The sequence below is a fragment of the Burkholderia sp. MSHR3999 genome, assembly GCF_000833595.1.
Taxonomy (GTDB): Bacteria; Pseudomonadota; Gammaproteobacteria; order Burkholderiales; family Burkholderiaceae; genus Burkholderia; species Burkholderia ubonensis.
The window spans coordinates 1767951-1823380 of sequence record NZ_JRFO01000007.1; the positions used below are offsets into that span (position 1 = coordinate 1767951).

The following is a 55430-nucleotide window of genomic DNA, read 5'->3' on the forward strand; positions in this document are numbered from 1 at the left end:
CGGAATACGGCGAGGTGATGAGCAAGGGCCGGGCGAAGCTGGACAAGGAAATACCGGCCGTGCTTGGCCGGATCACCGAGCGCTTGCCGGCGGCGCTGATCGAGACGTTGCGCGAGCAGTGGAACGGGTTGGCGAGGCTGGACGAGCAGATTGCCGAAATCGAGCGCCGGATGCGCGACTGGAAGAAGGAAGAGCGGGCCGTAAAGGCGATCAGCGAGATACCCGGCGTCGGGTTGCTCACGGCCACGGCGGCGGTGGCGATGATGGGCGATCCGAAAGCGTTCAGCTCGGGGCGAGAGTTCGCGGCATGGGCCGGATTAGTGCCCAAGCAGACCGGCTCGGGCGGCAAGGTGAACCTGCACGGAATCAGCAGGAGAGGCGACACATATTTGCGCACGCTGCTGATCCATGGTGCGCGAAGCGTGTTGACGCATGCGAAGGAGCCCGGCCCGTGGGTCGAGCAGATGAAGAAGCGGCGGCCGATGAATGTGGTGATCGTCGCGCTAGCGAACAAGATGGCGCGCACGATCTGGGCGGTACTGGCCCATGACCGGCCGTATCAGAAGGACTACTTGAGCGTGAAACCGGTCTGAACGGCTCAGGCGAGGTAGAAGACCAACGTTTAACACAGGGTGAACGTCGAAAGGTTGCGCAGCAATCGAGTGTGATGACAAGTCAGGTAGGACCGGGACTTGCTAAACCTGAATCACGTGACGAGCTTCGAGCTCGCCAGGAGAATGAGGGGCGAGTCAGCGGATTTCATAGAGGCCCGCAGCGGCAGGATCGGCTGCAACAAGGCCGGATATAGAGCTGCAGCCATCCTGTCTGTCTGAACATTCGAAAACTGTTGCAAACGGGACGCGTTCATATAGTTCGTGATGATCGCCGCGCCGCGGTCGCCGGTGACGAACGTATGCGCGCTCGTGACGACGGACGGCAGGAGGTTGGCCCGCACACTGCCGCTGCTGGTGATCGCCGCACCGGATGCCTGGTCCGTCTCGACGCCGCCCGTCCCGCCGACGCTGGTCACGGTGCCGCCGCCCCCGCCGCTGCCCGGCGGCACGGCCCACGTTGAGTCCTCGCGGAGGAACCGCGTCGTGCCGGCGGTCGAGCCGGGGTCGGGCACGCCGCCGGTGGTATGGCTGGCGCCGGAACCGGTGAACGGCGGGATGTCGCTGCCGACCAGCGCGCGGAACGTCGGCGCGGCTGCCGCGCCGCTGGCGGGGCCCGCGAGCACCTGCGCGGCGCTCTGGCTGTTCCACACGGCGGTCAGCGTACCGCTGCCCGTCACCGGGCTATTGGACACGGCGAACTGCGACGGCATCGCGAGGCCCACGCTCGTCACCGTGCCCGTGCCGCCGCCGGTGGCCGAAGGCTGGTAGCTGCGGTAGTCGAGGTAGCTCGACGCCTGCGACGCGTTCGTCACAACGGAGTAAAGCGGCACGCTGCCGGCCGGGAAGCCGGTCGTGTTCACCGAGACCGCGCCGGTAGTGGCGTTGGCGTAGATGTAGTTCGTGGCGCTAGCCGTCAGCGTGAGCGTTCCGTTGGCAATCGCGTGGCTTGTACCGGTGTTGTCGACGAAGTTGCCACCGTAGTAGCCCCACGTCAGGCCGCTCGTCGTCATCATGCGCCTGCCCCACAGCGACGATGGGCTCATGGCATCGTACAGGCCGTTGGCCACTACCTCTTTCATCGCCTGGGTCGAACTGATCGTATCAAGCAGTGTCGTGCTATTGCTCATTCATCACCTCGTGACATAAGTGGTCATGCTCAAATGCATCAGCGGTTCGTCGAGACCGTTCTCGCCGCTTCCGTTTCTTCGAGTCTCTTTTCGACTGAGGCAAAAAAGCGCTCCATTTGCTCAATCACTTGCTGTTGTATCTGCATCAAATTGTCCGAATCACCGGACCCGGTGGCGTCATATCGCGCCGCCCTAATCAATTTGTCCGGCACGCCGACCCGAGCGGCTGGATCTCTCAAGAACCACTGCCCGTACCACTGTTCGAGCAAAAAGCTCTGAGTGCTCAGCATTGCGAACGCCGTTCGAATGTTCGACTTGATGGCTGCAATTTCATCGTCGGATCGCGTCTTTCTCATCACCCATTTCTCCGCTGCGCGATCGCTGCGCTTTCCATGATTGCGCGGGCCTGCTGCTGAGCGGTGGCACGCGTCGAGCCTGGCGGTACGGTGATGTTCATGTTGAAGATGGGAGATGCTGCCGACGACGAAGACTTAGGCGAGTCGCCACGCGACAGCAAAGCATGATTCGGGACGATGGTTCCGGATTGCGACGGAACGAACAATTCTTGTCCCTGCTCGCCGACGATATATGGCATTCCTGCGGTTACCGCGCCGCCGGAGGCGAGGAATCCAAGGCCCATCAGCGCCGAGAGACCCGTCGTTCCGTCCGTCATCATGGCCCCTGAGGCAACGGCACCAGCCGATCCAGTAACACCGGTCGCAGTAAAACCAAATGCGCCAGCCATATCGCCGCCGCCGAGACTTCCGAGCAGCGTCATGAGCGGATTTCCACCGCCCACGCCACCCGCACCGCCTATGCCAGCACCGACCAACGTCCCGACGGTCATCGTCGCTACCGTTGCGTTTGCCGCGGTCAGCGATGACGTGTTCTGAACGGCGGCCTGCAGATTAGCGACGCTCGTCTGGCCGCTCATCGTGCCGAAGCCCTTCGTCAGCTTCATCAGGTTGTCGAGCGCATTGCCGGGTAGCGCGCTTGCCGTCGTGGCCGCAGCGCCGGGATGCGATGACATGAAGCCTCCGCCAACCATGCCCCCGATGGATGACAGGTTGTCGAAGAGCTTCGCCATTACGCCATGCGCGGCCATTCTGGTGAGATCGGCGAGGATGCCGTCTGTCAGCTTCGCGAAGCTGATCTTCCCGGTCGTCACGAAGCTCACGAGCGAATCTTCCATGCTCTTGAAGCTGCCCGTGATCGCCGATTCGACCTGGGCTGCGGCGTTATTCGCCGAGTCGATGTAGTTGGCGAATGCGGCGGCAGCGCCGTTCGTCCAATCGCCTTGCTTCTGTTTCAGAGCGGCGTAGTAGTCGTCGAAATCCTTGAGGGATTGTGCCAGGCCGGCCTTAATGTCGGCCTGCGCTTGCAGATATTGCTGCGAGCCGCGCGCGCTCTTCGGCGTCTCCTTCTCAAGCTGCCATTGGAGACGCTCGTACTCTGCATAGATGGATTTGACAGCCTGGACTTGCGCCAATGCATCCTTTCCCATCCCGAAGACGTCAAGTTGACGCTGATGTTGTTCGCCCTGGTTGCGCTGATAGTTGCCGATCTGCGCGCGAACCTGCGCCGCGCGCTCGTCGAGCTTCTGAATGTCCTCTTTCAGCTTGAGCTCGCGCTCATGTTCAATGTTGATCGCGAATTGCGCCTTGATGCGGTCTTGCGCGGCGAGCAGGCTCTTCTCGTCTGCCGTGAGGATCTTGCGCTCTTTCAGATCGGCGATCTTCTGGAGAAATTCGGCTTGTCGCTTCTCTGCCTCGGTGAGCTTATCGTTCGACGTGAGTGCGGCGCGCGTCGCAGCGTCCTGATCGCGAAGTTCCTGCAAGAATCTGGTAGCGGCATCGTCGTGGTATGCCTTCGCCTGGTGGTGATTGCCCTTCGAGAAATCAATTCCCTTATGCCCCACCGGTCCGACATCAGCAGCAGGAGGCGCTGTGTTGGACCAGAGATTCTTCATGAACTGCGAATATCCTTCGCCCTCTTTCTTGAGGTTTTCATATCCTGCCTTGGCCGAATCGTATGCCATTTTGAACTGGGCCGTTCCAGCGTAATACGCAACGGTCGCGGCGGTGGCTATGACCTCCGACACTTGTTCCATGCCAACGGCGACCGTTGCAATTGCGGAGGCGGCCGCCTTCATTACGAAGCCGACTGAATTGTAGAAATCCATGAGCAGCGGCTTCATGGCCACGTTGCCGCTCATCGCCTCCGTAAGATTGAGAATTGTCGGCAGAAGCGCGGCCTTCGCGCTCATTGCCATCGCATCCATCTTGGCATGCGCGAGCTCCATATGCTCCTTGAACGCAGCCATCTGTTTGACTGCCTCACCGCCAATGACGGCTCCGGAATTTCTCGCCTCGACTCCCAACTTTGCCAAGCCAGCCGAGCCACGATCCAATACCGGGATTAGGGCATCTCCGGAATTTCGGAAGAGCTCGTTAGCAACGGCCGCCTTTCCCGCACCGTCTGCAGATTGATGAAACGCATCGGCAACTTTCGCCATTAGTTCATCGGGACTGCTGCCCCTCAGATCTTTCAGAGAAATCCCGATTGCCGCAAACGCGGCGGCGGCGTCCTTGTTGCCGTGGAGTGCCTTGTTCTGCGCTTCGCCGAGATCGCTTACCGACTTCATAGCCTCCTTGGAGTCGATACCCATCGCTTTGGCGGTGAATAGCCATTGCTGGATCGCATCCGTAGATTCTCCGGTCTTGCGCGACAGCTTCTCCACCTCGTCGCCATACTCGCCCATCGCTTCGGCGGCTTTGTATGTGATGCCGGCAGCCATCGCGACGACGCCCACAAGCGCGCCGACCGACAGAACGCTCTTGTTCATGATCAACGACATCGCGTCCGTGCGTTCGCCGAGGACCATCAACGAACCGGCGAAGCGCTTCCAGTTGCCTTGCGATGCCTCGTGCGCCAGCACCAGCATTTCGCGGCGAGCGCCAGCCGTCGCAAAGTTGAGCTTGTGGTGCGCCTGTTCCGTCTCGCGAATCTTGGCGATATAGGTCGACAAGGAGTCGCTCACGCCGAGTTGAGCGGCCCTCTGCTCGAGCAACTGGCTGCGTGTCTTGCCGGCCGCATCCGCCAACCTGGCCGTCGACTGCACGAACGAATTGATCGCACTCGCGGATGCGCGGCTACCATTGACGGCCGCCTCCGTGATTGCGTCCTGTGCGGTCTTCGTGCGCTTTGCCGCGGCTTCCTGCGAGGCAAGGAACGATTCCGCACTGCGCTTCGCACGATTTATGCCGGACTCGTAGCCAGTTGCGTCTACGGTTACGCGGACGACGGATTCGGTGCTCATGTGTTTGCTCCGGTGCTTTTCGAATCAATCAACTTTGCGATTGCGGCAGCGCGTTCCTCTTCCATCGTGAACCGGTTGCCACCGTCGACGCGCGGCGTTCCACGAGGTAGCCGTGAACGTCCCCTTTCCCAACGTGACCTGATGGGTGGCGAACTCCTTCGGTCGAATAGTCGCCATCAGTTTCAATGAGGCCATCGCCATATCTCCGCAGATTGCGACGCGCGATCAATGCTCGTTCCGCGCGTCGGCAACAGGTTCCGGGGAGCCTGGCTGAGCCCAGCCGGCGAGATATGCGGCGATCAGAGTCAGCATGACGAGGAGACCGCCGGCGATGGCGATGCCCCAACCGGGGTTGATGACAATGCCGCCCGCGAGAACCATCAACCACCCGAGCAACAGACAGATGTTGAAAATCTTGACGTCCACGGTTCACTCTCCCGCGAGATAGGATTCAGATGGAAAGCAGATCGATTTCATTGCGGCGCGCCTGAGCCGATAGGTCGGAGCGACTCGACTGGGCCGAGGGGCCCGGTCGACTGACACGCGCACCGCGCTGCATCTTTCCAACGACACCGTCAATCGACGCGATGCCGTCGATCATCCCGGCCTCGAGCGCGGCCTGAGCGCCCAACACGCGCCCCTGACCCATCCCGTTGCGTACCGAAGCGACAGACACCTTGCGCCCCTTCGCGACTGCCTTCGTGAACATCGTGTAATACTCCTGCGCGCGCTGCTCCTGATAGGCGACGGCATCGGGAGACAGGCCATCGCTGAATGGGCTCAGTTCCGTTTTGTACTTGCCGGCGCTGAACAGTTGGATGTCAACGCCCGCCATTTCCATCGCTTTTGCGATGTTCTGGTAGCCGGAATAGACGCCGATGCTGCCAACTTCGCCACCAGGTGAGCAGTAAGCCTCCGTGCACTGCGAGAGAAGCCAGTAACCGGCGGAGGCGGCAAGGCTCTGCGCAACACCGATGACGGGCTTCGACGCCTTCACGCGATTGATCACGTCGCCGAGCTCTGCCGTGCCATAGACGCTGCCGCCAGGCGTGTTGAACACCATCAGTACCTGCGATACCGATTCGTCTCTCTCAGCGTCCGTGAGTTGCTGGCTGACAACCTGCGAGCTCGTCCCGACTTCACATACATTGATGTCGCCAGGCCATTCGACCAACGCACCGAAGACGTTGACGACGGCGATGTTGCCTGATCGGTTAGAACGTGTCCGCGCCGCCGGCGTCGACGACGATGCAGCCTTGGGTGCGGCCGCGGGCAAATTGCCGGCATAGTGGGATGCCAGCACGCTTGCATATGCGGCCATCCGCTCGGGCATCAGCGCCCACGGATGGGACAAGGCCCAAGCAATCAAATGCGCGTTCATCATGGAAATCTCCTTGGCTCAGGAAGTTGCTCACTGACCATCGATGTCATCAATCTCCTTGCGATTGCGCCACCATTTCGCCGAACGATTCACCAGCCCGCTCGACGAGCTACCGCCGGATCGCGATTGGCGTGCGCGGTGAACACCCAGATCACCGATCGTCGCAGCATTGACCGAGCCCGCACCCATCGCAATTGCGGTGCGTTTCTCCTTGATGCGACTCGCCGGTGTCGAGGTCAGATCCTTCGGGTCGGGAGGCGGAAGATCTTCGACACATTCCACTCCGTTCGCTCGCAATACGAGATAATTACTCAGACGCGAATCGCTGAGTTCGACTTCGCCATCGGCATTGAGCACCGGGCACGACAGCGAAAACTTCTTGATTGTCGGTGCGATTTCCTTCGAGATCGCGATCAGACGTTCGCTAATCTCCGCGCGCAGCAGTGGCATAAGCGCCAATTCTTCGACCTTCTTTTGTGCCGCCCTTAATATGTCCATTGCGGCTTTTACTTCGCTCCCGTTCGACTCAGTCTCGAGTATCGGCCTCTGGGTCCACACGTTGTACTTCCCGGTAAAGACGAACTCTTCCCGCGTAAGGTGGTTGATCATGTTCCACGCATCGCTGATGTGCATGTAGTACTCGTCAATGCGCGTATCACGCGAGTCATACAGTTCTCGCTTAATATCGAGCTCTTCCTTGCCCTTTGCTTGCTCGATGGCCCAAACTGCTCCGCGAGCCACAACACATGCCTCTTCGGCTTCGCGAATTTGCACCGGAAGGCGTTTCCGAAGATCGTCGAGGTGGCGCTCCACCTCCCAACGTTTGGCGCTAGCCTGCTCGAGCTGCGCGTCGAATCGTTCATTCAGCGTGTCGAGCTGCTGCTTGAGTTCCGTACGCACCGCGACTTTTGCCTTATCGGCCTCGTCGATTTCTTCGCGCCATTTGGGAGAGGTCGCTATATCGTTGAGCTGGCGCGCAACTGCTTCACTGAACTGGGTGCGACCGAATTTGAGGATGCCCATATCTAGACTCCGGAGCAAAGTGGATGATTTGGTCCTGGTTGTATGTGCGGCCCATCACTCGGCTAGGATCCAGCCCGTGATACCGTTGAGAAGACGCGGGCCAGGCTCAGAGGTCACCCATGAATCGTTTCCATGTTCGTCGACGGAGTACACGGCCGGAACGTAGCGCCCCAAATTGAGAACGCCGGTGCATTGAAGGTGCGGACAGATGGTGGTGAGAACACCATTGATGACCTGCGTCTCCGTGAGTCGCACGATCACATTGGCCACGAAACCGCTCGAGTTGAATAACGGGCTGAGTTGAGCACGAGCGGTACTCGGATCGTTCCATGTAACAGGGGTTGCAGTCATTTTGTACTCCTACTCGTATCAGATAGCTTATGGAGGGTGTGACGATCGGCTGATCAGGTTTCGAATCTGGTTGTTAGGATCATGCCGCGCCGCCGCTCACTAACCTAGCGCTCGTAATGTCTGAGACATTCCTGTCTTAAATTTTGCGTAGCGTCGCTTGATGACGTCAGGCTGCGGATAGGGAGGTGGCATGCCATCCGACAAAACTGCAGCATGAATTTCCTCTGCGGTTCGATGTGTGCGTTGACTTGCGATTTCGTCGAACGCGGACCAATACGGGATAAACCGCTTGTTGGAAGTTGACCGCGCCGCGCTAGCAGCAGCCTTGATGTAGTCGTTTTCGAGCCTCAGCAACAGCTTTTCGAGCCGATTGAGCACGTCGGATCCTCCGAATCCGGATTGCGCCATCGCAAGTAGCTCGCGCGCCGCCACGTAGCGCCCATGGTTCAGGGTCCGTCCGAATTTCCCCAATGCAGCAGCATCGGCGCGTTGCGTTTCGAGCCGGCGAAGAATTGCATGTGCGGTGTCATTGTTGCGACGCTCGAGTGCGCGCATCATCTCCTCGAGATCGGCCGCGGTTTGGAAGATGAACGCCCCTTTCATCGCGCCGCCCCGTGGCGCCGCATCAACGAGGCGACGAGGCGACGCGCGTCACGCTCCGCGAAGACCTCCGCCATGCGCTCTCGATAGAAATTGAGGCTTGGCATCAAGTCGGAAATCGGTCCCCGTGCGGCGTTGCACATTACCCGGGCACGACGATCGAATGACCATCTTTCCTCGTCCGCCAGTTGATCAATCAGCCCGGCCAATTCCCAGCGCATCCGATATATATCGTCGGTCGATAGCCAAGCGCCCCACGCAAGACGAAACCCACCGCTGGCGTGCTCGCTCATGCCGGACTCCCGGTTTCATTCATCTGCGCGAGAATCCTGGCCTTGTACTGCTTCAGGCTTTCGCCCTGCCGACCTTCATCCATACCCAGCGCCTTCGCCGCCGCCTTGAGGCTCTGCTCGTCGTCGCCGAGTGCGATGCGCTTCGACGCCCGCTCCGGCGGGTTGACCATCTCGTCGACGATCTGGGCCAGGTAGTTCGCTGGGATGTGCTTGAGCTTGTACTGCTTGGCCTTGGCAATCGCGACCGTGAACTGGCCTTCCGTGACGCCGGCGCGCCGCCAGCCGATCAGGAGGTCGTTGGTATCGTCGATGAGGACGCCGCGCTGCCGGAACCATTCCATGGAGACAGGGAGCGGCGGAAGATCGTCGTTCGGCTCGCGATTTCCGGGCGCCACGCCGCTCGCGCCGCCTTCCGCGTGTCTTGAGCCATCGGATGCGTCAGCAGCCCCGCCTGCGCCCGATTCTTGGCATTCGGGGTTCTGGGTTTGGGAATCGGTACGATTCCCCTCAGTCGTCGTCTCGTTTTTTTGCTCTTCCCGGCCTTCCGCCGAGTTATCCACAGGCTCGCCGGATGCTGTGTACTGACGACGACTATTAGAAAGATTCCCTTCCACTTCCACTTCCGTCAATGAGCCATCAGTGAGCGCTCCGTTATCACTCACTGAGCCATCACTGAATCCTCCATGACTAGATTTGGAGTCCTCAATGTATGGGACACCAGGAAACGCCGGAAGGCGGCTCTTGGATGGCCGATTGATGACCTGATGCTTGCCGAACGTTCTGATGTGAAGGTATTTCTTACCGCTCACGGAGTACTCAATGAGCATTCCGTGAGCGATTAGCGAGGCAATGAGCGGTTCGCAGTCGATGTCGTCATCGGGGAATATCTGCATCTTCAGGCGCTTTGACGAATACTCGATGTTTCCGCCATCATCGGCATAGTTCCATGTGCCAATGAAGAGGAGGCGCGCCGCCGGCGAAAGCATGGCGACCTTCTCATCGGTCCAGAATTCAGGCTTGATCGTGCGTATGCGGGCCATCAAGTCCCCCTTGCGAGGTGGGTTCCGATGGGAAGCGCACCGACGTCGTGCAGCAGGGAAGCAAGGCGGTCCCAAGTCGCACGCTCTTCGAGCTCGATTGCATCCGATACAAGGCGAGCGCGACGGCGCACATTGCTCGGATCGAGGTCATAGATCTCGCCGAGCTCCTTGTAATCGATGCGGCCACCGAAGTGCCGCGCGATGAGGCGCCGCGCGAGTCCGCTTTCAACACGCTTGACCAGTTTTGCCGGCAAGGCGAAGGCGGCAATAAGCTCGATCGCGGCTCGGCGGATGCTGCTCGGATGGCCAGAGGGGAGCGCCGCGGCGATGACGACGGCCAAATCGAGGCGCGAAAGTCCGCGCAGAACCCGGACAACCGCGCCGCCGATCCCCTCCATTTCGACATTGATCAAGGCGAGCGCTCCGCTCGTCCGCTCGGTCTTCTCCACTCGTTCAAATGCCTCGGCGAGAGCAGCGGAAACGACAGTACGTGCAGTCCGGATATCGTCGACGCCTACGGGTTTTCCGGTTCGATCGTTGCTCCCACCGAGCGCATCCGAGCTATCACGCGCTCGAACGTTTTTGCGTCCAGCTCGAGCTGAGCCATCATCACGAACAGCATCTGGGCACTCATCTGCCGCGGATTGTGCGGGTTCGTGTACTTCCTCCAATGCTGATCCCCGGCCAACCAGGCAAGTTCCGCCATCTGCTTGCCGGTAAAGCCGAGGCTGTTCTTCAGGGAGGCCAGATCCTCCGGAGACGGGGGCGTGTATTTGATCGGCATAGTTGTGACCGCGAAAAGTGGGCTTCATGATGTCGTCCTTACGGGATAGCGGGACTCGCGAACGCGTTTCCCTATGGGACGAAATATAGCCCTATTGGGGCTATTCATCAAGCCATTTTCGAAGCCTTTGCGAGGGAGTGCAGTCGTCATCAACGCACCCCGCCTTCGAGTGCGCGCGCCGCCAAGCCGAGCCCCTGCATCAACGGCGCAAGGTGATCGGGCCGGATACAGATACCCTTCGTGCTCGGTTTGAAATTGCCATCAGTGCCGACATACCAGACGCGGCAGTCGACGTACCACTTCCCTCCCCGCTCGGTCAGCCCGATGCGCAAGCGTTCCCGCGAGCCTCGTTGAATTTCACAGATCGGCGGCTGGTGGTTCTCGGCCATATTTCAGCCCTCCACCTTGTAGTTGGCGGGGTCGGCGAGGAACTGCTCGATCGACGACAGTCGCCAGCCAACGGAACGCGGGCCGAGCTGGACTGCGGGAGGGAACGTGCCGGCCTTGATGCGGCTGTAAATCGTGGAGCGAGAAAGTCCTGTTGCGGCCTCCACCTGCTTGCGACGCAGAATAGTGAGTGTCGCTTGAAGTTGCGTGACCATGTGTCCTCACTGGCTGAAAGTGAGCGCCCCGAGCCCAATCTGGAACGCATGGACACCGAATATATTGACCGAGAAAATGTTACGGAAGCCGCCACAGGCCTTCCATTTTTATCGTGCTTTGGGACGCCCCCGCTTTCCTCGATTCAGCCCGACCTTCGCCGCCAATTCATCAATGGTCTTACGCGAGCGCCCGTAATTGACGACCGCACGCTGCTTTCGTTTCGTAACCGGCGGCCCATCCGGATCACTCAGATATCGCATGGCATCGACTTTTTGTGCGGCATCTTGGATCCGCTCTCGAAACGTGCCCGAGCGTCCAGTTGGACCGAGGCCCAGTATTTCCGCAGCCTCCATCCCGTTGCTTGCTGACAACAGTTTGGCTGCCCACTCATCGAATTTGGAGAGGATGGTTTCCGGGATTGGCAACCCGTGAGTGCGCCACTCGAGGTAGGCCGCCCAAACTGCGGCGCCCTCATGGCACTCGACATACGTCGTCAGCCATCTGTCGGACGAATACCCAACTAACTGCTCCTCGATCTTCCTAAACGGATCATCGTCCGTCATAGCGCGCTCCTTCAAGCGCCCTTCATTGAGGCGCCCTGCCAGGCCGGTGAAGGTGTCCGGCTTTTCGCCCGCTAAAGCTAGGCAGGGGCAATGGCGATTATGGGGCCTCCGCCGCTGTTGCCGTGCGGTTTTCTTCCGGCACGGGGTAGCCGATCTGCCGGAAATCTTTGGTGGTATTTTTGGTGGTATCTACACAACGATTTCCGTAGCAACCTAAGCCAGATAACGCCAAGCCGGATTTTATCTGGTCCCGCCCTGGCACCAGATACGATTCCGGCAAGTTCCGGAAACATGCAGAAACCCGCGACAGCTCAAGGCTTCGCGGGTTTTTTGCTATGTGTTCCCTCCAGCGAACGCACTCAGCGGTTGGCCACGCCCGCCGATTCGGCATCCGCTTCGACGCAACTGAAACTGCTGGCGAGCCGACGGCTGCCCGAGCCCTTGTAACGCGCCTGCAGCGGATAGGCACACACCGCGCGCTCGAACTTCACGCCGTCGTTCGGATTGTCGTTCGCGTACTTCGTCGAGATGAACCGGTCCGGCGCCTTGCCGCGTTCGACCCAATCCTGCAACGCGCTGACGACGTCGCGATCGGGGCTGTATTCCGTGGGCGGGGATGATCCGCCCAACGTCGTCGGCCCCGGTCCGTGACCGCAATGCCCCATGCCCGGCACCATGACCAATCGAAACGATCGCCGCGCGCCCTCCACGCCGCCCGCCCTTTCGGCGACCTTGTTGAAATACTCGATCGGCCGGGTCGGCGCATTGATCGCATCCGCCCATCCCTGAGTCATGATCAGCTTGCCGCCGCGCGCCGCGAAACGTGAAATGTCGGGATTGGTGGCATTGACGATCGGCGAAAGGTGTCGATCGACGCGCGTGGCGTCCGCACCGAAATCGAATGTGGTCCAATCCCAGCGCGCATCGCCAAAGACCGAACTGGCGAGCAGCGGCTGCGCGTAATAGGCGGCAAGTTGATGCTGGATGGCGGCCCACCCCCGCTCGCTGCCTCGCGCGAAACCCGGGTAAATCAGCTCGCCCGTCAGCGCGTTTTGGACCGGCGAATACAACCGCTTCGCCTGTTGCACCTGCGCGGCGCTCAGGCAATTCGCCTGGCTGTCGCCGCTCTTGCATTGCAGCTCGGCGGGATCGAAGCGGCATTGCGCCGGATCGTCGAGAAATCCGTCGGCGAGCGCATGCGCGCCACCGCAGTGCTGCAACACCGCGCGATTGAGCAACGCGAGCGCGTCCGTCGTCAACAGCGCGTCGGGCTGCCGCGCGGGAAGCATCGCGCCCCAAAGAAAGCTCTGCATCAACTGGCTGTAGTACACGCCGGGCGATCTGGCATCCACGCCGTCATAATCATCCGGGAAATCTTCAACCTCCCGCATCGCCTCGACGCCGCCGCAGCCGCTGAAGTACGAATACTTCGCGCTCCGGCCGTAGTACGCCTGAATGATTTCCTTCGCGGCAACGGTCATCGGATGGACCGACAGATGGGCCCAGTCGCGCAGCGCTTCCGGGTCTGCCGCCCAGTCAAGGAGTTTGCCGGGCTCGCCCGAGCCGCTCCCTTTGTAGCCGGTATCGCCATTGACCGCGGCGAACCCGCGCGCGGCGGCCGACGTCAGTTCGCTGTAGTCGATGAAACCGCCGAACCCGCTCTTGCCGGTACCGACCAGACGATCGTTCCAGTCCAGCGGCAACCAGACCTCGATGCCAAGCTTGCGCTTGGGCGCCGTGCTGACCGTCGCCACGACGCGGCAAACCGGTGCACTGGTCACCGCGACGGTGCCGTCGACATTCTCGAAACGGCTCTGGGCCGGCACGATCTGCGCAAGTTCGACTCGCGTGTCCTTGATATGCGCCTGCTGAAGCCGGCTGCAGTGCTCGATTTGCTGCGCATCGTCGTCGGTACCGGCACGCGCCGAAGCGCCGTACCCTGCCAGACCAGTGACGATCCCCGTCCATAGCAGTGCGGCCCGCATCAAATGGCGACCCGCGTTACTTTTTCCGCAACTTCCGCGCATATCGTCTACCCTCGTTTTTTCTACGGACACCCACATGGGCTATCGCCGGCCTCGTCGCATCGCGACTCCGCCGGATTGGATGCGACCGGATTCCCGGACCGTTCCCTACCGGTCCGGATCAACGATCGACAGTTGATTCGACATCCTGTTTTTTTATACGGACGTCTATCGGGTTCGGGAAGATGCCTGCACATCCCAGGTGGAATTCCGGGCATGGAACCGGCGGCCGAAACGCGAACCGCCGGTCAGTCTGCGCCATCCCCAAACAGGAATGAAGACAAGCGAATAGAGAAGAAACGTCATCACTCTGAGCATATCTGTGTCGTCCCGATCGTTCAGTCGAGCGGTATCTCGGCGCGCCAGTCGGATGTTTCGACCAGCGCCGCCTGCTCCGATTTGAATAGAACGCATGACCCGAGCACCAGAAGGTCGATCTCGGTTCGCATGAAACAGCGGAAGGCCTCCTGCGGCGTACATACGATCGGCTCGCCGCGCACATTGAACGACGTGTTCACCAGCACCGGGCAGCCGGTCCTGGCCTTGAAGGTCTTCAACAGCCGGGCATAGCGGCCGTTGCGGGCGTCCGTCACGGTTTGCACGCGCGCGGAGAAGTCGACATGGGTGATGGCGGGAAGATCAGACCTGACGTCATTGATGCAACCGAGCGAGCGCCGGGGCGTGTCGCGCTCGCGAATCGCCGCCGACACGGGCGCGACCACCAGCATGTACGGACTCTCGTTCTCGAGCTCGAAACAGGTATGGGAATCCTCCTCGAGAACGGACGGCGCGAACGGGCGAAACGATTCCCTGAACTTGATCTTCAGATTCATCGTGCGCTGCATCCCGGAATTGCGCGGATCGCCCAGAATGGAGCGCGCGCCCAGCGCACGCGGACCGAATTCCATGCGCCCCTGAAACCACCCGACGACCTTCCCCTCTTCAAGCGCGGCGGCAACGGTATCGAGCAGTTCGCCTTCGTCGAGCCGCTCGTACCGATGCCCTTCGGACTTCAGAAAGTCGACGATCTCGTCATCGGAAAATTGCGGTCCGAGGTAAGCACCGCTCATCGCGTCATTGGCCGATACGGGCGGCCGACCATCCTGCTTGATGGCGGTATCCAGCGCCGCGCCCAATGCACACCCCGCATCGCCCGCGGCCGGCTGCACCCACAAGCGTTCAAACAGGCCCGACCGATCGATTTCACCGTTGGCCACGCAGTTCAACGCAACCCCGCCCGCCAGGCAGAGATGGGGCGCGCCGGTGAGGTTCCTGGCTTCGCGCACCAGGCCCAGCACCGCGCGATCGGTAACCGCCTGTATCGATGCCGCGATGTCGCATTCCCGTTGAGTGAGCGGCGCCTCCGGCGCGCGGGCGGGACCGTCGAACAGCCGCTCGAACGCCAGTCCGGTCATGCGGTGCCCGCGCAGAAACTCGAAACAATCGAGATTCAGCGAGAACGAGCCATCCGCCTTCAGGCTCACGACATGGTCGAGAATACGGTCCACGTAACGCGGCTCCCCATAGGGCGCCAGCCCCATCAGCTTGTATTCTCCGGAGTCGACCTTGAAGCCGCAGAACTCCGTAAAGGCGGAGTACAGCAACCCGAGCGAATGGGGATAGGAAATCGAAGCGACCAGGTCCAGCCGGTCGTTCGCACCGCGCCAGATGCTCGTGGTATGCCACTCGCCGACCCCATCGATGCAGAGGACGGCCGCATTCTCGAATGGCGACGCAAAAAACGCCGAGGCCGCGTGCGAGCGATGATGAGGAATGGCGGTCGCGCGAGGGCCGCGGCCCAATCCCAGTTGATCGAGCTCCTGATCCACAGTGCGCAGCACGTTGCGCTTCCATTGGAGCCATTGAGGCAGAGCCCGGGAAAACGCCGGAAAGCCGCCTGGACCGGCACTGCCGAAGGACGACAGCATGCGTCGAAACTTGACGTTCGACTCTTCGTAATAGGTCACCGACGCAAGGTCGGACAGTTGCATCCCCGCCTCGCTCAGGCAATAACGTATGGCGTTCCCCGGAAACGCGGAATCGTGACGCTTGCGCGTGAAGCGCTCCTCCTGCGCAGCGGCGACGGGAATGCCATCCACGATCAGTGCCGCGGCGCTGTCGTGATAGAACGCAGACAATCCCAGATGGGCTTTAGGCATGTGACGGCTCCCGCGCTGTCCTTACGCGCCATGAACGCTTCTGCTGTTTGAAGAAATCGAGTTCACTACTGCGTTTCGTGACGGGTGCTAGGGCCGCGTATCCGGCCCGGATGCGATCCCATTCGTCATCCTGATCGACGAACTGAGCGGCAGCGGCCATGTGGGCGTCGATGGCATCGGCTGCCCATGCCGAGTGACCGGTCGAAACGTTGTCGATCGTGTTGTGCAGGTCGACGAACTGCGTCGAAAACCCGTGATGCTTCAGAACCTTGCGGGCGGATCGATAGCTTCCTCCGACACCGGACAACTCCATCGCCAGGTTGAGGCCGAGAATCTCGGGCCGAAGCGTGGCGGGCAATTTCCCCAGGCACAACCAGAAGACCGGCAGCCTCAGCGACTCGCTTCGCAGCCGCGGATCGTGCGCAAACTCCCGCGAACCCGTGGGCGCGAGCTCGACGCCCATCGAGACCAGGAGATCCCGATAGATTCGCGGATGGTTGATCGACCGGTCGCCGTTGCCGAGCTCGTCCCAATAGATCCGGAAAAGCGGCGCACCGACCCGGCTCGACGCATACGCCACTTCGCTGAAGCCCTGAAGCCAGGCGCCGTCGATCAACGTCAGCGGCGCGAGCTGCAGCGTCTGGTCGATCAGCGTCTCGCGGCTGGGCATCGATTGCTCCTCGGTGCGTTGAAACGCCTCATCGTGCAACGCGTGCGCATCGAGCAACCAGCTTCTCAGCAAGCCTTGTTGCCATTTTTCCGGCAACGATCGCGCCGATGCACCGATCGAGCGCCGCGCGACGGACAGCCAAAATTGCGCGTAATCGAGCGCAAAGCGGCGTGTGCGGGGCGCAAGCGCACGGCCCTGGAGCAGATGGTACGCATCGCGAATATTCTCGGGCACCGCGCCGAGCTGGAGATCGCCGGCTTCGATCGGCCGCCGGTGCTCCGGCGGCGACGCCGTCGCGCTCACGCGTGCCGGGCCCGGCTCGGCGGGGGCGTCCGGCTCCGCCAACGACAGAATCCAACGCCGGATCACGTCGAGATCCTCGGGCTGGAAAATCCGAAACATGCGTCCGTCCGGCCGCAGCAGCGAACCGAGCAACATGCTCCGGTCAGGATCGCCTCGACAGATCAGCCGGCTTCTCGCCAGCGCGTCGACCAGCGGCTGTGGATCGCTTTTCGCCTCGACGAACCAGCGCTTCAGGGACTTGCCCTCCAGCGCGAAGTCCTGGTGATAGACGGCAGCCTCGCCCGCGCGCTCCTGAATCAGCCGCGCCATCGCCCGCGCCGGGTCGGCGGCGAGCCTGACGACCGCCACGAAATCGGCCGCATCGGCCGCGAGCGCGTTGATTGCCCAGACCATGCCGTCGCGGATGCGTGAATGACGCTCCGGGCTGGTGTCGTGGCGATCCAGGATGTGACGCGACAGGGAAGCCGGAGTATGGCCGCGCGGAAGCGCATCGGTTTGCTGCACGGCCAGATCAAGGCGCTCCCACCCGGACGCATGCATGGCTTCGGCCAGCACGCGCCAGACAGGAAGCAGGCCGACCGTGCGAAGCGCATAGTCCAGCCCCGCGATCTCGGGCACGAACATCTCGCTGCGCCGGCTCAGGGCAAACAGGAGCGCGGGCAGACGAAAGACGCCATCCCGCAGGCTGCGATCCGCCACGATGTCGCTGGGCTGCCCGGCCGCACTCACCAGGTCGATGCTTCGCGCGATCCGGCGGAAGCCGTCGGTCCTGGACATCTCCGCCTGACCGGCGCCCGCGTCATCGGCCAGCAAAGCGAGCGCCTTGAGCTGCAGGTCGTCTTCGAAATCGCACGGACAGCTCAGGCCCTGCAGCCATCGGCCGAGCGAAGACGCAACCGGCGCACTGTGCGCGAACAAGCACCGAGCGGCATGCCTGGCATTGTCGCCATGCCCCGTCGCACGGACGGCCGAACGAAGCTCCGCCTCGTGGCGACGCGTGCTCTCGACGAGAAAATCGCGAAGCCCGTCGACGCTTTCGGCGACCGTCGGGGGCATCATGTCCACCGAAGCGAATCCCGCTTCGTCGATCAGGCTCCGCACGTTGCCGGACTCCAGAAACAGTTCAGGCGTCTGCGTCAGTCTGTAAATGTCACGCCACATCACCCGTATCCCGTTGGCCATCGTTGTCGATCACGGCATGCCCCGTTCGACCGCTACATGATTTTTCTATCGCGCTTCCCGGTTGGACTGGAGAAGTCCGCGCTGTCTTCGGGCCGGATGCCCAGCCACACCATGACCCCGGCGCAGACGAGCATGACGACCGACGCACCGGCCGCATCGCGCAGGCCGCTCACGATGTGATCGTCGCCGCCCGCGACCAGCGCGCCGAACACCGCCACGCCAATCGCGCCGGCCGCCTGGCGCGCCGCATTGAGCACGGCCGATGCGGTGCCCGACCACGTCGGCTCGACGCTGGCCAGGATGGTCGCGGTCATCGCCGGCACCACCAACGCCGCGCCGCCGGGAATCAACAGGAACGGCGCCAGCATCGACATATAGCTGCTGTTCTCGTCCAGCCGCGCGAGAAGCAGGTAACCCAGCGCGCCGATCGCGCTGCCCAGCAGCATCGGAAGCCGCGCCCCGAAGCGGCTGTTCAACCAGCCGCTCACCAGATTGGCGATCACGGACGTAGCCGTCAGCGGCACGAACGCCAGCCCGGCCTGCAGCGCACTGTAGTGCTTCACGTGCTGCAGATACAGGCTCAGCACGAACACCAGGCCGTAGTAGGTCAGGTTCACCGCGACACCGAGCAACACCGCCTGGCTGAAGTGAGGCAGCCGGAAAAATTTCAATGGCAGCATCGGATGCATGATTCGCCCTTCGACCAGGACGAAGGCCACACCGCTCACGACTGCCAACGCGAAGCCGCCGAGTATCAGCGGATGGCCCCAGCCCAACGCCCCCGCTTCGATCGTGACGCCGCACAGGCTCGTCAGCGCCATGACCGCCAGCACCTGGCCGGGAAAATCCAGCGGACGGCGGGTTCGAAGCGTTTCAGGCAAGCGCAACGTGAGCCCGATGCCGAGCGCGCACAGCGGAAGGTTCGCGAGAAAAATGCTTCGCCATCCAAAGCTTTCGAGCAACACCCCGCCGATCACCGGGCCGACCGCGATCGATCCGCTGCCGGCAGCCGTCCACAATGCGATTGCCCGGGCACGCAGTTGCCGGTCGTGGGCGCACGCATGATTGAGCAAGGCCAGCGAAGGCGGCACCAGCAACGCCGCGCCCAAACCCTGCACGGCGCGGGCAGCGACCAATTGCGTCACGGAAGTCGCCGCACCGCACGCCGCGGACGCGACACCGAATACCGCGAAGCCCATCAGATACGCGCGCCGCGCCCCGAAACGATCAGCCAGCGTACCCGCCGACAACAGCAGCACCGCAAACGCCAGCGTGTAGGCGTCCACGACCCATTGCAACCCGGCCAGCGGACTGTGCAGCGCGCCGCCCAGCCGGGTCAGCGCCACGTTGACGATCGTCACATCCAGTTGCACTACCGCGAAGCCAAGACCCGTGGCGATCACGGTCCACGTCATGGACGGATTCCGGTCGGTCATGCCGGGCACGGTGAATCTGACCAAAGGTTCGGCTGGATCATGGTGCGTCGTCTCGATTCGTCTGTTTGCAGGATTGCGACAAGATCACCCGCGTCCCGGCCCGCGACAGGCGGCTCGAGTCACGAAGAAAACCATCCCCCGTCAAAACATCGGATAGATGGACGCGTCCTTCTGTTTTCCATTTTTCTTCTTTTTGATCCCCAATGCCCCGAGAATGAAATTCCACACCTTTTTCATGATTGATCTCCGTTGTTCAGTTCTCGAAGAAGAAGTTTCGCGACCACGTCGGAGCCCTCGTCGGTGAAGTGAATGCGATCGACGAAGAGCCACTGGTCAGGCCGAGCCGCTTTCGCCAGCACCGAAGTGAAATCCACGAAATTGACGCCCATTTCCGTCATGCCGGGCTGCAAGCGTTTCAGGAATGCCTGGTGGGTCGTCACGGAACAGACGTCACGGTAGGTCTCCCTGAAGGAGCCCTGAGTATCGAGCTCCGCGAAAATGGCCTGTTCCTCGACCGAGCCGCGGGGGCGAACCCAGTTCGCCAGCGGCTGAAGCACGTAGGACAGCCGCGCGCCGATCGCATCGCACAGCATCCGCCACGAGTCCACGTGCCGAAGGATCAGGTCCGCCGTATAGGCGATCTGCGCATCAACCGGAAGGATGTCATCCGGCTTCGCCTCCTTGACCTCTTTCTTGAACCACGTCGTCAGCCCCGACGGCTTCTTTCCCGTCAGGCGATCAAAAAATTGCTGGCTGAAGAAAAACCCGCCATGTTCGCCGCGCAAATGCGACGGCAAACCCGACAGCACGAGATCGTTGAGTCCCGAGAAAATCACCACCTCCTTGATCGGAGGCAACTGGTGGCGGTAAAGCAGAAACTGAAACAGTTCCTGCATCGAGTTGAAAGCACGGCCGCCGAAGTTGACCCACGGCTCGGGCCGGGGATCGTTCTCGGTCAATCGCGACGACAGCGTATGACGATCGGCGGTCGCTCCCGTCCCGAACACCGTGGAGCTTCCGACCAGCAAGCGCACCGGCTCCGACCGATCCAAGGTGGTCGCGGAATGCCGTTTGTTTCGAGCCTCGGTATAGCGAAACCCCGATCCGTCGGTCGATACGATGTCGGTCTTGAAATTGGCCGGATGAAAATACATGACGTAAGGCAACCAGCCAAGGTTGTCCGGGTCCATGAACTCACCGACATAACCCTGCATTTGTGGCGTGAGATCGGAAACAGCAGACATCGGTGTCCCTTATCCTTGTTTTGATGCGCTCCAGAAACGTGACGAGAAAGCACTGCCCGTCGCGCATGTCGCACGAGAAATCCACGCTGCGCGCGAAGGACTACGCTTCGGAGCGCAGTTCCTTCGTCGTTCCGCTTTTCAGCCGGGCCAGCATCCGCCGCACGATTTCCTGCACCGGTTCGTCGTCGTGCCGCGACGGTACGAATTCAGGATGCCGGGCGTTGACCTCCTGACTCTTGCGCGTCCACGACTCGCAGCCCGCGAACTGCATTGACTTATCGGCATCGAACGACGGCCACGCGCGATACTGGTTGATGCCCGGCACGGCCGCGCCTCGAACCAGGATGGGGTTCAGATAAAGCCCTTCACTCTCGATCGTCGTGGACGTACCGATGAAGGCGATATCGAGCCCGCATCGACGCTTGGACGATCGGTTCGGATCGGAACCGTGAATGACATTCGGATGGTGCACGGACACATCGCCGGGCTGCAATTCGATGTTCACGGCGCTGCTGATATCGACGTGCCGATCCTCCATCGACGACATCAGCAAATTCGGCGTGTCGTCGCGCAGTATCAATTTTTGCAGCGGGAGCTTGTGGGTGCCCGGAACGACCCGCAGGCAGCCGTTCTCGGCGGTGCTCTCGTCGACGGCAAGCCACAAGGAGGTTGCCTCCATCGGAGACAGTTTCCAGTAGGCGCCGTCCTGATGCCAGAGAACCGCCTGACCATCCCGCGGCGGCTTGCAAATGTAGTGGGCCGTAAAGCAGGCAAGGTCGGGCCCCAGGAAAAGCTCGGCAATGTCCAGCAGGCGACTGTCGGTCACCAGCCGAACCCAGAACGCATCGTCGCGCATCAGGGGATGATGAAGATGCTCCGGGCGAAATTCGGGGAATTTTTCGCGAAGCCAAAGCAAGTGATCTCTCGCCTCGGCAATCAGCTCGGGGTCGATGACGTTTCTGAAAACGGTAAACCCGTCTTTATTATATTCCTCGAGATTACGCGAATATTGCTCTTTATTCTGCACGCTAAGCATATTCTCTCCACGCCATTGCGAGACGAAACAGTCGGATTTGGATAACAGACTCGAACACACAAGACAGACGCCCCGCTCGCACCGCGAGCGGGGCCCCTATCGCACGGCCCCATGAAAATCTCGAGTTATCACGCAGAAGTTGGAATTTTTATTTTCAGAAACGACAACGACCATCACATATGAAAAAATGGCGCCTCGTGCGCGTAAGACTCAATTCCCCCAATACCGGATCGATTCATAAATCCGCTGCACCGGGGTGTATTTATCTCCGCGCTTTATTGTCGGAACGATTATTGCCATGCGATGTTCGTGCGAACATGCACAGTTCGTGATAGTTTTGTCTGAACTGTTCAGCGAAAAAAAGAAACACTTGCCCAGACGACCTGGCCCGTGCGGCCGCTCAGGAGTATTTGATGAAGCTCGAACTCGTTCTTGACCGCGGCAGCAACCTTCCGCTTACCGACCAGATCGTCAACGGTGTCGTTGATTGGTTACAGAATCATGCAGTCGGCGCCGGCGTGAAACTGCCGTCGATTCGACGGTTCGCCGCCGACCAGGGGGTCAGCCGTTACCCCGTGATCGAAGCCTACGACCGCCTGGTTGCACTGGGGCACGTCGAATCCCGGCACGGCTCCGGGTTTTACGTGGCAAGCCATCACCATCAGCACGTCGCGGCCGCACTGGGCCTGGCCGATCCACGTCGTGCCGAACACGAATCCGAGCACATTCTCGAACAGCTCAACCATCCGAGCGAATCGCTGAAACTGGGCAGCGGCTTCATCCCGGAGATCTGGCGAGACAAGGACGGCCTCGGGCGTGCCATCCGTCACGTATCGCGCACGGAGGGCGCCAATCTGGCCGACTATGCGTCTCAGCACGGTTATCCGGGGCTGCGCGCGCATCTCCTGCACCGCATCGCCCAGTTGGGCATCGAGGCGCAACCGTCCCAGATTCTGCTGACCCAGGGCGCGAGCCAGGCGCTTGATCTGCTGATGCGCTACATGCTCAAGCCGGGCGACACGATGTTCGTCGAGGACCCCGGCTATTACAGCCTGTTCGGCTTGCTCAAGCTGCACGGCGTCAAGCTGGTCGGCATCCCGCGCACGCGCATCGGCCCCGACCTCGACGTGCTGGAAGCGCAATTGAAGCAGCATCGCCCCAAGCTCTTCTTCGTCAACACCGTGTTCCACAACCCGACGGGCACGACCGTCGCACCGCAGGTCGCGTTCCGCCTGCTGCAACTCGCGCGTGAACACGGCGTCACGCTCATCGAAGACGACATTTACGCCGACTTCCAGGCGACGCCGACCGACCGGCTCGCGACGCTCGACCAGCTCGAGCACGTGATCTATGTAGGCGGGCTGTCCAAGACCCTGTCGTCGTCGCTCAGGGTCGGCTACGTGCTTGCTCCCCCGTCGGTGATCAAGGACCTGGCCGACATCAAGATGCTGACGAGCCTGGGCGGCTCGCGTTTCATCGAAGCGGTCGCCGCGGCGATGCTCGAACGCGGCACCTATCGGAAGTATCTCGAGAAACTGCGCCTGCGCATCCAGTACGCGATCGGCGCGACCGTGCAGATGCTGGAGAGCTGCGGTTGGGAGCTGTTCGAAAAGCCGGTCGGCGGCACGTTCATCTGGGCGCGCTTGCCCCATATCGACGATTCCACGCGCCTCGCCGAATACGGCGCGCCGCACGGCGTGACGATCGCGCCCGGCAGGTACTTCCGGCCGAATGCCGAAAAATGCCCGTGGATTCGCATCAACGTCGCGTATGCCGGCGATCCGCGCGCGCAAGCGTTCTTCCAGTCGGCGGCCTTGCTCAGGCCCTGAGCCGCCATCATCAGCAGGCCGGCGACCCGCGTCGTGCGCCGACGGTCGCGAGCCGGCCTGCACGCCTACAGTTCGAGCACCAGCCGTTCGCCGCCGCACGCGCGCGAACAGCAGGTCATCATGCGGTCGTGCGCGTCGCGTTCCGCGCGCGTGAGCACCCTGTCGCGATGGTCGACCCTGCCCGCCAGCACCCGCACCTCGCACGAGCCGCACAGGCCTTCCCGGCAATCGCTCTGCACGTCGATGTTCGCCTGCTGCAGCGCCGCGAGCACCGTCTGACCGGCGGCGACCGGAATCACCAGTCCGGAGTCGTTCAGTTCGATCTCGAACGGCCGTTCCTGCGACGGATCGAAGGCTGGCTTCGTCGCCGTGAAATGCTCGACGCGCAGCGCGTCTTCCGGCCAGTGCGCGCAGCACGCCTCCAGCGCGTCGAGCATCCGCGCCGGGCCGCACGCATAAATGTGCGTCTGCGCGTCGGGTTGCGCGAACAGCGACGCGAAATCGTTCCGCGTGCCTTCTTCCGATACGTGCAGATGAAGACGCTCGCCATGCAGCGCGGCCAGCTCGTCGAGCATCGCCATCGATGCGCGGCGCGGCCCGCTGTAGTGAATCGCGTAGTCGATGCCGCGGGCCTTTGCCTCGCGCGCCATCGCGCTGATCGGCGTGATGCCGATGCCGCCCGCGACGAAGATCGCCCTGCGCACCTCGCCGGAGAAGCGGAAGTGATTGCGCGGGCCGCGAATCTTCAGCACCTCGCCTGCATTGACGCTCGCATGAATCCACGCCGATCCGCCGCGGCTCTCCGGCTCTCGCAGCACCGCGATCTCGAATGCACCGCGATCGGCCGGATCGCCGCACAGCGAATACTGGCGCGACAGCCCCGTGTCGCCGCAGAGCACGTCGATGTGCGCCCCCGGCGCCCAGCGCGGCAACGGCTTGCCGTCGGCGCAGACGAGCCTGATCCGCACGATCCGCTCCGCGCACGCCGACACGCGCTCGACCGTCACCGCGCGGCTCACCGCATGTGACGACGGCTCGCCGATCCGCACCACCGCGCGCGGCTCCAGCACCGACGCATCGCGGCGCTCGGGGTTTTGCGCCGGGTCCCATTCGACGATGAGATGCTCCGGCCCGCGAAACGACGTGTTCGGCACATACGTGAAGCGCTGCTCGGCCAGCCGCATGTGCGGCAGCCGGCGCGTGAACTCGTCGAGGAAGACCTGCATCTCCATGCGCGCCAGGTTCTTGCCCATGCACTGATGCGCGCCGTAGCCGAACGTGAGCTGGTCGCCGGCGTTCTCGCGGCGGATGTCGAACAGATCGGCATCCGCGAACTGGCGCTCGTCATGATTCGCCGACGACGTCACGATCAGCAGCTTCGAGCCCGCCGGGATGTCGACGCCGCCGATCGTGACGTCCTTCGTCGCGAGCCTGCGCCACGCGGCGACCGAGCCGTTGTGACGCAGGCACTCCTCGACCGCGTTCGGAATGAGGCTCGGGTCCTCGCAGATGTCGCGCCACGCCTCGCGGTGCTGCAGCAGCAGCTTCATCGCGTTGGCGGTCGCGTTGGCCGTCGTCTCGTGCGCGGCGACGATGCCGGCCATCATCATCGAATGCAGATAGGAATCGGTGACGACGTCGGGCAGTTCCTGCTGCTTGCGGATGCCGTACTGCATCCAGCCCGGGCCGGACGGGTCCGCGCGCATCCTGTCGAGCACCTTGCCCGCGTACTGCCAGAACTTGCCGACCGCGTGCGCGACCGCGACCTGCTCGTCCGGCTTCGGGCGGCCCCAGGTGTTCACCGTATGCGCGATCGAATACGCGCGCAGCGTGTCCATGTCCTCTTCCGGCACGCCGAGAAAATGCAGCGCCACCGTCAGCGGGACTTCCCACAGCATCTGGTCGACGAGGTCCGCGCGGCCGTCGTCGATGAAGCGGTCCACGTACTCGCGCGCGAGCCGGCGCACCATCGGCTCGTGGTGCGTGAGCGCGTCGGGCGTGAACGGGTCCATCAACGCGCGCCGGCGCGGCATGTGCGCGGGCTCGTCTTCGTTCACGAGCGTGCGGCTCATCGCGTAGCCGTACGACGCCAGCACCGCGTTCGCTTCTGGGCCGGTCGGCGTGATTTTCTCGAGCGCGATCGACGGGCTGAATGTGAGGTTGTCGCGAAAGATCGCCTTGATGTCGGCGTAGCGCGTGACCACCCAATAGCCGAGCCCGGGGCTGTAGAACACCGGCTCCTGCTCGCGGGCCCAGCGCAGGTAGTCGGGCGGGTTCTGCTGGTAGCCGTCCCCGAACGGGTCGAATGCGGCGGCGCGCGCGCTTACCGGGCAGTTGCCGGGCGCGGGCGGTGCTGCCGGCGCCGCGTCGTGGAAGGGGCACTTCGGGACACCGGGATCAGGGGTGCCTGCGGGCATGGTTGTCTCCGAATGTTGATATGCGCTGCGTGAATTCAATTCACGTTACGTATTATCTGGATCGTTGCCAAATACGAAATGGTGCACCACCGCACTTCGAATACATCGCTATCGGATAGCGCGGTATCCCTGACGTTGCAAGTCCCGGTACACCCAATTGTTGCCTTGGCACGCACAGTAGCCGTTTTTCGCAACGAGCAACAGCACGGCCGGAATCAAAAGGGCCGCGTGGCCGCGCGTGCCAAGCAGGCTGACGGCTGCATCGATTGCAATCAACCGGCCTCCCAGGGCAACCAGTCCTTCCGAGTATGCCCACATCGTGCCGAATATCAGGGCACCCCAGTTGAAGCCGCGTTTCACATGGCGCTCGGGCATGATCGGATGAATCATCAGTCTGGTCGGCATCATTGCATGTCGAAAAAATGAGTACGGGACGATTGGTTATCGTCGTGAAAATGGCACTCTTTAATGTGTTCGAGCTTGCTTGCCATATGACTGAATGTGCCATTGCCGAAATGCCCTCTCGGAACTGGACTCAGGTCTCGGTCATTGGATGAATCCAGCGCTCCGTCAATCCATGACGAACCAAAAACGAATCGGCCCAGACGTCGCCCGGGCCGCCTCGCTTGCGTCTACTCACCGGCGCGCGCCTACGCCTCCATTTACCGGAACACGCGGGGCAGACCGTCGGAGTTCGGCCAAGGCCGCCATTGCCGATTACCTCGTGAACGTCCGCTTGCGATAATCTCGCGGAATTGCCGTCGCAACGGAGAGGGTTGCGAACGACTGCGACCGGCAGGTGATAGTGCAGCGCTATACTTGGCAGCCACGTGATCTATCCCATCCATTCCGCCGGAGAGAAGCGCCATGCATGAAAGTACGTTGCTGATCTTTGCCGCTGTAGCCTTTGTAGGTATCGCCACTCCTGGACCGACGGTTCTGCTGGCGCTGACCAATGGCTCCCGCTATGGCCTTCGTCGCGCTGCTTATGGGTTTGCCGGCGCGGTCGCATCCGACTTCGTGCTGATTTTCGCGGTGGCGCTGGGTCTTGGTGCGCTGCTGGCGGCGTCGGCGTTCTGGTTCACCGTCGTCAAATGGGTCGGCGTGGTCTACCTTGCGTACATTGGCGTCAAGCTATTGATGTCAAAGGGGGCATTGAACCTCGCGAGCACGCAGGGTGAAACAAGCCGCGAAAACAACTCGGCGATTTTCCTGAAAAGCTTCCTTACCGCAGTCACCAACCCGAAAGGGTATCTGTTCTTCTCCGCATTTTTGCCCCAGTTCATCACGCCGTCCGCGCCACTTGCGCCGCAGTACGCAGCACTCGCGATAACGTTCGCGATGCTGGATTGCTTGATCATGTTCGGCTATTCGCTGCTCGGCGCGCGAGCAATTCGCCTGCTGAAGGAGTCGGGAGCGCTATGGCTGGAACGGTCCTGCGGTGCTGTCCTTGTTGTGCTCGCGGGGTCCCTGGCCATGTATCGGCGTCACACCGCTTAACGGATTCTCGGACGCGGCCGATGACATTCGGCACTTGAACGGCCGAATCGGCAAGCGACACCCACGTCAGGAAAAACCATGTTCGACCACGTCAAATTCGGAGTCAGCGACTACGAAGCGAGCAAAGCGTTCTTCCTCAAGGCACTCGAACCGCTCGGCATAGCGATTGCCTCGGAGGGGCCGCCGACGTACGGTGTCGAGCTTAGCCCGAAGGGCAAAGCTTCCTTGTGCCTGTACCAGGCCGACGAGAAGCCCGCGCATCTTCACCTGGCGTTCGTGGCCGAGAATCGCCGGCAAGTCGAAGCTTTCCATCGTGCGGCGCTGGAGGCGGGCGGGAAAGACAATGGTGCGCCGGGCCTGCGCCCGCACTACCACGCGAACTACTACGCAGCGTTCGTCATTGGTCCGGACGGGCACAACATCGAAGTGGTTTGCCACGCACCCGAGGGCTGATCCTTCCATCGAGCCCCGCCAACCGAACCGGATTTCGTCGAGAAATCGCCCCGACGAAACGCCGGCTTCCATTTTTTCGCCGCCCCCCAGCCGCACGTCAGCCCGGCACCCCACGCGCCAACCATTCCCCCACGCCCTCCGCCACGAGCTCGCGCTCGGGACTGTCGTGCCACACCCTGATCACCTGCCCGATCCTCCCACCCTCGTCCGGGTCGAGATCGACGCACAGATGATCGCCGCTGCCGTTGTGCGTGAGCGGAATCCATTTCAGGTTGTACCAGTCGCCGCGAATGCCCGGTTCAGGCTCGCCCTCGCAGTCCGCCAGATCGCCGCGCACGACCAGATCGCGCCAGATGGACCACTGCGCGAGGATCTGCCGCGCGGACAGCAGCGTCTCGCCGGCAAACGGCTCGGTGCGCCCCGCTTCCTGTCCGTCGTGCAATCGCAGGCTCATGCGCCATGCCTCCGGCAACGCGACGCCCAGCCCCGCCTCGAGCGCGCGCAGATCGTCGTCGCTCGCCGGCCCGCGAAATGGCTCCGGCGCATCGGCCGGCAGCGTGCGCCGCCAGGCGTCGAGACGCGCCCAGGCCGCCGCGATCGTGTCGTCCGGCGATGGCGCGACGGCCGCGCTCGTCGCATCCGTGCGTGCTGAATCAGGCGTTGCCGCATGCGATACATCCACCGACGGAGATCGAGCCGCTAGCGCAGCGTCCCCCCCAGCGCGCACCGGCCGGCGCGACTGGTCGAGCCGCATGAACAATACCGGCGAGCCCGCTGCCAGCGGCGTCGCCCCCGACTCGATCGCGACGAGCGCATCGGCTCCGGCGAGCGCGCCGAGCGCATCGGCCCGTTCGCCCGCGAGCGGCGTCACGACCGGTTCTCCCGCCGCCCCCGTCGCGAGCGTCGCCCAGCGCAGGTCATGCCGCGCCGGATCGCGCGACGTCGGCGCGCCGAGTACGCCCGTCTCCCAGTACGGTCCCGGCATGTCGGCAAATTCCAGCAGATCGATCAGCCGTCGCAGGATCGTGTGCGCGAGGATCGCGACGTCGCCGGGATAGCCCGGCAGGTTGACGAGCGTCGCCTGGTCGAAATAGGTGACGACGCGCGACCCGCGCGGCCGGCCCGCCGCATCGGTCAACTCGAACGTCCGGCGCTGCGCCGGCGAACGATCCTCGCTGCGGCCGAAATTGAAGCGCGCGCCACGCACTTGCGGCAGCGTCACGCGCGCCTCGCTGACCGGAAACACCGGCAACCGGTTCAGCGCGGCATCCTGGTGCGGATCGTCCGCCAGCACCCCGGTGCCGACCAGCAGGTCGTAGCGCTGCGCAAGCGCGGCAAGCTGGCGGCGAAACGCCAGCTCGGCATCGCGGGACGCCAGCGGCGGCAAGGTCATGTCGGGCGGCGCGACATATTCGAGCGACGCGTCGTAGCCCCACTGCTTCAGGAGCGCGCACAGATAGGGGCCGTTCGCGTCGGGACGCTGCCACGGCTGCCGCTCACCGGCAGACGGCACGAGGTCGTAGCTCGCGACGACCACGCACACGCGCGGCCGCCGGCTGACCTCGACCGTACGCACGCCGGCGGCGATCAGCAGCGCCTGCTGTTCCGCGCCGATGCGCTGTCCCTTGTCGAGCAGCAGCGCATCACATGCGTAATCCGCGCCACGCGCGATCACGCCCTCTCCCTCGACCGGCGGCGCGTCAAGGTCGAGGCGCGCATGCTGCTGCCCGTCGGGCGCGCGATTGCGCGAGCGCGGCACCACGGTGTCCGCATGCGCCGGCAACGGCGCGAGCGCCGGCAGCCATTCGGCATCGCCCGCCGACAGCGCACGCGCCGCCGGATCGCCGCCGCGATGAATCAGGATCGGATAGCGCCGGCGCACGTTCAGCGTCGCCGGCCGCGCGGACGATGCGTGAGCGGCGTCGATCGCGCGCAGCGCATAGCCTTCGATCGCCGCGAGCGCAAGCCGCGGCAGCGCCTCGGGCGCGGTCACGGCCTGCGCGAGCACGCGTCCGCACGCGTGCTCGACCGGCACGGTCTCGACGCGCATGCCGCCCGGCACGGCGTCGGCGCAACGGCGATAGGCGTCGGCCAGCCATGCCGGCATCGGTAAAAGCTCGTTCGTCATCGTCATGTCAATACACTACGGGCGCGCGCATCATCGGCAAGCAGCCCGATGATGCGCGCGTTCGATCAGCTGCAGCGTGGCGAATCAGCGCCGCTTCGACGTGGGAACGGCACCGCCCGGTTCGACGTCGACGTAGAACTCGTCGCCGTCGAGCACGCGCTGCGCGCTGAAGAAATTGCCGAGCAACGCGCCGGCGCGACGATTGTCGCTGGCGTCGATGCGCTTGACCGAGAACCTGCCGCCCGCCGCGCCCTGGTTGGTTGCCGCGAACGGATACTCGTCGCAATCGCAATCGCTCGGCGTTTCGTCGGAATCGCCGGTGAACGTGCATTGTCCGGTGACCCGGCCGTACTGCGCAATGCACTGCTGCTTGGACGCATCGCGATTGCTGGCGCGCAGCGCTGCGTCGCGGGTGCGCGTCAGCGCCCGCGAGTCCGACCCCGGCAGGATCGTGCCGTCGTCACGCGGCACGAAGTTGCCCGGCAACCCCTGCGCCTGCGCCTCCTTGATATGCTTCGCGGATTCGTCGACATCCGGGTTGTTGGTCTTGACCGAGCGCATCACCGCCGGCGCCTTCCAGTAGATGCATCCTTGCGTGCCGCTTTTCGCGAGGCCGACGTCGCAGCGCAACTCGGGCACGTAGCTCATGCCCGAATGCGTGGTCAGGCTCGAACCGTTCTCGAACGAGTCGCCGGTCTTCACGATCCGGTACTCCACATACGGGCGCACATACAGCGGATTGCCCCCGCTCATGTTCGGCGTGATGGTGACGATCGTTTCGCCGGACAGGCCGCCCGGCACGAGGCCTACGCCGGCGCTCGGCGACACGGTGCACTGCGACCCGCATTCGACGACCGGCTTGATCTGCAATCCGCCGCCATTGCCGGACAGGGTCGTCGTGCGGAACCGGAACCGAACCTGCCACGACAGTTGGTTGAGCGGATTATCCGAATAGGTGTAGGCGTCGATGCGGACCCGGCCGGTCTCGCTGTTGTCGTCTCCAATCAGCACCCGCTCGAAGGATTCCGACTTCTGGCAATGCGATCCGCGACCGAGCAGGGAGTTGTCGCTGGTCTCCTGGAATACCGACGTGCAAATGGGCGACACGTCGGGCGCGCCCCCCGCGTGCGCCGAAGACATGAATAACGGCCAGCATGCACTGACGACGATCAAGCCCCGTCGTATGACTCCATTCATTCATCTTCTCCTTTTTCTATTTATCGATTTCCGTTTAAAGGAGAATTGAAATTATCACCCCACTTATTGAAAGCAAACCGTTAACAATGACAGGATTGTAATAATTCCCGATTATTCCCGCGTTCGGGAGCCGCACCTGTCAAAGTTTCACCCCGGCGCGGAATCGTCCGTGCCTATGCCTCCAGCGCCTCCAGCACCTTCCCCTTCGTCTCGATCCCGACGAAATGCACGGTGACCGCGGCGATCAGCGGCACCACGCCCAGCAGGTAGAACGCCGGGCTCAAATCGCCGCCGATGATCGCGTGCGGCACCACCATCGGCGCGACGAACGACGCGATCTTCAGCCATGCGCTGCCGAGGCCGCATCCCGATGCGCGAATGCTCGTCGGATACTGCTCCGGCGTATACACATACGCGGTGATGAACCCCGACGCCATCAACCCGAGCGACAGCGAGCAGAACGTCGCGACGACGTACACCGACGCCGCGTGATAGACGCCCGCCAGCGCCAGCGACAGCGCGCACAACACGAACGACCAGACGATCACCGGCTTGCGGCCGAGCCGGTCGACGAGCAGCGCGGACGCGAGCGACCCGAGCACGCCCATCACCGAGCCGATCACCGCGAGATTCAGCGCGAGCTGCAGCGGCGCGTGATAGAAGTTCTTGTAGATCGTCGGCAGCCACGTCGACAGCCCGTACTGGATGAAGCCGCAGGTGGCCCACAGCGTCGCGACCGCGAGCGTGCGCTTCCGGTATGCGGCGCTGAACAGGTCGATCATGCGGCGCTTCGGATGCTGGCGCACCATCTCGTCGAATGCGGCGGCCTGCGTAACGGGCGCAGGCGGCAGCGGCCCCTTCACCGACGCCTCGAACACGCCGAGCGCCTGCCCCGCTTCCGGCAGCCGCCCGCGCGACGCGAGCCAGCGCGGCGATTCCGGCACGAGACGCGTGAGCACGAGCGCGAGCACGAGCGGCATGCCGCCGACGAAGTACATGATCTCCCAGCCGAAGCGCGGCACGAGCCACGCGCCGAGCGCCATCGACACGAGCAGGCCGATCGGGAACACGATCTCGTACAGCAGCACGAAACGGCCGCGGCCATGCGCGCGCGTGATCTCGTTGATGTAGGTCGCCGCGACCGGCAGCTCGCCGCCGAGGCCGAGCCCCTGCAGGATGCGCAGCAGCACGAACACCTCGAAGGTCGGCGCGAAGCCGCACGCGATGCTCGTCACGCCGATCACGGCCGAGCTCCACGCGATCGCCTTCACGCGCCCGTGCTTCTCCGCGAGCGCGGGAAACAGGAACGCGCCGATCAACTGGCCGATCGCGCCGGATGCGATCAGCAGGCCGACCTGGTTCGGCGACAGCCCCCACTTGTGAATCAGCAGCGGCAACGTCGCGGCGATCGTGATCACGTCGAAGCCGTCGAAGAACGTCGCGGCGCCGATCAGCACGCGCGCGCGGATCTGCATCGCGTTGGCGGGAAGCCGTTCCAGCCTCGCGATGATCGCGCCGGGCGTGGTGGCGGCCGTGTCCATCGCGGCCCTGCCGGCCACGACGTTGTCGAAAGTGCTCATGCGGAGTATCTCCTTGGTCTCGTCGCCCGGTCAGGCCAGTGCCTTGCTCGTGTCTGCCAGGGCTTCCGTATCCACTGCCCGGCCCTGGTTCATCCACTTGCGCGCGAGCTTCAGCTCGCGCGCGTTGTTGACGGCGATGACACCTCTCACATGCCCGTCGCCCACGAAAAACAGCGTTGCGCGCCGCGCGGCGAGCTCGCCGCGCACGACGAGCTGCGCATCGGCCGGCAGATCGCCGAGGATCTGCAGGTTCACGTCGTACTGATCGGACCAGAACCACGGAATCTCCGCGTACGGCGCGCGCACGCCGAGCACCGCCTTCGCGGCCGCGATCGCCTGGTTCTGCGCGTTCGCCCACGATTCGAGCCGCACGCGGCGCTTGAGCCAGCCGTTGTGGTGGTTCGCGACGTCGCCGCACGCGAACACGGCCGCGTCGCTCGTCATCCCGAATTCGTCGACGACGATGCCATCGTCGACCGCAAGCCCCGCGTCGGTCGCGAGCGACGTGTTCAGCGCGAGGCCGATCCCGGCCACCGCGAAATCGGCGTCGATCGTCGTGCCGTCCGCGAGCGTCGCGCGCACCTTCGACGCGTCGTCCGGCTGCGCGTCGAGCGACACGAGCGATGCGCCGAGGCGCACGTCGACGCCGTTGCCGCGATGCAGGTCGAGCAGGAAGTCCGACACGAGCTGCGGCACCGAACGCCCGCACAGGCGCGGCGCGCCTTCGACGACGACGGCCTCGACGCCGAGCTTGCGCGCGGTCGCCGCGACTTCGAGCCCGATCCAGCCGCCGCCGATCACGAGCACGCGCCTGCACGCGCGCAGCTTCTCGCCGAGCGCGGCTGCGTCGTCGAGCGTGCGCAGGTAGTGCAGATTAGCGGTCCTGACGAGTGATGCCGGCAGGCGGCGCGACGTGCCGCCGGTCGCGATCACGAGGCGATCGTATTCGACCTCGCGGCCGCTTTCGGTGCGCACGACGCGGCGCGCACGGTCGATCGACGCCGCGCGCTCCGGCTGCCACGCGTCGATGTTCAGCGCCGCGAATTCATCGGGATGCACGACGCGCACGGTCTCGATGTGCGCATCGCCGGCGAGCACGGCCTTCGACAGCGGCGGGCGCTCGTACGGCAGGTGCGGCTCGTCGGCGATCATCACGAGCCGCCCCGCGAAGCCTTCCGCGCGCAGCGTCTTGAGCACCCAGCCCGCAGCCTGCCCGCCGCCGATCACGACGACGGTTTGCACCGCGCCGGCTTCGTTCGTTGCGTCAGTCATGATTTGCGCTCCGTCATGAACTTGCCTTCCGGCGCCTTCGCATGCTTCTGGCGGCGCGTGTTGCCGTCGAGGCCGCCGTCCACCGCCCACTCGGCGAACACGGTCGGGCCCGGCTCGAACTCGCGCGGCTGCCAGTCGGGCGTCAGCACGTCTTCGTCCGCGTAGTACTCGATCAGGCCGCCGGCCGGGTTCTGGAAGTACCAGAAGTACGCGGACGACACCGGATGCCGGCCCGGCCCGAGCTGGGTCGCCCAGCCGCAGCGGTCGATGTGCATTCCGCCGCCGAACACCTCGTGGATGTCGCGCACCGTAAACGCGACGTGGTTCAGGCCGCGCTTGCCCGTAGGCAGCGCGAGCAGGAACAGGTCGTGATGGCCGCCGTGCGGCGCGCAGCGCATGAACGCGCCGCGGCCCGGATAGCGGTCCGACGTCTCGAAGCCGAGCAGCTCGTGATAGAACTTTTCCTGTGCGTCGAGCGCGTTCGTGAAGAACACGACGTGGCCGACCTCGACCGGCTCCGCGCGTTCGTAGATCGTGCTCGGCGTATCGACGCGCAGCGTCTCGCCCCACACGTTCGACAGCGAGCCCTTCACGTCGAGCGCGCGCTTGCGCGTGACCTCGATGCGAATCGCCATCCCGTTCGGATCGATGCAGCCGACCGCATCGTCGTGCGCGTAGTAGCCGGGCTGGCCCGCGAGCCTGCCGCGCAGCGCGTCGAGTTCCGCGGCGGTCGCGACGCCCCACGTCACTTCGCGCAGCGTCGGGCCCGCTTCGAACGCCGGCGGCAGCGCCGGATCATCGGCCCTGACGACCAGCACGGTGCAGCCGTTCATCGTCTCGAAGCGCGCGCGCGTGTCGTCGTGCGCGACTTCCTTGAGCCCCCAGTCGGCGAAGAAGCGCCGGCAGGTCGCCAGGTCGTCGACGCCGTACGTGATCTGCTCGATGCCCAAAATGCTCATTGCGTGATTCCCCTTCGCTCAGTTCGCCCACGGCAGCGGCGCGTCGTTCAAGCCCCAGTACAGGCTCTTCTGCTGCAGGTACTCGCGGATGCCGAGGCGCCCTTTCTCGCGGCCCATCCCGCTCTCCTTCCAGCCGGCGAACGGCGTCGAGATCGAGAACTGTTTGTACGTGTTGATCCACACGGTGCCCGTCTCCAGCGCGCGGCCGATCCGCCATGCGCGCTTGTAGTCGCGGGTCCAGATGCCGGCCGCGAGGCCGAACACGCTGTCGTTCGCTTCGGCGACCAGCGATGCTTCGTCGTCGAACGGCAGCACGACGAGCACCGGGCCGAAAATCTCTTCCTGGCAGATGCGCGCGCGATTGGTCAGGCCGTCGAGGATCGTCGGCAGGTAGAAGAAGCCCTGCTCGCGGCCGTCGCCCGCCGGACGCTCGCCGCCGCACAGCACGCGGCCGCCCTCGTCGCGGCCGAGCGCGACGTAGCGCTCGATCGACTCGCGGTGCTGGCCGGTGATCAGCGGGCCCATCTGCGTGCGCTCGCTCGCCGGATCGCCGACGCGCAGCTTGCGCGCGCCTTCGACGAGCCGGGACACGAACGCGTCGTAGATCCCGCGCTGCACGAACAGCCGCGAGCCGGCGATGCACGATTCGCCCGACGAGCTGAAGATCCCGTACAGCACGCCGTTGACCGCGTGATCGAGATCGGCGTCGTCGAACACGATCGTCGGCGACTTGCCGCCGAGCTCGAGCGACAGCGGCATCAGCTTGTCGGCGGCGAGCCGCGCGATGCCGCGGCCGACTTCGGTGCCGCCGGTGAACGACACCTTCTTCACGCGCGGATGGCGCACCAGCACGTCGCCGACCACCGAGCCCTTGCCGGGGATCACCGACACGACGCCGCGCGGCACGCCGGCCTGCTCGACGAGGCGCGCGAGCGCGAGCGACGCGAGCGGCGTCACCTCGGCGGGCTTCAGCACGACCGCGTTGCCGGCGGCCAGCGCGGGGCCGAGCTTCTGCGCGTCGGACGCGATCGGCGAATTCCACGGCGTGATCGCCGCGACGACGCCGAGCGGCTCGTGCACGCTCATCGTCAGGAAATCGCCGCGCGACGGCGTCAGCTCCTCCTCCATCGTCTCCGCGCACGCGGCGAAGTAGCGGAACGTGTTCGCCGCGCTCGTCACGAGCGCGCGCGTCTCGTTGATCGGCTTGCCGTTGTCGCGGCGCTGCAGTTGCGCGAGCCCTTCGTGGTTCGCGTTGATCAGCTCCGCGATGCGGTACAGCACCGTCGCGCGCTGGTGCGGCTTGAGGCCGGCCCAGTCGGCCTTGCGCCATGCGGCGTCGGCGGCCTCGACGGCTTCGTTCGCATCGGCCGCGTCGGCCATGTGGATCTCGGCGTTCAGCGACTGGTCGGCCGGATAGAAGTTCGGCGTCTTCGCGCCGCGGCCGTTGCGCCATTCACCGCCGACGAGGATCTCGCCGTTCGGCACGAGGGAAGAATCGAATGCAGTCATGTCGGTTGCGTCCTCGGCCGGTTCAGATCACGCAGCGGGCCGCGCGGTTGCGCAGCGCGCGGATCGCGCTGAACGCCGTCAGCGCGGAAGTCTTCGGGTTGTCGGGCAGCGGCTTGCCGCTCATCTCGAGCGACATCTCGCCGAATGCGCCGCGCGCGACGATCCGGTGCACGTTGCGCGTCACGGCCGGGTCGGCGATCAGGCGCACGTGCGTCTGGTCGAGGCCGAGCCCCGCGAGCGCGACGGTCGCCGCGACGTTCGCGTTCTTCGGGTACAGCCGCGCCGCGTCGCGCGCGGCGCCTTCGAAGATCACCCGCTCCTCGGCCATCGCATGCAGGTCGCACAGTGCCTCGGCCGGCGTGCCGAGCCAGCCGAGCGGCGGCTTGCGGCCGACGTACAGCACCTCGTCGAGGCCGCCCTGCTTCGCGGCGGCCAGCGCGTCGATCCCGCCGATCGCGCCGGACAGCAGCGTCAGCGTCGCGTTGCCTGCGTCGGCGGCCTGCGACAGCGCATCGAGCAGCGCGAGATCCGACAGCGCGCCGATCGATGCGACCGCGCAGTCGGTGCCGGCCTTCAGCAGCGGCATGACGTGATCGACGAGCGCGCTGTGGCCCGCGCATTCGAGCGCGAACTGCGGGCGATGCGCGAGCGCATCGACCGACGACACGACCTCGACCGCGCCGCCGAGCGCGCCCTGCACCGCTTCGCGCTGATGCTCGGGCACGATCACGTGCCCGACGCGCAGCGACGCGTCGTGCTCGACCGCGTGATAGACGGCCGCGCCGATCGCGCCGAAGCCGATCATCGCGACGTCGACGGGCGCATGCCTGTGCGCGTTTGCGTGCGCGTCATGCATATTGCCGCTCCTCGGGCGCTTCCTTCTTGACGGGCGGGCCCGCGAACGCCGACGCGAACGAGCCGACCGACAGCATGTCCACTTCGACGAGCACCGGGCCCTGCTTCGCGAGGCCGTCGCGCACGACGCCTTCGGCCTGGTCGAGCGACGTGATCCGGTAGTGCGTGAGGCCGAGGCTCGCGCAGAATTGCGCGAAATCCGGCTGGTGCAGGTCGACGAAGCAGCGGCGGCCGCCGTAGTGCGCGTCCTGGATGTTGCGGATCACGCCGTAGCACTGGTCGTTCATCAGCACGATCATCACGTTCGCGTTTTCCTGCACGGCGGTCGCGAGTTCGCCGACGTTGACCATCAGGCCGCCGTCGCCGACGAGGCAGACCGTCTTCGCCGCCGCGCCCGCGAGCGCCGCGCCGATCCCCATCTGCATCCCCTGGCCGATGCCGCCGCCGAGCGCATGCACGCCCGCGCGCGGCTCGAAGATCTTCAGCAGCCGGTTGCCCCACGTGCTGTTCGAGATCGTCACGTCGCGCACCCAGTTGTAGTCGCGGCCGACCGCGGCCTGCAGCGTGTCGACGAGCTGCTTGTAGGGCCCGAGGCCCTTCGCGACGTCGGCGACCGCCTGCTCGCGCGCCGCCGCCAGGTCCGCCGCGAATTGCGGATCGACGGCGAGACGCCCTTCGAGCCGATCGGCCAGTTCGGCGAGCACGCGCTTCGCGTCGCCGTGGATGAACAGGTCGTTGCGATAGCCGCGGTTGTCCGCGAGCGCGTCGGCGTCGACGCGGAACAGCGGCTGCGGCAGCGCGAGCTTGTACTTCAGCGTCTCGTTGCCGCGCAGGCGCGAGCCGACCACGACGAGCGCGTCGCAGGTCTTGTAGAACGCTTCGACCGCCGCGTGCACGTTGAACGCGCCGAGCGTCGCCGGATGGTCTTCAGGCAGCACGCCGCGGCCCTGCACGCTCGTCACGACGCCGAAGCCGAGCTTCACGAGGCGCTCGACTTCCGCGCGAGCGTGGCGTGCGCCGCCGCCGAGCCACAGCAGCGGACGGCGCTTGTGCGCGAGCGCGTCGGCGAGCTTCGCGACCCGCGCGCCGTCGTGCTCGCGCACCGCGACGTGCGCGGGCGCGAGGTCGTCGGGCCAGTCGATTTCGGCGGCCTGGATGTCGATCGGAATCTCGACCGACACCGGGCCCGTCGGCGCGGTCTGCGCGATGCGCACCGCTTCGCGGATCGTCGGCAGCACGGTCTCGACGGTGCGCACGCGGAATGCGGCCTTCGAGATCGCGCCCAGCATCGTGAGCTGGTCCGGCGCTTCGTGGATGTACGCGAGATCCTGATCCAGGTACGGCGTCTCGATCTGCCCGGTGACGTGCAGGAGCGCGGTGCCGGCGGTCAGCGCCTCGACCATCGCGCCGGCCGCGTTGCCGGCCGCCGTGCCGGTGCTCGTGAACGCGACGCCGAGGCCGCCCGACACGCGAGCGAGGCCGTCGGCCATGTTCACCGCGCCCGCTTCGCCGCGCGCGCCGACGTAGCGGATGTTGCCGCGCGAGTTGATCGCGTCGAGGATCGGCATGTTGTGGATCGAGATGACCCCGAACGCGGTCTTCACGCCGCATTGCTCGAGAAAGGCGGCAATCAGCTCGCCAACCGTGATTTTGTTAGACATGGCGTGCAAAGCCTCCAGAAACGTCGATATGGCTGCCGGTCGTATAGGACGACAGATGCGTTGCGAGATAAAAGAGCGCCCAGGCGGCCTCGTCAGGCCGGCCGAAGCGGTTCAGCGGAATGTTCTTGCGGCGGGCGAGCGCGCCCGTCCACGCTTCCCAGCTTTCGCCAGGCTGCGCCTGCGCTTCGTAGCGGCGGCGCCACTGGCCCGACTCGACGATGCCGATCAGGATCGAGTTGACGCGGATGCGCTGCGGCGCGAGCTCGTTCGCGAGCGACTTCACGAGGCTCAGCACGCCCGCGCGCGCCGACGACGTCGCGACCATGTGCGGCTCCGGCTGCAGCGCGAGCAGCGAGTTCACGCAGGTGATGCTCGGCGCGGCGGCGTCGCGCAGCATCGGCAGGAACGCGCGGGTCGGGCGGATGATGCTGAAGTACTTCAGTTCGAGCTCGTCGCGCCACGCGTCGTCGGTCGTATCGGCGAAGGTCGACACGCGGCCCTGCCCCGCGTTGTTGATCAGCATGTCGGCGCGGCCGAAGCGCGCGTGCACGGCCTGCGCGAAGCCGGCGACGTCGCTTTCGTCGAGCACGTTGCAGCGTTCGGCGAGCAGCTGCGCGCCCGGGTACTTCGCGTGCAGCCCGGCTTCGGCGCGCGCCAGCCGCTCACCGTCCCGGCCGCAGATCGCGACCGACGCGCCCGCCTGCAGGAACCGTTCGGCCGTCGCGAGCCCGATGCCGGACGAGCCGCCCGTCACCACCGCAACCTGTCCGGTCAAATCGATCTGGATCATCACAACCCCAAAGCCTTCAGAAACGTGTGCTCGTCGTCCGAGCGGTAGTTGAGCCGCCGCGACAGTTCGGCCGCCGCGCGCTGCACCTTGTCGATCAGGCCGTCCGCGATCAGCGCCGCGTCGATCTCCGGGCGCGGCACCGTCACCGTGATGCACGCGACGATCTTCTGCGTGTCGTTGCGCACCGGCGCGGTGACGACCGAGATGCCGCGCTCGAACGACGAGTTGCTGACGCCGTAGCCGCGCAACGCATCCTCGCGGATCATTTCGTACAACGCATCGACCGTGTCCGGCGTCGCGTTCGTCATCCGGTTCAGCGTGCGTTCCGGATACAGCGCGCGCAGCTCGCCCAGCGACAGGTCGCCCATCAGCACGTGGCCGTGCGTGGTCGCGTGCGCGGGCAGCCGCGTGCCGACGTTCACCCGGATCGAGCTGAACACCGGCGCCTGGCTCTGCGCCTTCGCGACGAACACCACGTCGCGGCCGTCGCGGATCACGATGTGCGTCGTGAACCCGGTCGCGTCGCGCAGGCTTTCGATCACGGGCAGGCCGAGATCGGTCAGCTCGAGCGAGCTCAGGTATTCGAAGCCGAGCCGCAGCACCGCGATGCCGAGCTTGTAGTTGCGGTCCTTGTCCGCGCGCTCGAGGAAGCCGAGCGATTCGAGCGTCTGCAGCAGCCGGAACACCGTCGTGCGCGGAATGCCGAGCCGCTTCGACAGCTCCGGCGCGCCGAGCACCGGCTCGCGCGGCGAGAACTCCGCGAGGATCCTCAAGCCCCGTTCGAGGCCCGGCACCACGTAGTTCGCTTCGCCCTTCGCGCCGTCGTTTTCATTCAGCAGCGGTTCGCTCATGCCAGCCCCCGCTGCAGGTCGCACTGACGGCAGAACGCGTCGATCAGTGCGGAATAGACGGCCGGCGCCTCGACGTAGCCCGCATGTCCGGCCTGCGGAATCACCTGCAGCCCGACGTGCGCGGCCGCCGCGATCCGCTCGCACGCGGCGGGCGGCGTGATCGCGTCGTTCGCGCCGACGGCCACCGCCGTGCGGCCGCGAAAGCCCGCGAGGTCGGACGCGAGATCGGCGTTCGCGAGCAAGTGCGTCGCCTGCGCATAGCCGGCCGGCACGATGCGCGCCATGTTCCAGCGCACCCACGCACGTGCGTCCTCGCTCGCGAAGCCGGACAGCATGTTGCCGCTGCGCTGCGCGGCGAGCCCGGCCGGGCCGAGTTCGTCGAGCATCGCGAGCCGCGCGTCGCGGCGCGACGCGCGCGTCTCGGCCGGCGCGCTGCCGTAGCCGCCCGCGGGCGAGATCAGCAGCAGCCCGGCGACGCGCTCCGGCATCACGCGGGCGAAGCCGCCCGCGACGATCGCACCGAGCGAATGACCGACCAGCACGCAGCGGTCGATGCCGAGCGCATCGAGCCACGCGGCGAGCGATGCCGCGTAGTCGGCTGCGGCCGGCGATGCGCCGTGCACCGGCGTCGACGCGCCGTAGCCGGGCGCATCCCATGCGAACACGCGCCGCGAAGCGCCGAGCGCATCGAGCTGGCGCACCCACGACGCGGCGCCCGAGCCGATCCCGTGCAGCAGCACGACGGGGAGCGTGCGGCCCGCATGCTGCGCGCCGGCCGCGCGGTAGCCGATCGTGCCCGTCGCGCCGGCCGGCGAGCGCTGCTCGGGAAACCGCTCGAGCAGCGCTGCGAAGCTCGCGATGCGCTCGCGGTCGCGTTCACGTTTGTCGATGACACTCATCGCTTCACCTGCCTGCGCTCAACGCTTGATCTTCGCGAGCGGCGAATCCGGCGGATACGTCGGCGTAATCGGCTTCGGCGAACCGAGCATCACGCACATCAGCGCGTCTTCCTCGCCGATGTTGATCTCCGTGCGATACACGCCCGGCGGCACCGAAATCAGGTCGCGCTCGCCGAGGATCGCTTCCCAGGTCTCGCCGTCGCGCTCGCAGATCACCTTCATCCTGCCGCGCAGCACGAAGAAGATTTCCTCGACGTCGACGTGGATGTGGCTCGGGCCGATGTTGCCGGCCGGGATCACCATCGTCGAGAACGTGAAGTTGCCGGCCGGCACCGTGTTGACGTCCTTCGCGACGCCCGTGCCGCCCGTGCCGACGTAACGCATCTGCGCACGGCGATACTTCGGGTCGTAATCGGCCTGGAACTTCAGCGCGTCCCAGTCGTAGCGCCGCGTCGCGTAGCGCGCGACGCGCCCTTCCATCCAGTCGGCAAAGCTCGCGCTTTCCGGTTGATCCCACGACTTGCGTTCGATATCGGCGTCCGCCATCGTCATCTCCTTGAGCATGGAAACCATCAGTTCATTACGAAGCCGCCGTTCACCGGCAGCAGTTGACCCGTCACGAAGCGCGCGGCATCGGACAGCAGGAACAGCACGGGCCCCGTCACGTCGTCGGGCACTTGCGCGCGCGCCAGCGCGCGGCCCTGCTGGTAATACGCGTGGCGCTCGGCCGGCACGTAGGCGGTGGCCTCGACTTCGGTGAGGCCCGGCGCGATCGCGTTGACCGTCACGCCGTGCGCGCCGAATTCGCGGGCCTGCGCATGCGTCATCGCGATCGCCGCGCCCTTGCTCGCGACGTACGCGAGCAGCTTCGGCGCGCCCCACAGCGCGGTGTCCGACGCAAGGTTCACGATTGCGCCGCGGCCCGACTGCGCGAGGTACGGCAGCGCCGCATTGCTCGCGAGCCACAGGCCGCGCACGTTGACGTTCATCACCGCGTCCCAGGTCGCGACGTCGAGCTCCGTCGACAGCTTGCCGCCCGAGTTCGTGATCGCCGCGTTGTTGATCAGGCCGTCGATGCCGCCGAGCGCCGCCGCGCCCTGCGCGACGAACGCGTGGACGCTGGCCGGATCGGCGAGATCGAGCGCGAAAAAATGCGAGGCGTGGCCCTGCGCCGCGAGCTGCGCGGCAAGCGCGCGGCCTTCGTCGGCCAGCACGTCGCCGAACGCGACCTGCGCGCCGGCGGCGACGAGCGCCTTCACGAACGCCGCGCCGAGACCGCGCGCGCCGCCGGTGACGAGCACGCGCCGGCCGGCGAGCGACACGACCGGAGCCTGGTCAGCCATGAGCGGACTCCGACGCGGCGTGCGCCGCGCGATGCGCATCGAGCGCGGACAGATGCTCCTGCGCACGCTGGCGCAGCATCCGGCGCACGCGCGTGATGCCGACGTCGTGCTGGTACAGGTATTCGTGATCGCGCGCGTTCGGCGCGAGGCTTTCGAGCACGTAGCGGTCCTGCTCGAGCACGTCCCAGTGCAGGCCTTCGAGGCGGTTGCGGTACATGAAGCGCCACACGTCGCGCTGCCAGCCGCTGACCTTGCGGGTGCGCCAGAAATAGACCTGGCAGTGGTCGTCGTCCACCGGCGTCGCGAAGCCGATGATCCCGAAGTTGCCGCCCGGGCCGAACTTCTGCTTGTACGGAATCGCGAGGCGCATCCACAGGCAACCGGTTTCGCCGAGCTCGACCCAGTCGAAGTTCACGTCGCGCTGGCCGGTCTTCTCGAACACCAGGCCCGTTTCCGTCTTGCGCACGCGCATGTCGGCCTGCTTGTCGCCTTCGGCCATCGAGTGCGACGTCGCGTGCAGGTATGCGCCGTGCATCGGGTCCATCACGTTGTCGATCGCGTACTGGTAATTGCACGTCCAGTTCGACATGCACAGGAAGTGCGCGTACTCGCCGGCGACCAGTTCTTCCGGCAGGTTCAGCGGCGCGGGTTCGGCATGCGCGTCGTCGCCGAACCACAGGAAGATCGCGCCGGCCCGTTCCTGCACCGGATACGACTTCACGCACTTCGTGCCTTCGAGCGGGCAGTTCGACACGGCCGGCACGCGGTTGACCGTGCCGCTGCCGTCGACCTCGACGCCGTGATACCAGCACGCGAGGTTGCCGCCGAGGTTCCAGCCGAGCGACAGGCGCGCGCCGCGGTGCGGGCAGCGATCCTCGAGCGCATGGACGTGGCCGTCCTGGTCGCGCCACAGCACGATCTGCTCATTCAGGCGCGTCAGGCCGACCGGCGCGTTCGACACCTGCCAGCTCGGCGCGACGGGATACCAGTAGTTCTTGATGCCGCGGTCGAGATAGTCGCGGACCGGGTCGTGTTGGGATGCTGGTTGTGCGGGGGACGTCATCGATGTGCTCCGGATGCGGTTGTCGTCTGGGCGGGGCGTGCGGGTCATTCCGCGAGCGCGGCCATCTCGGCGCAGAAGCGCTCGGCGGTCCACGGCGCGCCGTCCGGCGTGCGCAAGCCGATGCGGTTCAGGCCCGCGACGACGTCGTCCAGCTCGGTCGCGCCGGCTTCGAACACGCGTTCGAGCGCGTCGCCGAGATCGTTCTCGTACTGCGTCGGCTCGGCCTTGCGGGTCTGCCAGACCCGGTTCTCGACCCGGCCCGGGATCTCGATCTGCCCCTTGCCCGCGACGTTGTTCGGCTGCGGCGCCACCCACGGCTTCAGGAAGGGATTGAAGTTCACGGTCGCTTCTTTCATCGGTTACTCCACCTTGATCTGAATTTCCTCGCCGGCGAGGCGCACCGCGTACTGCTTCAGCGCGCGCCCGCCCGGCCCCTTCAGGCACTGGCCCGTCCGGATGTCGAACACGGCTTCGTGCAACGGGCACTCGACGGTGCCGTCGTCGACGAAGCCCTGCGTCAGCAGCGCATACGCATGCGGGCATACGTTTTCGAGCGCGTACACCTCGTCACCGACGCGATAGATCCCGATCTCGACGCCGTCGGTCCGCTTGAACTCGATCGGCGCGTCTTCCGACAGCGCGCCGGCATGCCCGGCGCAAATCCATTGTTCAGACATCTGTCACCCTTCCTTCTGATCGACGCTTGATTTGTTCCATATCCGGAACAGCAGTTTATGGATGGTGATTATAGGAGCGACTTTCCGGGAGAAAAATAAAAAGCTGTGCGTCCTAGGGAAAATACTGACCAGCGGGTCGGCGATCGACTCGACAGGCTTGAAGTCTCGGAAATCCGCCTATGTTTCGCGGATTTACGGGCCATGTCAGAGCGCGCCTCCGCAACGCCGGCCATCTCCGCCCGCTGCTTCGACCCGATAAATTTATTTTTTTCCGCATTTTCCGTCGCCCTATACTTCATTCCACCAGAGGCACATTGTTCCTTGTATGGAACATAAGAATGCCCGTCTTGCGGTGGATGTGCGCAGCAGGCAGGTCGGCCGATGCGCGCACCCCGCCCCGTATTCATTCGAGCGAGAGCGTCAGGAAGGAGATCAAATGGTCAAGCAAGCAGTAGCGGCGGCAGTCGTCGGGTTCGGCGTCGCGTCCGGCGCGTGGGCGCAGAGCAGCGTGACGCTGTACGGCAGCACGGATGCGGGCGTCGCCTATGTGAACAACGTCGGCGGCCACGCGAAGTGGGCAATGATCCAGGGCAATACGCAGCCCGACCGCTGGGGGCTGAAGGGCAAGGAAGACCTGGGCGGCGGCCTGTCGGCGATCTTCCAGCTCGAAAACGGCTTCTATACGAACAACGGCCAGTTCGCGACCGCGAACACGATCTGGAACCGCGCCGCGTGGGTCGGCATCGATTCCGCGCGCTACGGCACGCTGACGCTCGGCCGCCAGACGCCGCTGTCGTTCGACTATCTCGACCCGCTCAGCACCGCGTACCTCGCGGCGAGCTGGTACGCGTTCCATCCGGGCAACATCGACGGCCTCGCCGCGACCGGCAACGTGCCGTACAACAACGCGGTCAAGTACCGCTCGCCGAGTTTCGCGGGCTTCAGCGCGGCGGCGGTGATGGCGCTCGGCAACACGACGAACTTCTCGACCGGCAAGTCGGTCGGCGTCGCGCTGAACTATGCGAACGGGCCGTTCAAGGCGTCGGCCGTCTATTCGAGCGAGCACGACCGCTCGATCCTGATCGGCCAGACCGGAATCGCGAACTTCCAGGGGCAGAACACCGCGAACGGCTATCTCGCGAGCAAGGTGGAGAACATCGGCGCGGGCGCGTCGTACCAGTTCGGCGACTTCCTCGTGCACGGGCTCTACACGCGCACGAAGATGCAGTCGAACGGCCACTCGGACACGTTCCAGAGCTACGACGCCGGCGTGAACTACCGCACCAGCCCGTTCAACACGATCGCGGGCGGCGCGGCGACGTCGACGCTGTCGGGCCGGCGCTGGACCCAGCTCGAGCTCGGCGACATCTACGCGCTGTCCAAGCGCACGCAGCTCTATGCGAACGTGCTCGTCGAACACGCGTCGGGCGGCGCGAAGGCGGCATTCTTCACGGCCGGCGTGTCGAGCACGGCGAATCAGGTCGTCGTGCTGGCGGGGATCCACCACTCGTTCTGACGCGGTGGCCGTGCGTCGCGCGGCCGCGCGCGACCGCGCGTGCCGGAGCGGCTGCAGGCCGTCAGGGTTTCGGAATGCGGATGCGGCTGATCATCAGCGAGCCCGACACGCCGAACACCAGCGTCAGCGGATGAAAGAGCCCGCCGGGCGTCGCGATCTCGCCGAGCCACATGGTCGGGCCGATCCCGCCGTAATAGGTGGCGACGGCCAGCATCAGCACGATGACGATCGAGGTCGGAATCGGCGTGCCCTCGAAGTACGTCACCTTGCCGGTTTCCTGCGACAGCGCTTCCGCCGTCACGTTGTAGCGCGCCAGTCGCGACACGCCGCACGCGACGAAGTAGACGAGCAGGAACCGGTCGACCATTCCGCGCATCCCGCACCCGTAGCCGATGACGGCCGGCGCGACGCCGAACGAAATGACGTCGGCGAGCGAGTCGAGCTCGCGCCCGAGCGCCGACGATTTCTGCCGCCAGCGCGCGATCCTGCCGTCGAGGATGTCGAATACCAGTGCGGCGACGATCAGGCCGGCCGCGTAGTACACGTGCAGCACATCTTCGGTGGCGATGTACGAGATGATCGAGAAAATGGCGCTGGTGCCGCAGACGGCGTTGCCGAGCGTGAACCAGTCAGCCAGGTGGAATTCCCGGATCATCGAAAAGCGCCGGACGGGTTTGGTCTTGTTCATCGTTTCCACGAAATTTCCAGGGATCGCCATGCCGGCGCGGCCCCGCTCGCGCTGCTCGCGCGCGGCGTTCCCGCGCCGGCCGCGCATCAGAACATCGCGACCTTGTGGCGCGCGTGCGCGAACGTCGGATCGCTTTCGAGCGGACGATAGTTGAGCCGTTGCGACAGGTCGACCGCCGCGCCGCATACGGCTTCGACGAGGCGCTCCTTCTCGCCGGCCTCGCCGATCTCCGAGCGCGGCACCGTCGCGGTGATCGCCGCGACGATCGAGCCCGAATGGTCGCGCACCGGCGCGGTCACGGCCGAGATGCCGGCTTCGAACGCGGCCTCGCTGACCGCGTAGCCGAGCCGCGCGTAGTGGCGCACGCGCTCGTACAGCTCGTCGACCGTGCCCGGCGTGCGCTCGGTGAACTGCTCGAGACGCTTTTCCGGATAGAGCTGGCGCAGCGCATCGCGCGTGAGGTCGCCCATCAGCACGTGGCCGTGCACGGTCGCGTGCGCGGGCAGCCGCGTGCCGACGTGCACCTTCACCGAGCCGAACATCGACGCATGGCTCTGCGCCTTCGCGACGAACACGACATCGCGCTGGTCGCGGATCAGCAGATGCGTCGACAGGCCGGTCGTATCGCGCAGCCGTTCGAGCACCGGCGTGCCGAGATCGGTCAGTTCGAGCGAGTTCAGGTATTCGAAGCCGAGCCGCAGCACGCCGACGCCGAGCCGGAAATGGCGGTCGCCGTTCACGCGTTCGAGAAAGCCGAGCGCTTCGAGCGTCTGCAGCAGGCGGAACGTCGTCGTGCGCGGAATGCCGATGCGCTTCGACAGCTCGGGCGCGCCGAGCACCGGCTCGCGCGCGGAAAACTCGGCCAGGATCCGCAGGCCGCGCTCGAGGCCCGGCACCAGGTAGGACGGCGCGCCGCCGGCCGGCTCGTCGTCGCCGGCCGCGACGGGTTCCGGCGCGTCGTGCTCGGCCGCGGCCCGGCGCGACGGCCGCGCCTTCGCGGCAGGGGGTTTGGTCGCGCCGCTCATCGTTGGGTTGTCCATGTGCAGATGGACGGAAGGAAATCGATCACGAAACGGGTCATGGATCAGCGTGGAGATTCAGCCATGCTACCTCAGCGCGCGCCCCGGATTGCACCCGCGGGCATCGCCGGGACGCGGCACGCGTCGCCACGGTCCATTGAATAGTCAGACACGATCGAGAGGATATCAGCGATAGACGGCGCGACGCCATGCGGATATCGCCGGACGACGCGACGAGCGCGGCTCGGCCCTTCGTCGATTTGACGCAGGTTCGTCCGGTCGTTTACAGGCGCGACAGGTGTACCCGAATGTTCGTCCTGTCGTACAGGAACGTGCCGTCGTCGCCGGGGGCAAGCACGCGCGCGAGGTCTACCGGAACCAGCCACCCGTTCCCCAGGCGCCCGCCGTTCACCGCGCGTATCCTGCTGCCTCCAATGGCTATCGCGGCATGAAAGACATTGCCGTTTCGGGAGAAGCCGATTGCGGTTCCCGCGGGAATGCTTCCCCGCCCATCCCATTGATTGCCCGCCTCGAAATTGAACCGCGGTCGCCAATTCTGAGCGCTCGTGTCGATCAGCATATTGGGCGTGATAAACGCAGGCCCCTGGAGCAGATACCTGACAAAGGCGGCGGCATCGTAGCAGATACCCCTGGACACATACTCGGAGATGTTGGCCATGCCGTACATCAGCGCCTGTGCGTGTTTCTGCTTTTCGGCGAAGCCGAATTGGGCGACATGCGAGCCCAATCGAGTGAGTTCCATGGTCAGGTCCTTTCAAGGGTGAGGGTCGCCACAGTCGGGCCAGCGGATCAAGCTCATATCATATTACGAAACCAACCGGCACTATCCGGGCGTCGGCGCAGCGCCGCCCGCTGCAAAGCAAGCTTCCGGCGCAAGCGCTCGAACTGCACCCGCGCCGGCTGCCGGCCGATCCGGCCGGTCAGCGCATCCACATGCGCGGCGAATCCGAACAACACGCCGATCGCCAGCACGATCAGGACCAGCACGATCGTCATCGCGCCACGCCCGTCATGGAGCAGCCGCCGCTGCCCCGGAAGCCGCGACCGGCGCGTCGGGATTCGGCGTCAACCGCAAACGCATGCGCAGCGGCTGGCGCATGTCGGGCGGCGGCGGCTCGGCCAGCGGCCCGGCGGTCAGCAACTGCCGCAACGCGGCATCCGCGTTCGGGTCGCCGAGCGTCGCGAATTCGACGCGCGTGACCGCACCGCTCGCGCCGATCCACGCGCGCACGACGATCGCGGGCGGCGGCGCATCGGCGCTCGCGTGCAGCACACGATCCTCCAGATGCCGGTGCAGCCGGTCGGCCGCGTCGCCGTCGGCTTCGAGCCATGCCTGGAACTGCCGGCCGGCGAGCTGCGCGTAGCTGATCCATGGCGGCGGCACGTCGGCGGTCTGTGCATGCGCCGGCGCGCTCGCGACGAGCGTCCATGCGACGGCGAGCGCCGCGCCCCAGCCGCGCGCGCGCGATACCCCTGGTTTCGCTTCATGAGGATTCCTGTGCTCCTGTCCGCTTGCGCCGTCAACCCGGGTCGACCGGCACGTACAGCCGCGTGCCGCCGCGCTGCACCAGCAGCGCGATCGCGCCGCGCGCACGGTCCAGTTCGCCGATCAGCGCGCCGGCGTTCACGGCCGGCGCGCCGTTGACGGACAGCACGACGTCGCCGGCCCGCAGCCCCGCGCGGGCGGCCTGGCCGCTCGCCTGCTCGATCACGAGCGCCTGGCTCACGCCGAGCTGCCGCCGCTCCTGCTCGCTCGCCGGACGCAACGCGAGCCCGAAGCGCGCGAGCGCCTGCGCATCGCCGTTCGACGCGACGCCGCTGTCGAATGCCCCCACCGTCGCCGGCAGGTGCCTCGCCTGCCCCGCGCGCCACACCAGCAGATCCGCGCGATGCCCGGGCCGCATGCCCGCGACGGTGCCGAGCAGGTCCGCCGAATCCGCGACCGGCTTGCCGTCGATCGCGAGCACCACGTCGCCGGCCTGCAGCCCGGCCTGCGCGCCGGGCCCGCCCGGCTCGACCATCGTGACGAGCGCGCCGTCGGGATTCGGCAGGCCGAACGAACGCGCGAGCGCGTCGCTGACTTCCTGCAGCGCGACGCCCAGCCGTCCGCGCGTGACCTTGCCGGTGCGCAGCAGTTGGTCCTTCACGTCGAGCGCGAGGTCGATCGGAATCGCGAACGAGAGCCCCTGATAGCCGCCGGTCTTCGAGTAGATCATCGAGTTGATCGCGATCACGCGGCCGTCGAGACTGAACAGCGGCCCGCCCGAATTGCCGGGATTGATCGGCACGTCGGTCTGGATGAACGGAACGTAACGCTCGCCGGGCAGCGAGCGCGACTTCGCGCTGACGATGCCTTGCGTGACCGTGTTCGCGAACCCGTACGGCGAACCGATCGCCATCACCCAGTCGCCGACCTCGGTGCGCGCCGGATCGCCGGTGACGACCGTCGGCAGGTTGCGCGCGTCGATCCGGACCACCGCGACGTCGGTCAGCGGATCGCTGCCGATCACCCGCCCCCTGAACTGGCGCTTGTCCGTCAGCTTCACGTCGACCACGGCCGCGTCGCCGACCACGTGCCGGTTCGTCAGGATCACGCCGTCCGCGCCGACGATGAACCCGGAGCCGAGGCTCACCTCCTCGCGGTTGCCGATCACGCGGCGCGCGAGAAACGGCGCGAGCGGATGGTCCGGCCCGATGCCCGGCGGGAGCTGGATGCCCAGTTGCGTCACCTCGCGCGTGACACTGATGTTGACGACCGCCGCGCCATACCGTTTGACGAGCGCGGTGAAGTTCGGCGGGGCCACCTGAGGCGGGGCCGCCGGCGTCGCGGCGAGCGCCGGCCGTTCGGCGGCGACGGCCAATCCGTCCGCATCGCCCGTGCCGGTCAGCGCGATCGCGCCCAGCATCGCGAGCATCGCGCCCGCCCGACTGCAAATACCCGATTCCACGATGATCATCCTCGCCGTTTCACGCGCGAACGACGCGCGTCCGCTCATTTCGGCGGCACCGCGACCGGCTGCGCCGGGCGCTGCGGCGTCGCCGACTTGCCCCAGTTCGTGCCGAAGCGGTTGCGCTCCGTCGACAGGTTGAACGTGCCGAGCCGGTTCGACGGCGCCGTCGCGAGTCCTTCCGCTGCGGTTTGCGACGCACCCGCCTGCGGCGTCGCCTTCGGCTCGAGCTGCGCGCTCAGGCAGTCGTACGACAGTGCGCGCTTGCCGTCCACTTCCGCATCGACACAGACCGGCTTCGCCGCCGAACCCGGCTGGCTGCCGGCCGCCGACGGCCGACCGGCCTGCGCATGGACGGCGCCCGCCAGCAACGCGCATCCCCATGCCATGCTCCACTTCCGCCATCCGCTCATATCCGCCTCCTTCGATGCGCGCGTCCTCGTCGCGGCCGTCGTCAGATTGCGTCGCGCCGCGGCGAGCGGGCGACGAAGCGCGCAAACGCCGCGCGCCCGGCCGGCTCGACCGCCGGCACGGGTGCGCGCTGCTGCTGCGCCCATGCGTCGCGCACGCCGCCGATCTGCTGCCACGCCAGCACCTGCGCGCCGGTCGGAAACGGCGTCGCCTGCGGTTCCCGGTAGTCGACGCGAAAGAACCGCGGCGCGTCGGCGCCGGCCGTCCACAAATCCCCCACGTCCCGCACGCTCGCGTCGAACCAGAACCGCACCCAGCGTGCCGAACCGCCGGCCGACGCATCGACCGGCTCGTGCGCCCCCGGCGTCCGCATGAACCCGGCCAGCACGAGCAGCACGGACGCCAGGTCGTCGTCGCGCAGCGACGGGTACGACCACAGGTCCTGCACGTCCGCGCAGGCCAGCGCCGCCGTGAAGCGCGCGATCGTGAACGCCGGCCACATGCGCCGCACCAGCGCGTAATGCCGCTCCCAGTTCGCGACGAAGCGCTCGCGATGACGCGCCGACACCCGCGCGTCGCGGCCGCCGCGCACCGCCATCTCGTCCGGCTGGTACTGGCGAGTCGTCAGCACGCATTGGGCCGAGCACCGCACGCTGCGGTGGCGCGCGCGGCCCGGCATGCCGGGCATGGGCTCGAGCGTGCCGAAACAGAGCGGGCAGTGCGACGGCAGCGCGCCCGGCGCGCCGGGCCACGCGTTGGCGGCAACGGGGCGCGCGGGCGCCGGGCTGCGCGGCTCGGGCGCGGCCGGTTTCGGCGCGGAACGGGTGACGTTCATGAGCGTGCCTACCGGGCGGCGGCGAGCGCCTTCTTCAGCGCGTCTTCGTTGATCGGCGCGTCGCCGCCGAGCTTCGCGAGATACGCCTGCGCGTTCTGCTGGGTGCGCTGCGCGCGCAGCATCGCGCGCAAGCGCTCCTTCACGTCCGCGAGCGGACGCGGCGCCGCCGGCCGCGTGTCGATCAGCTTCACCACGTGAAAGCCGGTGGCCGTGCGGATCGGCGCGGACACCTGGCCCGTCTTCAGCGCGTCGGCCGCCTGGCGCACCGCGGGCAGCAGCATCGTCTCGGGCACGAAGCCCAGGTCGCCGCCGTTCGCGGCGCTCGCGGCGTCCTGCGAGTTCGCCTTCGCCAGCGCGGCGAAGTCGCCGCCGCGCGCGCGGTTCGCGAGGTCCGCGGCTTGCTTGCGCGCCTTGTCGACGGTCGCCGCGTCCGCGTCGGGCGCGACCGCGACGTAGATCTGCGCGACGCGCAGCGCGCGCGGCACGGTGAACGCCGCGCGATTCCTTTCGTACGCCGACTGGATTTCGGCGTCGGACGGATAGTCCGCCGGCGGCGCATTCACCGACGCGAGATAGCTGCGCGCGATGATGTCGCGCCGCGCCTGCTCGATCGCCGACTGCACGTCGGCCTGCTTGTCCCAGCCCTTCGCCTTTGCCTCGGCGAGCACGGCCTTCTGCGCGAGCGTCGCGCGCACGACCTGATCCATCGCGGCGGGATCGGCCGCGAGCCGCGCGCGCCCGTCGTCGCCCGCCGCCTTCAGCAGCGCGGCAATGTCCGACTGCGTGACCGACGCTTGGGGCCCGTTCGCGATCACGTCGTCCTGCGCGGCCGCCACCAGCGGCACGCTCAGCAGCAGGCCGCCCATCATCGTTGCAAAGTTCTTCACGATCGTTCCTGTCCTGTCTGACTGCTGTCCTGAACCGCAACGCGCAACCGCACGACCACCGGCTGCGTCATCCCGCGCGGCGGCGGCGCGCCGACCCGCCGGCCGACCAGCGCCGAGCGCAGGTCCGCGGCGACGTCCGGCGCGAACGCCGGCGCGCTCTCGACCCGCTCGATGTTGCCGCGCCGGTCGAGCCATGCCTTCAGCCGCAGCGCCTGGGGCGCGTCGCCGTGCTCGTCGTCCTCTCTGCGCGCCGCATCACGTTCGAGCTGCGCGCGCAAGCGGGATGCCGCCGCGTCCGTGCCGTCGAGCGCCGCAGCCAGCCGCTGCGCGACACGCTGCGCATAGTCGGCCCACGCGGCCGGCGCGTCGCCAGCCGCCACCGGGCCGCGCCGCGCCGGCCGGCCGCGTGTCAGCAGCGCACGCAGCGCTCGCAGCGCAGCGCCGATCCTGCCGGCGCCGGTCATTGCGCGGCGGCTTCCGCGCGCCCCTGCCCTGCGTCGTCGGTCTGCGCGTCGCTACCCGCGCGCGCGGCGGCTTCCTGCTCGGCGAACGCCGGACGGTTGCGCAGGTGCAGCAGGAACTCCTGGACCATGCGGTCCCACAACTCGATCGTCGAGCGCAGGTAGCGCACGGACACCCCGCCCGCCACGATCACGTCCATCTCCAGCGCAAGGAACGGCCCGTGGCTCGCGAGCCGCGCAAAGCGCTTCGTGCGGTTCCAGTCAGCCACCATCTGCGCGGGCAAGTCGCCCTGCACCTGCAGCACGCAACCGAGCGTGTAGTCGAGGTAGCGCGCAATCGCCGCGCCCGCGGCCTCGCCCTGCGGCGGCGCGGCGTTGCCGAAGCGCACCGCGAAGCCGACGCCCTGGCTCGCGCTCATCAGTTGCACCGCGCCGTTCTGCTCGGTCGCGGTCACGCGGTAGCCCGCATTGCGGAACACGTCCGCGAGTTCGTCGACGCCGATCGCATCGATCAGCGCATCCTGTGCCGGGCGGTCGCCCGACGCTTCCATCTTGCTGTCCAGCATGGCTCTCTCTTCCTTGTTTCAACGAATCGATCGGGTCGCCCGCGCGACGGAAGGCCCGTTCCGTCACTGAGCGCCGGCAGGCGCGGACGCCGCAGCGGTCGCGCTTGCCGGGTTCGCCGCGCGTGCGGCCGGGTCGTACTTGCCCGCATACAGCGCATCGCCGTAACGCTGCGCGAGGTCGTCGTACTTCACGCGCGCGGCCGCCGCGAACGGCTGCCGCGACGCGAACAGCGTGCCGATGCCGACATGCTCGTACGCATCGAGGATCTCGCGGCCCACGCGATACAGCTCCGCATTGTGGGCCTGGCAGGTTTTCAGTTGCGTGTCACGCGCGCGGATTTCGCCCTGCTGCTGCGCATGCTGCGCCTCGCGTGCGCGCGACACAGCCAGCAGGTCCTCGTAGGACGCCTTGTATTTCGCGAGCGCCTGCGCATCCTGCTCGCGCGCGGCCCGCTCCTGCGCGAGCGCGCGCCTCGCGGCCGCTTCGCCGCCCGACTGCCCCTTGGCCGCCGCGAGTTGCGCCTGCGCCGCCTTCAACTGCGCGAGCGCGTCGTCGCGCTGCCGCTCGGCGGCCGTCTTGTCCGCCTGCAACTGCGCCTGGCCGTTCTGGAGCTGGCGCAGCTCCTGCACGGTCGAACGCAGCTGGCTGCGCAGCTTGTCCTCGATGCCCTGCGCGCCGGCGCCGCCTGCGGCCAGCAGCAGCGCACCGGCGAGGCCGGCCGCGACGATCGCGTGTTGCGTGGTCTTCATCCGCGGCTCCGGTCAGAAACGGGCGTTGAGCTCGAGCTGCAGCACGTCGATCGACACCGGCGGGCCGTACACCTCCTTCGCGCTCAGGTAGCGCGCCGACACCCACGCGTCGCGCGCGACCGCATAGGCCGCGCCGATCACGTAGCCGCGCGCGTTGGTGCCGCCGAGGTGGAAGTCCGAATCGTTGAATGCGTCGAGCACGGCGTCGGGCTGCAGGTACTTGTACGCGATCGAGAAATTCCACTGCCCCTTCGCGCGCGGCTCCGGCTCGCCGAGCGTCGCCTTCGCGAGGAAGCCGTTCGGGCCGCTGCGGTAGTCGGCGCGCGTCGCGTTCACCGACGTCGACTCGTAGTTGTTGACCGGCAGCGACGCCGCGCTGAACGCCTTGTCCTCGTTGTACGCGAGGTTGCGCACGAATTCGCCGTCGAGCCGCAGCTTGAAGCGGTCGGCGACGACGGTGTCCCACTGCGCCTTCAGGTCGAGCAGCCGGTAGTTGTACGCGAGCCCGAACAACTGCGGCTGCGGCGTCATGCCCGGCGCGAGGTTCGGGTTCTGCACGATGTTGCGCAGCGCGAGCAGCGTGTTGCCGCCCT

General features: G+C 65.6%; 57 protein-coding genes (2 of these 57 cut by a window edge). 5 read left to right on the forward strand and 52 right to left on the reverse strand.

Annotated elements, in window-relative coordinates:
• On the forward strand, positions 1-593 hold the 3' portion of the coding sequence (locus tag KY49_RS31180; protein WP_042585031.1) for an IS110 family transposase. The gene continues 427 nt to the left of window position 1, outside the view; 593 of the gene's 1020 nt are visible here — the last part of the coding sequence; its start codon lies off the left edge, out of view; its stop codon occupies positions 591-593.
• Positions 594-706: 113 nt separating this feature from the next.
• On the opposite strand, the gene KY49_RS34705 is transcribed toward KY49_RS31180, so the two are convergent.
• The 21 genes from KY49_RS34705 to KY49_RS31270 all read right to left on the reverse strand — a co-directional run bounded on the left by KY49_RS34705 (position 707) and on the right by KY49_RS31270 (position 21752).
• Complete coding sequence (locus tag KY49_RS34705) at positions 707-1741, reverse strand: hypothetical protein (protein ID WP_156162650.1); 1035 nt, start codon at positions 1739-1741, stop codon at positions 707-709.
• Between the two features lie 38 nt (positions 1742-1779).
• Positions 1780-2097 (reverse strand): hypothetical protein, encoded by a 318-nt coding sequence (locus KY49_RS31190; RefSeq protein ID WP_042588161.1) that lies wholly within the window; start codon positions 2095-2097, stop codon positions 1780-1782.
• Positions 2097-5060, reverse strand: a complete 2964-nt coding sequence (locus KY49_RS31195; RefSeq protein ID WP_042588162.1) for a phage tail tape measure protein — start codon at positions 5058-5060, stop codon at positions 2097-2099. Before KY49_RS31195 ends, KY49_RS31190 begins: the two co-directional genes overlap by 1 nt.
• Before the next feature lie 225 nt (positions 5061-5285).
• Positions 5286-5486, reverse strand: coding sequence for a hypothetical protein (locus tag KY49_RS31200; RefSeq protein WP_042588163.1), 201 nt, complete (start codon positions 5484-5486; stop codon positions 5286-5288).
• A 25-nt stretch (positions 5487-5511) separates the two neighbouring features.
• Positions 5512-6444, reverse strand: a complete 933-nt coding sequence (locus KY49_RS31205) for a S49 family peptidase (protein WP_042588164.1) — start codon at positions 6442-6444, stop codon at positions 5512-5514.
• A 27-nt stretch (positions 6445-6471) separates the two neighbouring features.
• Positions 6472-7464, reverse strand: a complete 993-nt coding sequence (locus KY49_RS31210) for a hypothetical protein (RefSeq protein ID WP_042588165.1) — start codon at positions 7462-7464, stop codon at positions 6472-6474.
• Between the two features lie 54 nt (positions 7465-7518).
• A complete protein-coding gene (locus KY49_RS37910) occupies positions 7519-7815 on the reverse strand; it encodes a hypothetical protein (protein WP_143134397.1) in 297 nt (98 codons plus the stop codon).
• Between the two features lie 99 nt (positions 7816-7914).
• Positions 7915-8418, reverse strand: coding sequence for a hypothetical protein (locus KY49_RS37915; RefSeq protein ID WP_143134396.1), 504 nt, complete (start codon positions 8416-8418; stop codon positions 7915-7917).
• A complete protein-coding gene (locus tag KY49_RS31215) occupies positions 8415-8708 on the reverse strand; it encodes a hypothetical protein (RefSeq protein ID WP_059645448.1) in 294 nt (97 codons plus the stop codon). Before KY49_RS31215 ends, KY49_RS37915 begins: the two co-directional genes overlap by 4 nt.
• Entirely contained in the window at positions 8705-9748 is a 1044-nt protein-coding gene (locus KY49_RS37920; protein ID WP_156162651.1) for a hypothetical protein, read from the reverse strand. The genes KY49_RS31215 and KY49_RS37920 overlap by 4 nt, the downstream gene beginning before the upstream one ends.
• Positions 9748-10197, reverse strand: coding sequence for a hypothetical protein (locus KY49_RS31225; protein ID WP_042588166.1), 450 nt, complete (start codon positions 10195-10197; stop codon positions 9748-9750). Before KY49_RS31225 ends, KY49_RS37920 begins: the two co-directional genes overlap by 1 nt.
• Before the next feature lie 65 nt (positions 10198-10262).
• Positions 10263-10532, reverse strand: a complete 270-nt coding sequence (locus tag KY49_RS31230) for a hypothetical protein (protein WP_042588167.1) — start codon at positions 10530-10532, stop codon at positions 10263-10265.
• 149 nt (positions 10533-10681) lie between these two features.
• A complete protein-coding gene (locus KY49_RS31235) occupies positions 10682-10921 on the reverse strand; it encodes a transcriptional coactivator p15/PC4 family protein (RefSeq protein WP_042588168.1) in 240 nt (79 codons plus the stop codon).
• A gap of 3 nt (positions 10922-10924) precedes the next feature.
• Positions 10925-11134 (reverse strand): helix-turn-helix transcriptional regulator, encoded by a 210-nt coding sequence (locus tag KY49_RS31240; protein WP_042588169.1) that lies wholly within the window; start codon positions 11132-11134, stop codon positions 10925-10927.
• Positions 11135-11242: 108 nt separating this feature from the next.
• Positions 11243-11698 (reverse strand): hypothetical protein, encoded by a 456-nt coding sequence (locus KY49_RS37925; protein WP_156162652.1) that lies wholly within the window; start codon positions 11696-11698, stop codon positions 11243-11245.
• A gap of 359 nt (positions 11699-12057) precedes the next feature.
• The gene (locus KY49_RS31245; RefSeq protein ID WP_231636573.1) at positions 12058-13761 is read right to left on the reverse strand and encodes a tannase/feruloyl esterase family alpha/beta hydrolase; all 1704 of its coding nucleotides are present in this window, start codon (positions 13759-13761) and stop codon (positions 12058-12060) included.
• 299 nt (positions 13762-14060) lie between these two features.
• Positions 14061-15881 (reverse strand): carbamoyltransferase family protein, encoded by a 1821-nt coding sequence (locus KY49_RS31250; RefSeq protein ID WP_042588171.1) that lies wholly within the window; start codon positions 15879-15881, stop codon positions 14061-14063.
• Positions 15874-18015, reverse strand: coding sequence for an iron-containing redox enzyme family protein (locus KY49_RS31255; protein ID WP_042588172.1), 2142 nt, complete (start codon positions 18013-18015; stop codon positions 15874-15876). Before KY49_RS31255 ends, KY49_RS31250 begins: the two co-directional genes overlap by 8 nt.
• 53 nt (positions 18016-18068) lie before the next feature.
• Entirely contained in the window at positions 18069-19451 is a 1383-nt protein-coding gene (locus KY49_RS31260; protein ID WP_080428094.1) for an MFS transporter, read from the reverse strand.
• A gap of 254 nt (positions 19452-19705) precedes the next feature.
• Positions 19706-20716 (reverse strand): hypothetical protein, encoded by a 1011-nt coding sequence (locus tag KY49_RS31265; RefSeq protein WP_042588174.1) that lies wholly within the window; start codon positions 20714-20716, stop codon positions 19706-19708.
• A gap of 100 nt (positions 20717-20816) precedes the next feature.
• Entirely contained in the window at positions 20817-21752 is a 936-nt protein-coding gene (locus tag KY49_RS31270; RefSeq protein WP_042588175.1) for a phytanoyl-CoA dioxygenase family protein, read from the reverse strand.
• 413 nt (positions 21753-22165) lie between these two features.
• On the opposite strand from KY49_RS31270, the gene KY49_RS31275 reads away from it, so the two are divergent.
• Complete coding sequence (locus tag KY49_RS31275; RefSeq protein ID WP_042588176.1) at positions 22166-23581, forward strand: aminotransferase-like domain-containing protein; 1416 nt, start codon at positions 22166-22168, stop codon at positions 23579-23581.
• Positions 23582-23646: 65 nt separating this feature from the next.
• On the opposite strand, the gene KY49_RS31280 is transcribed toward KY49_RS31275, so the two are convergent.
• Positions 23647-25998 (reverse strand): cytochrome P450/oxidoreductase, encoded by a 2352-nt coding sequence (locus tag KY49_RS31280; RefSeq protein WP_042588177.1) that lies wholly within the window; start codon positions 25996-25998, stop codon positions 23647-23649.
• 108 nt (positions 25999-26106) lie between these two features.
• Positions 26107-26388, reverse strand: coding sequence for a hypothetical protein (locus KY49_RS31285; RefSeq protein WP_231636575.1), 282 nt, complete (start codon positions 26386-26388; stop codon positions 26107-26109).
• 477 nt (positions 26389-26865) lie between these two features.
• On the opposite strand from KY49_RS31285, the gene KY49_RS31290 reads away from it, so the two are divergent.
• Together KY49_RS31290 and KY49_RS31295 are read left to right on the forward strand one after the other, a co-directional pair.
• Positions 26866-27498 (forward strand): LysE family translocator, encoded by a 633-nt coding sequence (locus KY49_RS31290; protein WP_042588179.1) that lies wholly within the window; start codon positions 26866-26868, stop codon positions 27496-27498.
• A 78-nt stretch (positions 27499-27576) separates the two neighbouring features.
• Positions 27577-27951: a VOC family protein gene (locus KY49_RS31295; protein ID WP_042588180.1), complete on the forward strand. Its 375-nt coding sequence runs from the start codon at positions 27577-27579 to the stop codon at positions 27949-27951.
• Positions 27952-28048: 97 nt separating this feature from the next.
• Here KY49_RS31295 and KY49_RS34715 read toward each other — a convergent pair whose 3' ends face one another.
• The 16 genes from KY49_RS34715 to KY49_RS31375 all read right to left on the reverse strand — a co-directional run bounded on the left by KY49_RS34715 (position 28049) and on the right by KY49_RS31375 (position 44735).
• The gene (locus tag KY49_RS34715; RefSeq protein ID WP_063840505.1) at positions 28049-30058 is read right to left on the reverse strand and encodes an SMI1/KNR4 family protein; all 2010 of its coding nucleotides are present in this window, start codon (positions 30056-30058) and stop codon (positions 28049-28051) included.
• A gap of 105 nt (positions 30059-30163) precedes the next feature.
• Positions 30164-31219 carry a NucA/NucB deoxyribonuclease domain-containing protein gene (locus KY49_RS31305; RefSeq protein WP_042588181.1) on the reverse strand — a complete coding sequence of 352 codons (1056 nt, stop codon included), beginning with the start codon at positions 31217-31219 and terminating at the stop codon, positions 30164-30166.
• Between the two features lie 230 nt (positions 31220-31449).
• The gene (locus KY49_RS31310; protein WP_042588182.1) at positions 31450-32856 is read right to left on the reverse strand and encodes an MFS transporter; all 1407 of its coding nucleotides are present in this window, start codon (positions 32854-32856) and stop codon (positions 31450-31452) included.
• A gap of 30 nt (positions 32857-32886) precedes the next feature.
• Entirely contained in the window at positions 32887-34128 is a 1242-nt protein-coding gene (locus KY49_RS31315) for an NAD(P)/FAD-dependent oxidoreductase (protein WP_042588183.1), read from the reverse strand.
• Positions 34125-35087 carry a VOC family protein gene (locus KY49_RS31320; protein WP_042588184.1) on the reverse strand — a complete coding sequence of 321 codons (963 nt, stop codon included), beginning with the start codon at positions 35085-35087 and terminating at the stop codon, positions 34125-34127. Before KY49_RS31320 ends, KY49_RS31315 begins: the two co-directional genes overlap by 4 nt.
• Positions 35088-35105: 18 nt before the next feature.
• The gene (locus tag KY49_RS31325) at positions 35106-36596 is read right to left on the reverse strand and encodes an aldehyde dehydrogenase (RefSeq protein WP_042588185.1); all 1491 of its coding nucleotides are present in this window, start codon (positions 36594-36596) and stop codon (positions 35106-35108) included.
• 22 nt (positions 36597-36618) lie between these two features.
• Positions 36619-37452 carry an aspartate dehydrogenase gene (locus KY49_RS31330; protein ID WP_042588186.1) on the reverse strand — a complete coding sequence of 278 codons (834 nt, stop codon included), beginning with the start codon at positions 37450-37452 and terminating at the stop codon, positions 36619-36621.
• Entirely contained in the window at positions 37445-39112 is a 1668-nt protein-coding gene (locus KY49_RS31335) for a thiamine pyrophosphate-binding protein (RefSeq protein WP_042588187.1), read from the reverse strand. Before KY49_RS31335 ends, KY49_RS31330 begins: the two co-directional genes overlap by 8 nt.
• The gene (locus tag KY49_RS31340; protein WP_042588188.1) at positions 39105-39902 is read right to left on the reverse strand and encodes an SDR family oxidoreductase; all 798 of its coding nucleotides are present in this window, start codon (positions 39900-39902) and stop codon (positions 39105-39107) included. The genes KY49_RS31335 and KY49_RS31340 overlap by 8 nt, the downstream gene beginning before the upstream one ends.
• Positions 39902-40753, reverse strand: a complete 852-nt coding sequence (locus tag KY49_RS31345) for an IclR family transcriptional regulator (protein WP_042588189.1) — start codon at positions 40751-40753, stop codon at positions 39902-39904. Before KY49_RS31345 ends, KY49_RS31340 begins: the two co-directional genes overlap by 1 nt.
• On the reverse strand, positions 40750-41652 hold the full coding sequence (locus KY49_RS31350) for an alpha/beta fold hydrolase (RefSeq protein WP_042588190.1): 903 nt from the start codon (positions 41650-41652) through the stop codon (positions 40750-40752). Before KY49_RS31350 ends, KY49_RS31345 begins: the two co-directional genes overlap by 4 nt.
• An 18-nt stretch (positions 41653-41670) precedes the next feature.
• Complete coding sequence (locus KY49_RS31355; RefSeq protein WP_042588872.1) at positions 41671-42198, reverse strand: cupin domain-containing protein; 528 nt, start codon at positions 42196-42198, stop codon at positions 41671-41673.
• Between the two features lie 26 nt (positions 42199-42224).
• Positions 42225-42995, reverse strand: a complete 771-nt coding sequence (locus KY49_RS31360) for an SDR family oxidoreductase (protein ID WP_042588191.1) — start codon at positions 42993-42995, stop codon at positions 42225-42227.
• Positions 42988-44058 (reverse strand): aromatic ring-hydroxylating dioxygenase subunit alpha, encoded by a 1071-nt coding sequence (locus KY49_RS31365; RefSeq protein ID WP_042588192.1) that lies wholly within the window; start codon positions 44056-44058, stop codon positions 42988-42990. Before KY49_RS31365 ends, KY49_RS31360 begins: the two co-directional genes overlap by 8 nt.
• Positions 44059-44102: 44 nt before the next feature.
• Positions 44103-44414 (reverse strand): recombinase-like helix-turn-helix domain-containing protein, encoded by a 312-nt coding sequence (locus KY49_RS31370; RefSeq protein WP_042588193.1) that lies wholly within the window; start codon positions 44412-44414, stop codon positions 44103-44105.
• A gap of 3 nt (positions 44415-44417) precedes the next feature.
• Complete coding sequence (locus KY49_RS31375; protein WP_042588194.1) at positions 44418-44735, reverse strand: non-heme iron oxygenase ferredoxin subunit; 318 nt, start codon at positions 44733-44735, stop codon at positions 44418-44420.
• Between the two features lie 436 nt (positions 44736-45171).
• On the opposite strand from KY49_RS31375, the gene KY49_RS31380 reads away from it, so the two are divergent.
• Complete coding sequence (locus KY49_RS31380) at positions 45172-46251, forward strand: porin (protein ID WP_042588195.1); 1080 nt, start codon at positions 45172-45174, stop codon at positions 46249-46251.
• A 61-nt stretch (positions 46252-46312) separates the two neighbouring features.
• Here the strand turns inward: KY49_RS31380 and pssA are convergent, their stop codons facing one another.
• From pssA to KY49_RS31445, 13 genes are all read right to left on the reverse strand, one after another.
• Complete coding sequence (pssA, locus tag KY49_RS31385; RefSeq protein WP_042588873.1) at positions 46313-46939, reverse strand: CDP-diacylglycerol--serine O-phosphatidyltransferase; 627 nt, start codon at positions 46937-46939, stop codon at positions 46313-46315.
• An 86-nt stretch (positions 46940-47025) separates the two neighbouring features.
• Positions 47026-47979, reverse strand: a complete 954-nt coding sequence (locus tag KY49_RS31390) for an IclR family transcriptional regulator (protein ID WP_042588196.1) — start codon at positions 47977-47979, stop codon at positions 47026-47028.
• Positions 47980-48241: 262 nt separating this feature from the next.
• Entirely contained in the window at positions 48242-48721 is a 480-nt protein-coding gene (gene tecA, locus KY49_RS31395; protein WP_042588197.1) for a type 6 secretion system effector deamidase TecA, read from the reverse strand.
• 53 nt (positions 48722-48774) lie between these two features.
• Positions 48775-48975, reverse strand: a complete 201-nt coding sequence (locus KY49_RS31400; protein WP_042588198.1) for a hypothetical protein — start codon at positions 48973-48975, stop codon at positions 48775-48777.
• Positions 48976-48988: 13 nt separating this feature from the next.
• Positions 48989-49363: a YbaB/EbfC family DNA-binding protein gene (locus KY49_RS31405; RefSeq protein WP_231636577.1), complete on the reverse strand. Its 375-nt coding sequence runs from the start codon at positions 49361-49363 to the stop codon at positions 48989-48991.
• 136 nt (positions 49364-49499) lie between these two features.
• Positions 49500-50927 carry a Do family serine endopeptidase gene (locus KY49_RS31410; protein WP_042588875.1) on the reverse strand — a complete coding sequence of 476 codons (1428 nt, stop codon included), beginning with the start codon at positions 50925-50927 and terminating at the stop codon, positions 49500-49502.
• Between the two features lie 44 nt (positions 50928-50971).
• On the reverse strand, positions 50972-51340 hold the full coding sequence (locus KY49_RS31415) for a hypothetical protein (protein WP_177313888.1): 369 nt from the start codon (positions 51338-51340) through the stop codon (positions 50972-50974).
• Positions 51341-51381: 41 nt separating this feature from the next.
• Positions 51382-52173, reverse strand: a complete 792-nt coding sequence (locus tag KY49_RS31420; RefSeq protein WP_042588199.1) for a hypothetical protein — start codon at positions 52171-52173, stop codon at positions 51382-51384.
• Positions 52174-52181: 8 nt separating this feature from the next.
• The gene (locus tag KY49_RS31425; protein ID WP_042588877.1) at positions 52182-53039 is read right to left on the reverse strand and encodes a peptidylprolyl isomerase; all 858 of its coding nucleotides are present in this window, start codon (positions 53037-53039) and stop codon (positions 52182-52184) included.
• 17 nt (positions 53040-53056) lie between these two features.
• Positions 53057-53524 carry a hypothetical protein gene (locus tag KY49_RS31430; RefSeq protein WP_042588200.1) on the reverse strand — a complete coding sequence of 156 codons (468 nt, stop codon included), beginning with the start codon at positions 53522-53524 and terminating at the stop codon, positions 53057-53059.
• The gene (locus KY49_RS31435; protein WP_042588201.1) at positions 53521-54087 is read right to left on the reverse strand and encodes a YbjN domain-containing protein; all 567 of its coding nucleotides are present in this window, start codon (positions 54085-54087) and stop codon (positions 53521-53523) included. Before KY49_RS31435 ends, KY49_RS31430 begins: the two co-directional genes overlap by 4 nt.
• Positions 54088-54150: 63 nt before the next feature.
• On the reverse strand, positions 54151-54837 hold the full coding sequence (locus KY49_RS31440; protein WP_042588202.1) for a hypothetical protein: 687 nt from the start codon (positions 54835-54837) through the stop codon (positions 54151-54153).
• Positions 54838-54849: 12 nt separating this feature from the next.
• On the reverse strand, positions 54850-55430 hold the 3' end of the coding sequence (locus KY49_RS31445) for a putative porin (RefSeq protein ID WP_042588203.1). It continues 1234 nt past the right edge of the window; 581 of the gene's 1815 nt are visible here — the last part of the coding sequence; its start codon lies beyond the right edge, outside the window — the gene reads right to left on this strand; its stop codon occupies positions 54850-54852.

What these genes read in the sequence shown, in the direction of transcription:
- KY49_RS34705 (WP_156162650.1), bottom strand. Translation starts at nt 1,741, where the DNA reads ATGAGCAATAGCACGACACTGCTTGATACGATCAGTTCGACCCAGGCG.
- KY49_RS31190 (WP_042588161.1), bottom strand. Translation starts at nt 2,097, where the DNA reads ATGAGAAAGACGCGATCCGACGATGAAATTGCAGCCATCAAGTCGAAC.
- KY49_RS31195 (WP_042588162.1), bottom strand. Translation starts at nt 5,060, where the DNA reads ATGAGCACCGAATCCGTCGTCCGCGTAACCGTAGACGCAACTGGCTAC.
- KY49_RS31205 (WP_042588164.1), bottom strand. Translation starts at nt 6,444, where the DNA reads ATGATGAACGCGCATTTGATTGCTTGGGCCTTGTCCCATCCGTGGGCG.
- KY49_RS31210 (WP_042588165.1), bottom strand. Translation starts at nt 7,464, where the DNA reads ATGGGCATCCTCAAATTCGGTCGCACCCAGTTCAGTGAAGCAGTTGCG.
- KY49_RS37910 (WP_143134397.1), bottom strand. Translation starts at nt 7,815, where the DNA reads ATGACTGCAACCCCTGTTACATGGAACGATCCGAGTACCGCTCGTGCT.
- KY49_RS37915 (WP_143134396.1), bottom strand. Translation starts at nt 8,418, where the DNA reads ATGAAAGGGGCGTTCATCTTCCAAACCGCGGCCGATCTCGAGGAGATG.
- KY49_RS31215 (WP_059645448.1), bottom strand. Translation starts at nt 8,708, where the DNA reads ATGAGCGAGCACGCCAGCGGTGGGTTTCGTCTTGCGTGGGGCGCTTGG.
- KY49_RS37920 (WP_156162651.1), bottom strand. Translation starts at nt 9,748, where the DNA reads ATGGCCCGCATACGCACGATCAAGCCTGAATTCTGGACCGATGAGAAG.
- KY49_RS31230 (WP_042588167.1), bottom strand. Translation starts at nt 10,532, where the DNA reads ATGCCGATCAAATACACGCCCCCGTCTCCGGAGGATCTGGCCTCCCTG.
- KY49_RS31235 (WP_042588168.1), bottom strand. Translation starts at nt 10,921, where the DNA reads ATGGCCGAGAACCACCAGCCGCCGATCTGTGAAATTCAACGAGGCTCG.
- KY49_RS31240 (WP_042588169.1), bottom strand. Translation starts at nt 11,134, where the DNA reads ATGGTCACGCAACTTCAAGCGACACTCACTATTCTGCGTCGCAAGCAG.
- KY49_RS37925 (WP_156162652.1), bottom strand. Translation starts at nt 11,698, where the DNA reads ATGACGGACGATGATCCGTTTAGGAAGATCGAGGAGCAGTTAGTTGGG.
- KY49_RS31245 (WP_231636573.1), bottom strand. Translation starts at nt 13,761, where the DNA reads ATGTGGGTGTCCGTAGAAAAAACGAGGGTAGACGATATGCGCGGAAGT.
- KY49_RS31250 (WP_042588171.1), bottom strand. Translation starts at nt 15,881, where the DNA reads ATGCCTAAAGCCCATCTGGGATTGTCTGCGTTCTATCACGACAGCGCC.
- KY49_RS31255 (WP_042588172.1), bottom strand. Translation starts at nt 18,015, where the DNA reads ATGTGGCGTGACATTTACAGACTGACGCAGACGCCTGAACTGTTTCTG.
- KY49_RS31260 (WP_080428094.1), bottom strand. Translation starts at nt 19,451, where the DNA reads ATGACGTGGACCGTGATCGCCACGGGTCTTGGCTTCGCGGTAGTGCAA.
- KY49_RS31265 (WP_042588174.1), bottom strand. Translation starts at nt 20,716, where the DNA reads ATGTCTGCTGTTTCCGATCTCACGCCACAAATGCAGGGTTATGTCGGT.
- KY49_RS31270 (WP_042588175.1), bottom strand. Translation starts at nt 21,752, where the DNA reads ATGCTTAGCGTGCAGAATAAAGAGCAATATTCGCGTAATCTCGAGGAA.
- KY49_RS31275 (WP_042588176.1), top strand. Translation starts at nt 22,166, where the DNA reads ATGAAGCTCGAACTCGTTCTTGACCGCGGCAGCAACCTTCCGCTTACC.
- KY49_RS31280 (WP_042588177.1), bottom strand. Translation starts at nt 25,998, where the DNA reads ATGCCCGCAGGCACCCCTGATCCCGGTGTCCCGAAGTGCCCCTTCCAC.
- KY49_RS31285 (WP_231636575.1), bottom strand. Translation starts at nt 26,388, where the DNA reads ATGATTCATCCGATCATGCCCGAGCGCCATGTGAAACGCGGCTTCAAC.
- KY49_RS31290 (WP_042588179.1), top strand. Translation starts at nt 26,866, where the DNA reads ATGCATGAAAGTACGTTGCTGATCTTTGCCGCTGTAGCCTTTGTAGGT.
- KY49_RS31295 (WP_042588180.1), top strand. Translation starts at nt 27,577, where the DNA reads ATGTTCGACCACGTCAAATTCGGAGTCAGCGACTACGAAGCGAGCAAA.
- KY49_RS34715 (WP_063840505.1), bottom strand. Translation starts at nt 30,058, where the DNA reads ATGCCGGCATGGCTGGCCGACGCCTATCGCCGTTGCGCCGACGCCGTG.
- KY49_RS31305 (WP_042588181.1), bottom strand. Translation starts at nt 31,219, where the DNA reads ATGTCTTCGGCGCACGCGGGGGGCGCGCCCGACGTGTCGCCCATTTGC.
- KY49_RS31310 (WP_042588182.1), bottom strand. Translation starts at nt 32,856, where the DNA reads ATGAGCACTTTCGACAACGTCGTGGCCGGCAGGGCCGCGATGGACACG.
- KY49_RS31315 (WP_042588183.1), bottom strand. Translation starts at nt 34,128, where the DNA reads ATGACTGACGCAACGAACGAAGCCGGCGCGGTGCAAACCGTCGTCGTG.
- KY49_RS31320 (WP_042588184.1), bottom strand. Translation starts at nt 35,087, where the DNA reads ATGAGCATTTTGGGCATCGAGCAGATCACGTACGGCGTCGACGACCTG.
- KY49_RS31325 (WP_042588185.1), bottom strand. Translation starts at nt 36,596, where the DNA reads ATGACTGCATTCGATTCTTCCCTCGTGCCGAACGGCGAGATCCTCGTC.
- KY49_RS31330 (WP_042588186.1), bottom strand. Translation starts at nt 37,452, where the DNA reads ATGCATGACGCGCACGCAAACGCGCACAGGCATGCGCCCGTCGACGTC.
- KY49_RS31335 (WP_042588187.1), bottom strand. Translation starts at nt 39,112, where the DNA reads ATGTCTAACAAAATCACGGTTGGCGAGCTGATTGCCGCCTTTCTCGAG.
- KY49_RS31340 (WP_042588188.1), bottom strand. Translation starts at nt 39,902, where the DNA reads ATGATCCAGATCGATTTGACCGGACAGGTTGCGGTGGTGACGGGCGGC.
- KY49_RS31345 (WP_042588189.1), bottom strand. Translation starts at nt 40,753, where the DNA reads ATGAGCGAACCGCTGCTGAATGAAAACGACGGCGCGAAGGGCGAAGCG.
- KY49_RS31350 (WP_042588190.1), bottom strand. Translation starts at nt 41,652, where the DNA reads ATGAGTGTCATCGACAAACGTGAACGCGACCGCGAGCGCATCGCGAGC.
- KY49_RS31355 (WP_042588872.1), bottom strand. Translation starts at nt 42,198, where the DNA reads ATGGCGGACGCCGATATCGAACGCAAGTCGTGGGATCAACCGGAAAGC.
- KY49_RS31360 (WP_042588191.1), bottom strand. Translation starts at nt 42,995, where the DNA reads ATGGCTGACCAGGCTCCGGTCGTGTCGCTCGCCGGCCGGCGCGTGCTC.
- KY49_RS31365 (WP_042588192.1), bottom strand. Translation starts at nt 44,058, where the DNA reads ATGACGTCCCCCGCACAACCAGCATCCCAACACGACCCGGTCCGCGAC.
- KY49_RS31370 (WP_042588193.1), bottom strand. Translation starts at nt 44,414, where the DNA reads ATGAAAGAAGCGACCGTGAACTTCAATCCCTTCCTGAAGCCGTGGGTG.
- KY49_RS31375 (WP_042588194.1), bottom strand. Translation starts at nt 44,735, where the DNA reads ATGTCTGAACAATGGATTTGCGCCGGGCATGCCGGCGCGCTGTCGGAA.
- KY49_RS31380 (WP_042588195.1), top strand. Translation starts at nt 45,172, where the DNA reads ATGGTCAAGCAAGCAGTAGCGGCGGCAGTCGTCGGGTTCGGCGTCGCG.
- pssA (WP_042588873.1), bottom strand. Translation starts at nt 46,939, where the DNA reads ATGAACAAGACCAAACCCGTCCGGCGCTTTTCGATGATCCGGGAATTC.
- KY49_RS31390 (WP_042588196.1), bottom strand. Translation starts at nt 47,979, where the DNA reads ATGGACAACCCAACGATGAGCGGCGCGACCAAACCCCCTGCCGCGAAG.
- tecA (WP_042588197.1), bottom strand. Translation starts at nt 48,721, where the DNA reads ATGGAACTCACTCGATTGGGCTCGCATGTCGCCCAATTCGGCTTCGCC.
- KY49_RS31400 (WP_042588198.1), bottom strand. Translation starts at nt 48,975, where the DNA reads ATGACGATCGTGCTGGTCCTGATCGTGCTGGCGATCGGCGTGTTGTTC.
- KY49_RS31415 (WP_177313888.1), bottom strand. Translation starts at nt 51,340, where the DNA reads ATGAGCGGATGGCGGAAGTGGAGCATGGCATGGGGATGCGCGTTGCTG.
- KY49_RS31420 (WP_042588199.1), bottom strand. Translation starts at nt 52,173, where the DNA reads ATGAACGTCACCCGTTCCGCGCCGAAACCGGCCGCGCCCGAGCCGCGC.
- KY49_RS31425 (WP_042588877.1), bottom strand. Translation starts at nt 53,039, where the DNA reads ATGGGCGGCCTGCTGCTGAGCGTGCCGCTGGTGGCGGCCGCGCAGGAC.
- KY49_RS31430 (WP_042588200.1), bottom strand. Translation starts at nt 53,524, where the DNA reads ATGACCGGCGCCGGCAGGATCGGCGCTGCGCTGCGAGCGCTGCGTGCG.
- KY49_RS31435 (WP_042588201.1), bottom strand. Translation starts at nt 54,087, where the DNA reads ATGCTGGACAGCAAGATGGAAGCGTCGGGCGACCGCCCGGCACAGGAT.
- KY49_RS31440 (WP_042588202.1), bottom strand. Translation starts at nt 54,837, where the DNA reads ATGAAGACCACGCAACACGCGATCGTCGCGGCCGGCCTCGCCGGTGCG.